We start from the raw sequence: 57,671 nt of genomic DNA on the forward strand, positions 1-57,671 counted from the left end.
GCGGTCGGCCGCTCGGCCGGCTCGGTCGTCGAAGAGGTCCGCCGCCAGTTCCGCGAGATCAAGGGCATCATGGAAGGCACGACCAAGCCCGACTACTCGCGCGCAGTCGACATGCTGACGCGCTCGGCGATCAAGGAAATGATGGTTCCTTCGATCCTGCCCGTGCTCGTGCCGGTGATCATCGTGTTCGGCTTCAAATGGCTCGCCGGCCCGGTCGCCGCGGCGCAAACGCTCGGCGGCCTGCTGATCGGCACCATCGTCACCGGCCTGTTCGTCGCGATCTCGATGACCACGGGCGGCGGCGCCTGGGACAATGCGAAGAAGTACATCGAGGACGGCAACTTCGGCGGCAAGGGCTCGGACGCGCACAAGGCCGCGGTCACCGGCGACACGGTCGGCGATCCGTACAAGGACACCGCGGGCCCCGCGGTCAATCCGCTGATCAAGATCATCAATATCGTCGCGCTGCTGCTGATTCCTTTGTTGTAGTACAAGCACCGCCCTTTCCCGCGGCTCTTGCCGCGGGAAAGGTTGGCGAACGGGAGGTCGTCATGCGCGTTTTCTTGCCTTACGCAAAACTGGTCAGCGAGCATCTGGGTATGTTGCTGCTCGTCGCCCGCATATTGACCGTGATCGGCTGGCTGACGGTGCTATTTGCTGTCTGGTTCATTGCTGTCTCTTTGTCCTCCCCCACCTGGCAATTCGGCGCGCTGAGCGCGACCATCGTCTTCGTCTACGCCTTCGGATTTCTGGTCGTAGGCGGAGTCCTCGCCGCCCTCGTCGCCATCGAGGAAAATCTACGCCGCAGAACCCGCGGATTTTGAAGCGGCCGGCGCACCGGCCAAATCCGAAACCCCATTTCCACACCCAACGGACCTGCCATGAACATTCGCTATTCCGTTCCCGTTGCCCTCGCACTGCTCGCTTCCTGCACTCACGTCGAACAAAAACCCGCTGCCGTGACCCAGAACAAAACCGCCGCCACTGCCACCGCCGAAGACCCTTATCTCTGGCTCGAAGACACCGATAGCGCGAAGGCGCTCGACTGGGTCAAGGCGCGCAATGCCGAGTCGGTCAAGGCCTACGGCTCCTCGCCCGAGTTCGAGAAGACACGCGACGCGATCCTCGAAGTGATGGATTCGGACGCGCGCATTCCCTACGTCGCCAAGATGGGCGAGCACTACTACAACTTCTGGAAGGACAAGGCGAATCCACGCGGCATCTGGCGGCGCACGACGTTCGCCGAATACCGCAAGGATCATCCGACATGGGAGACGCTGATCGACGTGGATGCGCTCGGCAAGGCCGAGGGCGTCAACTGGGTGTTCGAGCAATGGGATTGCCTGAAACCGGAATACCGGCATTGCCTCATCTCCCTGTCGCGCGGCGGCGCAGACGCGACCGTCGTGCGCGAGTACGACCTCAAAACCAAGTCGTGGGTCAAAGACGGCTTCAGCCTGCCCGAAGCGAAAACGCAGGTCACCTGGATCGACAAGGATCGCCTCTACGTCGCCACCGATTTCGGCCCCGGCTCGATGACCAAGTCGAGCTATCCGCGCATCGTCAAAGAATGGAAGCGCGGCACGCCGCTGGCCGACGCGAAGACCGTGTACGAAGGCAAGGAAGACGACCTCTCGATCAGCGCCTATCGCGACCATACGCCCGGCTTCGAGCACGATTTCGTCACCCGCGCGATCGATTTCTGGAGCAGCGAGAATTTCCTGCGCGGCAAGGACGGCAAGCTGACCAAGATCGACATCCCGCTCGACGCGGCACGCTTCGAAACGCAACGCGAATGGATGACGGTGCAGCTGCGCAGCGCGTGGACGGTCGGCGCCAACACCTATCCGTCCGGTTCGCTGATCGCGATCAAGTTCAACGACTTCCTCGCCGGCAAGCGCGACTTCGCCGTGTTGTTCGCGCCGACCGAGTCGACCTCGCTCGCCGGCTATTCGTGGACGCGCCATCACTTGATCCTCGAGACGATGAAGGACGTCGTCAGCCAACTCGAAGTGCTCACACCGCCCGCCAAGGCCGGCGCTGAATGGAAGCGCGCACCGCTCGGCGGCGCGCCGGCACTGTCGACGATCTCGGCGCACGTCATCGATGCCGATGCGAGCGACGCCTACTTCCTCACCGTCACCGGCTTCCTCGAGCCGACCACGCTGTACTACGGCACGCTCGGTCAGGGCGAGGCGAAACCGCTCAAGCACAGCCCGAGCTTCTTCGACGCATCGAAGTATCGCGTGCAGCAGAACTTCGCCACGTCCAAGGACGGCACGCGCGTGCCCTACTTCGTCATCGGGCCGAAAGAGATGAAGCTCGACGGCAGCAACCCGACCCTGCTGTACGGTTACGGCGGTTTCGAAATTTCGCTGCAGCCGTCCTACTCCGGCGGTATCGGCCGTGCATGGCTCTCACGCGGCGGCGTCTATGTGCTCGCGAACATTCGCGGCGGCGGCGAATACGGTCCACGCTGGCATCAGGCCGCGCTCAAGGGCAACCGCCTGCGCGCTTACGAGGACTTCGCCGCGGTTGCCGAAGACCTGTTCGCGAAAAAGATCACCTCGCAGCCGCATCTCGGCGCGATGGGCGGCAGCAACGGCGGCCTGCTCATGGGCAATATGCTCACGCTGTATCCGCAGCTCTGGAGCGCGATCGTCTGCCAGGTGCCCCTGCTCGACATGAAGCGCTACACACATCTGTCCGCGGGCGCATCGTGGATCGCCGAATACGGCGACCCCGACAAGCCGGAGGAATGGGCTTTCATTAAGACGTTCTCGCCGTACCAGAATGTGGCGAAAGGCAAGAAGTACCCGCCGACGCTGTTCACCACCTCGACGCGCGACGACCGCGTCGGCCCGCACCAGGCGCGCAAGATGGCCGCGCGCATGCTCGAGTACGGCGACGACGTGTCGCTCTACGAAAACATCGAAGGCGGCCACGGCGCCGCGGCCGACAACAAGCAGGCCGCGTTCATGTCGGCGCTCGGCTACGAGTACCTCTGGAATCACGTGAAGTAGGCGACTCGTTCACGCCCGAAAAAAAGCCCGCATCGCGCGGGCTTTTTTTGTTTCGCCGATCAGCTTCCGGGCAACAGCGAAATGTCCGCCACGTCGAGGAACATGCCGCGCAGCCGGTTGAGCAAGGCCAGGCGATTGGCGCGCTTGGCCGCATCGTCGACCATCACCATGACCGCGTCGAAGAACTTGTCGACCGGCTCGCGCAGGCCGGCGAGCTGCTGCAAGGTTTCGACATAGCGGCCTTGCGCGGCGAGCGGCGCGATCGCCGCGGCCGTCGCGTCGACGGCACGGTGCAGATCGGTTTCGGCACCAGCATCCAGCAAGGCGGGATCGACCTTGTTGCCGGGCTCGCCGCCGGCCTGGCGCAGGATATTGCCGATGCGCTTGTTCGCCGCAGCGAGCGCCTGCGCCTGCGGCAGCTTGGCGAATTCGACCACGGCGCGCAGGCGGCGGTCGAAGTCGGTCAGGTCGGCCGGCGCGAGCGCGCGCACGGCCTCGAAGGCTTCGGCGGAAACGCCCTGGTCGGCGTAGTAGCTGCGCAGGCGGTCGAGTACGAATTCGTAAAGTTCGCCGAGCAGGCTTTCGCGGCGCGCGCCCGCGTCGAGCGCCGGCTGCTTGCCGTCCTTGCCCTTCGGCAAGCCCGCGGCGAGCGCGGACTCGGGCAGCAGTTGCAACGCTTCGATCAACAGCGCCTTGAGATCGAGCTGCAAGCCGCCTTCGATCAAGGTGCGCGCAAGTCCGAGCGCGGCACGGCGCAGAGCGAACGGATCCTTGTTGCCGCTCGGCTTGAGGCCGACGGCGAAGATGCCGGCGAGCGTGTCGATACGTTCGGCGACGGCGAGCACCTGGCCGACCTTGCCCTGCGCGATCGTGTCGCCGGCAAAGCGCGGCGCGTAAAACTCGTCGAGCGCCTGCGCGACCTCGGCATTCTCGCCGTTCGCCGTCGCGTAGTAACGGCCCATCACGCCCTGCAGTTCGGGGAACTCGCCGACCATGCGCGTCAACAGATCGCATTTCGACAATGCGGCCGCGCGCGTGGCGAGGCCCGCATCGACGTCGAGTCGATTGGCGATCACACGCGCCAATTCGGCGACGCGCACGCTCTTGTCCCAGACGCTGCCGAGACTCTGCTGATACGTGACTGACTTCAACCCGTCCTGCTGCGCGGCCAGCGGCGCCTTCAGGTCTTCGTCCCAGAAGAATTTCGCGTCGGCGAAGCGCGGGCGGATGACGCGCTCGTAGCCCTTGCTGATCTCGGCCGGGTCTTTCGATTCGATATTGGCGATGCCGATGAAATGTTCGGTCAGCTTGCCGTTCGCGTCGAACACCGGCACGAACTTCTGGTTCGTCTCCATCGTCATCACCAGCGCTTCCTGCGGCACGGCGAGGAAGTCGCGCTCGAACGTGCAGGCAATCGCAACCGGCCATTCGGTCAGGTTGGCGATCTCGTTGCAGAGCGCATCGGAGAGACGCGGCACACCGCCGGTCTGCTGCGCGGCGCGCGCGACTTCTTCGCGCACCTTCGCGCGCCGCTCGGCCGGATCGGCCAGCACCTGCGCCGCGCGCAAGGCATCGAGCCAGGGATCGGCATCGGCGACATGCACCGGCTGCGGATGATGAAAGCGATGGCCGCGCGACTGGCGCCCGGACTGCAAACCGAGAATCTCGCCGTCGACGATGTCGCTGCCGTAGAGCATGACCAGCCAATGCGCCGGGCGCACGAAGGCGTAGTCGTGATCGGCCCAGCGCATCGGCTTCGGGATCGGCAGCGCTTTGAGCGCCTCGACGACGATCTCGGCAACGAGCGCGACGGTCGGCCGGCCTGGCTTCTCGCTGCGCGCGACGAAACGCTCGCCTTTGGCGTCGGTGATACGCTGCAGCTGCTCCACCGCAATGCCGTTTTTCGCGGCAAAACCGGTCAGCGCAGGCGTCGGCGCACCGCTCGCGTCGAGGCCGATGTTCAGATACGGCCCCAGCACTTCGGACTTCTGCGACGGCTGTTCGGCAGCCACTTCGGGGACCAACACGGCGAGGCGGCGCGGAGAGCAGTACGTCTTCGTGCCGGCCAGATCGGCATCGATTCCGCGTTTCTTCAGGCCTTCGCCGATGCCGTTCGCGAACGCGGCGGCGAGTTCATCGAGCGCCTTCGGCGGCAGTTCTTCGGTGCCCAGTTCGATCAGCAGGGACTTCTTCGTCGCCGTGGACATCAGGCGGCTTCCTTCTTGTTCTTGATTGCCGAATTTTTCAAACCCGGAAATCCGAGTTTCTCGCGCTGCGCGTAATAGGCCTCGGCCACCGCCTTGGCCAGATTGCGTACGCGCAGGATGTAGCGCTGGCGTTCGGTCACGCTGATCGCGCGGCGTGCGTCGAGCAAGTTGAACGTGTGGCTGGCCTTCATCACCTGCTCATAAGCCGGCAGCGGCAGTCCCGCTTCGACGAGCTTCTTCGCTTCGCCCTCGCAGGTGTCGAACCAGGCGAACAGCTTCTCGACGTTCGCGTGCTCGAAGTTGTAGGTGCTCTGTTCGATTTCGTTCTGCAGGAACACGTCGCCGTAGGTGACGACGCCGTGCGGCGCCTGCGTCCAGACCAGGTTGTAGACGTTGTCGACGTTCTGCAGATACATCGCGAGGCGTTCGAGACCATACGTGATCTCGCCGGTAACCGGCTTGCATTCGAGGCCACCGGCCTGCTGGAAGTAGGTGAACTGGGTCACTTCCATGCCGTTGAGCCAGACTTCCCAGCCGAGGCCCCAGGCGCCGAGCGTCGGCGATTCCCAGTTGTCCTCAACGAAGCGCAGGTCGTGCACGAGCGGATCGACGCCGAGTTCCTTGAGCGAGCCGATGTACAAATCGAGGATATTGTCCGGATTCGGCTTCATCACCACCTGATACTGATAGTAATGCTGCAGGCGGTTCGGGTTCTGGCCGTAGCGGCCGTCGGTCGGGCGGCGCGAGGGCTGCACATAGGCCGCGGCCCACGGCTCGGGACCGAGCGAGCGCAGAAAGGTCGCCGGATGGAAGGTGCCGGCGCCGACTTCGGTGTCGAGCGGCTGCAGCAACACACAACCTTGCTGCGCCCAATAGCGGTTCAAGGTCTGGATCATGTCTTGAAAGGTCGGGCCGGGCATGCGAATCAGGTCCTGGAGCACGGTTGCGGGCGGAAAGCGCGCTAGTATATCGGCTGAAACGCGACTACGCCGCGGCAGCAAGGGTGAATCGGGAGTCCCATGGCCATCGCTCCACAACGCAATGCGCCGGCCGCCGCGCCGACGGCCAAGGCCGACCCCGAGCTTTCGCTGCATCGCAAGCTCGACCTCGAAGCCGTGCTCGGCGTGCTCGTGCGCGACGGCATCCTCGCCGACGAGGACGTGCTCAAAGTCCGCGCCGACGCGCGCACCGCGCGCAACAAGATCGAACTGCATCCGCTCGCCCTGATCGCCAACCTCAAGCTGGTCAATGCGCGCGACAAGAAGCCGCTCAGTCTCGAAGTGCTGACCCAGTGGCTCGCCGACAAGGCCGCGCTGCCGTATCTCAAGATCGACCCGATGAAGGTCGACGTCGCCGCCGTGACCCAGGTGATCTCGCACGCTTACGCGCAGCGCTACCGCATTCTGCCGGTCGAGGTGTCGAGCCAGCAGGTGACGATCGCGAGCTGCGAGCCGTTCGATACGCGCTGGCTCGCCGACATCGGCCATGTGCTGCGCCGCGAAGTGCATCGCGTCGTCGTCAATCCGGTCGACCTGCAGCGCTATCTGGTCGAGTTCTACGGCGTGCAGCGTTCGATCCAGCGCGCACGCGACGCGAAGACCGACACGAATGCGATTCTCAACTTCGAGCAGTTGCTCGAACTCGGCAAGTCGGGCGACGTCGGCGCCGACGATCGCCACGTCGTCCATATCGTCGACTGGCTGCTGCAGTACGCATTCGAGCAGCGCGCGTCCGACATCCATCTCGAACCGCGCCGCGAGATGAGCCCGATCCGCTTCCGCATCGACGGCGTGATGCACAAAGTGTTCGAGCTGCCGACGCCGGTGATGACTGCGGTCACCGCGCGCGTGAAAATTCTCGGCCGCATGGACCTCGCCGAGAAGCGCCGTCCGCAGGACGGCCGCATCAAGACGCGCTCGGCCGGCGGCCGCGAAGTCGAACTGCGCCTGTCGACCATGCCGACCGCGTTCGGCGAGAAAGTCGTGATGCGCGTGTTCGACCCTGACATCGTGGTCAAGGAATTCCGCCAGCTCGGCTTCTCGATGGACGAAGAGCTGATCTGGCGCAGTCTGGTCGAACGACCGCACGGCATCGTGCTCGTCACCGGCCCGACCGGCTCGGGCAAGACGACGACCTTGTATTCGACGCTCAAGCACTTGGCGACGCCCGACATCAATGTCTGCACGGTCGAAGACCCGATCGAAATGGTCTCGCCGGAATTCAACCAGATGCAGGTGCAGGCTTCGATCGATCTCGATTTCGCCACGGGCGTGCGTACGCTGATGCGCCAGGACCCCGACATCATCATGGTCGGCGAAATCCGCGATCTCGAAACCGCGCAGATGGCGATCCAGGCTTCGCTGACCGGCCATCTCGTGCTTTCGACCCTGCACACCAACGACGCGCCGAGCGCGCTGCCGCGCCTGCTCGATCTCGGCGCGCCGCACTATCTGATCCAATCGACCCTGACCGGCGTCGTCGCGCAGCGCCTCGTGCGCACGCTGTGTCCGCACTGCAAGACCGAGACGAAGCTCGACCTGCGCGCCTGGGACGCGCTCGTGCATCGCTGGAACATCCCGCCGCCGGCGCGCGTGTACGGCCCGACCGGCTGCCTCGAATGCCGCAACACCGGCTTCCTCGGACGCACCGGCATCTACGAAATGATGCGCATCTCCGCGCCGATCCGGCGCATGATCCAGCCCGAGATCGATCTTGGCCGGCTCAACGAAGCGGCTTTGGCCGAAGGCATGCGGCCGTTGCGCGTGTCCGCCGCGGCCCAGGTCGCGCGCGGCGTGACCACGATATCCGAGGTGATCGGCGTGCTGCCGCCGGTGGAGTGACGGCCGCCGCAGCATTGTATACATTGCGGCGTTTTGCCATCGCGCAGAAACGAAAAAGCGGCCGGTGGCCGCTTTTTTTCTCCTGCCGCAGCGGTCGTGCTGCGGTTCGCAACAATTCGGTGGTCTTGCTTACTTCTTGGTCTTGCGTGCCGTCGCGGCCTTGGCGAGGAAGTTGTTGATCGCCTCGTTGGTCACGTCGTACAGGGGTCGGCCCGCGTTCGCCGCAGCGGCCTTGAGCGCATCGCGCACCTTCTTGGAAACGCGCAACGAAGCGTCGCGGGTCTCTTCTTCGTTCTTTGCCATAGGGGGTACTCCGAATAGGGGTATAGAGCAGCTAAGGAGATTGCGTAAACATTGTATACAGGGGTTGGTGAAATGCAACGTGCGAACGCAGCACTGTGTACTTTGTAACAATGATAAAAAGTCCGCCCGGACGGGCGGCCTGTCCGTTCACGTTCCGGTGGGGTCCGGACGGCTCTCGGCCTGCGGTTTGATCAGGAAGCGCGCACCGATGATGCCGAGCTCGTAGAGCACGCACATCGGGATCGCGAGCATCAGCATCGACAACGCGTCGGGCGGGGTGAGGAAGGCTGCGACCACGAACGAAGCGACGATCGCGTAACGCCGGCTTTCGACCAACTGCGCCGGTGTGACCACGCCGACGACGACGAGAATCAGCAGCACCACCGGAATCTCGAAGCACAATCCGAACGCGAGAAACAGCAGTACGGCGAAGTCGAGGTATTTGCCGATGTCGGGCGATACCGTCACGCCGGCCGGCGCGAACGCGGCGGTGAACTTCGCCACCGCCGGCAGCACGAGAAAGTAGGCGAAGGCGCAGCCGATGTAGAACAGCACCACCGCCGAGACCAGGATCGGCACGGCGAGGCGTTTTTCGTGCTTGTACAGACCCGGCGCGACGAACGCCCAGAGCTGGTAGAGCACGACCGGCATCGCCAGCACGAGGGCGACGAAGAAGGCGAACTTGACCGGAATCAGGAACGGCGCGATCACCTCGATCGCGATCATCGTCCCGCCGTTCGGCAGATGCGAGACCAGCGGCAGGGCCAGCCAGCCGTAGAGCTTGTTCGCGAACGGCAGCAAACACAGCAGCAAGATCATCACCGCCGCGACCGCCTTGAGCAGGCGCGCGCGCAGTTCGATCAGATGCGAGATGAAACTCTGCTCGCCATCCTCGCCCTGAGATTCAGTGTTGCTCATGGCGCAGAGTGTCGGGAGGCGGAGGCGGGGCCGAAGGCGGCGGCTCGATGGGTGGCACAGCGGTCGCTTCGATTTCCCTGGCGGTCTGTTGGACCGAAGATTGAATACCGGCCGAAGTGTTGCGCAGGTCGTTGTGCAGGTCCGTCGCGGCGCGCTTGGCTTCTTCGATGCTGCGTTTCAGATCTTCGGCCTGCAGTTCGCGTTCGATCTCGTCGCGCACGCTCTGCCAGCTGTTGCGCGCACGCCGCGCCAGCGCGCCCGCGGTGCGCGCCACTTTGGGCAGGCGCTCCGGGCCGAGCACGAGCAGGGCCACGACCGCGATCAAGCCAATCTCGCCGAAACTGAAATCAAACATGGCTCCGCGCCCGCTGCGATTGCGTCAGTGCGAATCCACCTTGCTGGAATTGCTTTTCGCGTTGTCGTTCTGCGTCGGCGGATCGGCCTTCAACTGCGCCTGATCGTCCGGATCGGCGATGCCTTTTTTGAAGCCCTTGATCGCCGACCCGAGGTCCTCGCCGATATTGCGCAGCCGCTTCGTGCCGAACACGAGGGCGACGATGACGAGAAGAATGAGCCAATGCCAGATGCTGAAACCACCCATTTGCGACCTCCAAAAACCGCTTCAATCAATGGTTGGCATCATATCCCATCGCCGCTGCGGAAACCTTAGTGGCCGTACTCTTCGAGGCGATCGCGGAAGTCCACGACCGGGTTCGGCACATTGCTGACGCCGCCGGCGAAAATGCGCCGCGGCGTCACGCCGGCGCCATAGACGGCGGCATTCGCGTCGTTGTCGATCGAGATCACCGAGCCGTCGAGCGCGGCGCCGGCAAACAGACCGCGTGCGCGCGAGTACGAGAAGATTTCCGCCTTGAGCTGGGCGTCGGTCGAGGCCTGCGCCGTGCGCCCGACCGGGCCGGCCGCGGCCGAGGCGTCCGCGCCGAGCGTGAACTTGCCGTGCACGATCGAATCAACGCCGCGTTGGGTGCGGAACACGAGGATCACGTCGGTCGACGACACACCGGCCTGGAAACCGATGCTGCCACCCGACATCGAAATGAAGCTCGGATTGCTCCAAGTGCCGTTTTCGGTTTTCACCGACAGCAGCCCGAGACCGTGGCGGCCGCCGATCACGAGCCCCGCCTTGATCACGTCGGGAATCACCGCGACCGCGTAGGCATTGGCGATCATGTCCGACGGCAGCCCCTTGTCGGGGGCCTGGGTCAAGTCGCGCAGCACGCGCACGGCGTTGGCCGCACGCTGGTTCTCGGCCTCGCCGGCAAACACGGTTGGGACACAGGCGAAAATCGACGCAAGAACGAGCAACCAATACTTCACGAGAACTCCTCGAAGGTGACAATGTGGAAAAAGTAGACCCACGCGCATGAACACGACGGCAACCGGACCGGCCTGCGGTCCACGTATAATTGCACGATGACCGACATTATCGCGCCGCAACCAGCTTCCGCGCAGGCGCCTGGCGCGAAAACCACGGTACTTCTCGTCAACCTCGGCACGCCGGACGCACCGACGCCGGCTGCCGTGCGCCGCTATCTCGCGGAATTCCTCTCCGATCCGCGCGTGATCGAGACACCGCGCTGGCTGTGGTGGCCGATCCTGCACGGCGTGATTTTGCGCATACGCCCGGCGCGTTCTGCGCACGCCTATTCGAGTATCTGGACCGAGCAAGGTTCCCCATTGCTGGTTCTCAGCCGCGCGCTGAGCGAAAAGCTGCGCGGCGTTTTCGCTCCCACGGACGTGAATGTCGAGCTTGCGATGCGCTACGGCACGCCGTCGATTCGTGACGTGATCGCTCGTCTGCACGGCGAAGGCGTGCGCCGGCTGCTCGTGCTGCCGCTGTATCCGCAATACTCCGCCGCCTCGACCGGCTCGGCCTTCGACGCGACCACGCGCGCGTTGCAGACGCTGCGCTGGCCGCCCGAGCTGCGCTTCGTCAACGACTATCACGACGATCCTCGGCATATCGACGCGCTCGCTGCGAGTGTGCAGGCGCATTGGCAGCAGCACGGCCGCGCGCAGAAGCTGCTGCTGTCGTTCCACGGTCTGCCGCAGAGCTGCATCGATCGCGGCGATCCGTATCTCGATCATTGCCGCGCGACGACCCGCCTCCTGCAAGCGAAACTCGGCTTGAACGACAGCGAATGCGCGTTGAGCTTCCAGTCGCGCGTCGGCCGCGAAGTATGGATCAAGCCGTATACGGAAGAGCTGCTCGATCGCTGGCCCAGCGAGGGCGTGCGCAAAATCCAAGTGCTCTGCCCCGGCTTCGCCGTGGATTGTCTGGAAACGCTCGAAGAAATCGCCATCCGGGATCGCGCGCGTTTCATCGCCGCGGGCGGCGAGTCGCTCGACTATATCCCGGCGCTCAATTCGCAAGACACCCAAGTCGATGCGCTCGCCGGACTGATCCGGCGCCATCTGCAAGGCTGGACGGAAGCGACGCATGCAAGCGCGTGAGCTGACGATCGCGACACCGCACCTGCGTCTCGCCGCCAAGGCCTGGGGCGATCCTGCGCTGCCGCCGCTGCTTGCGATCCACGGCTGGCTCGACAATGCGGCGAGCTTCGATACGCTCGCGCCACTGCTCGCCGAACACTTCCATATCGTCGCGCTCGACCTGCCGGGCCACGGCCGCTCGCAGCATCGTCCGCCCGGCGTGCGCTATCACTTCATCGACTATCTCGACGACGTGCTCGCCGCGGCCGATGCGCTCGGCTGGGAACGTTTCAGCCTGCTCGGCCATTCGCTCGGCGGCGGCGTTGCGAGTTTCCTTGCCGCCGCATTTCCCGAGCGCGTGCAGAATCTGTTTCTCATCGAAGTCGCCGGCGCGGTCAGCGCACCGGCCGACAAATCGCTGGCGCAACTGCAGAAAGGCATCGTGCAGTTCCGCGAGAACGCCGCCAAACAACTGCGCGTATTCACCAATATCGACATCGCCGTCACCGCACGGCGCAACGCCGGCGGCCTTTCGGATGACGCAGCGCGTACCCTCGTGTTGCGAGGCATCCGTGAAGTCGAAGGCGGCTGGTCCTGGTCGTCCGATCCGCGTTTGATGCCGGCCTCACCGCAGCGCTTCACCGAAGATCAGGTGCTCGACGTGCTCGCCGGCGTGCACGCACCGACTCTGTTCGTGCTCGCCGAACCGATGGCCCTGCAGATTCCTGAAGCGGCGATGCTCGCACGCGCTGCGCAAATACCGAATCTGGCTCTCGTGCGCCTGCCCGGCAACCATCATCTGCATCTGGAAAACGCCGAGCCGGTGGCCGAGGCGATCCTGCACTTCGTGCAATTTCCTCCGCCGTCGCCCGATCAGGCCGATGCGATCGCACCCGCTTCGCGCAAGAACTCGCGCATAGAGTCATAACCCGAGAACAGATGGCTCGCGCTGCCGAGTCTCGTCGCGGCAGCGATATTGCCGGGCATATCGTCGATATAGGCGGCGCGCCGCGCGCCCCGCCACACCGACGTCAGGCTTCGATCAAGCGCGCCAATTCCGCTTTGAGTGCATGCCCGCGCGCCTTGAGCCATTCACGCTGCTCTTTCCAGTCGGGATAGAGCGAACCGACGAGAGCCCAGAATCGCGGCGAGTGGTCGCGGTAGCGCAGGTGGCAAAGTTCGTGGATAACGACGTATTTGAGCGCTTCGGGCGGCGCGAGCGCAAGGGCGAGATCGAGGGTGACCGCATCGCGCGTGTCGAGGCTGCCCCAGAGGCTCTTCAGCGGCTTCACGCGCACGCCGGTCGGCGCGCGGCCGAGTTCGGGCACGTAGCGGGCGAACAGGCGCGAGACATCGCGGCGGATTTGCGCCTGCAGGAACGAATGCAGCAATGAACGCACCGCCGACAGCGTGCGCTTGTTGTGCGGTTTCGGCAGGGTGAGCACGAGGCGGTCCTCGCCGTCGAGTTCGATATGCGGGAAGGCACCGTCGCGCCAGATCAGGCGCTTGGTTTCGCCGCGCAGAGGAATCAGCGTCGGGCGACCCGGTTCGATCGGTGGCGGCGCGTCTTCGAGTTGCAATTCGTCGAGCTTACGTTCGAGCCAGTTCGCATGTTTGCGCAGGAAGGCGAAGACCTGCGCAGGATGCGTCGAAGGCGGATAGGAAACGCGCGCGCCGCCAGACGTAACGGTCAGGCGCAGGCGCCGGGCACGTGGGTGCGCGGCACGCAATACCTTGATCGTATCGCCGTCGTCGGTCGCGAGTTCCAGATAATCGTTCTGCTCTGCCAAGGTCATACCTATAAACCTCATTGTTGCCTCGGCGTCGCGTGACCGGATGGCTTACTTTTTGTCGGTGGGTCGGGGGAGTCCGAACCACTCTTCAAATTTTGCAAACAGCCGTCTCAATTCGAGAGACATCAACGCGAAGACCGCGTCGAGTTCGGCGGCGGCGCTTTCCTTGTCGCCTTCACCGAGTTCGTCCTGAATTACGTCGAGGAAACGCAGCTTGCGCACCACCAGGTCTTCGCCCAGGGAGAAGCTCAGACGGTCCTCGAACGTCAGCCCCAGCGCGAACACCTGTTTCCCACTTTTCAGATGCTCCCGTACCTCGTCCGTTTCAAGCTCCTGGCGGCGGCAGCGGACGATCGCGCCGGACTCGACCGGATCGCGCAGTTCGCATTCGTCCCCGAGCGCCAATCCGGCAGGCAATTTCCCGCCTGCGAGCCAATCGGTCATCAACACCCGCGGCGATTCTTCCGCCGCCATCGGCAGCGCCGGAAAGCTGCCGAGCGCCTCGCGCAATTGCGTGACGGCTTCTTCGGCGGCTTTCTTGCTTGCGGTATCGACGACGAACCAGCCTTCCTTGCTGTCCAGATAAGCACTCCGCTTTGACAGGCGTATGAAAGCGCGCGGGAGAAGATCGGTCAACACCTCTTCCTTGAGTCTTTTACGCTCCTTGCCACCGGGCTTTCGGCCGGTTTTTTCGGCTATTTTCTGCAAACGTGCCGCTAATTCGTCGTTTATTACCGAAGATGGCAGAAGTTTGTCTTCACCACCGAGGGTCACCAGGGCAAATTCGCCGGTCCGGTGGACCAGGGCTTCTTCATTACGGCCGAACGGGGAAACGAAGCCGCGCGTGGCGAGTTCGATCGGTCCGCATGGCCGCAGCTTCTTCTCGACGAGATCGTCCTCGAGCGACTTGAGCGATTTGGCCACGGCGGGCGAAAAGCGAAACAGGGTCAGATTGCGAAACCACATGGAATGAAGGTCCTGAAATTGGGCGTATGGACACGAATCGACGCGGATGGACACGGATCAAGAGCGAGAGCCCTCAATCGCTTTATCCGTGTCGATCCGCGTTAATCCGTGTCTGAAATTTCTTTTGCACTGTCGCCGAGCAGCCAATCGGTTTGCGATAGCGGCGGGTTCGGCGAACGCGCACCGAGCGAGGCGAAGTCGAACAGCTCGCGGTCGGCGAGCTGCGAGGGCGCGATCGACGTCATCGAACGGAACACGTTCTCGATGCGCCCCGGGGTCTTGCGTTCCCACTCGTGGAGCATGGCCTTGATCGCCTTGCGCTGCAGGGTTTCCTGCGAACCGCAGAGATTGCACGGCATGATCGGATACGCCTTCATTTCGGCGTACTCGGCGATGTCGCTCTCCTTGCAGTAGGCGAGTGGGCGGATCAGCACGTGCTTGCCGTCGTCCGACTGCAGCTTCGGCGGCATCGCCTTGAGCCGCGAGTGGTAGAACATGTTGAGGAAGAGCGTCTCGACCATGTCGTCGCGATGGTGGCCGAGCGCGATCTTGGTGAAACCGGCGCGTTCGGCGTGCGTGTAGAGCGCGCCGCGGCGCAGGCGCGAGCACAGCCCGCACATAGTCTTGCCTTCGGGGATCACGCGCTGGACGACGCTGTACGTGTCTTGCTCGAGAATCTCGAACGGTTGATCGACGCTGCGCAGATAGTTCGGCAGGACCGTTGGATCGTAGCCCGGCTGCTTCTGGTCGAGATGCACGGCGACAAGCTCGAAGCGCACCGGCGCCTTCGCCTGCAGCTGGCGCAGCACGTCGAGCAAGGTATACGAATCCTTGCCGCCGGACAGGCACACCATCACGCGGTCGCCGTCTTCGATCATGTTGTAGTCGGCGATCGCTTGGCCGACCTGGCGGCGCAGCCGCTTGGCCAGCTTATTGGCGTCGATACGCTGGGCGGGCAGCGCGAGAGGGATAGCGTTCATGTGAGCGGTGAGCGGTGAGCGGTGAGCGGTGAGCGGTGAGCGGTGAGCGGTGAGCGGTGAGCGGTGAGCGGGAACAGTTTGCATTGCTTTCATTCCCGCGCAAGAGGGGCTTTCAACAGCCGCAGGGCTGGTCATCCAGCTCTTGCTTGTCACGCTGTCGATGAAAGAAGAGAGGCGAAAGAAAATGCCGGGCTGCCGCTTGCGTGGATGTGACGCAGCGGGAGTGCATATTGTAGGCCCAAGCGCCCGCCATCAACCGCGGTAGCGCTCCTGCAATAAAGCAAAGACCGCGCGCAGGCCGAGCGCCTCGCCGCCCGCAGGGCGGCCGGGCTTGTCCGCATCGTTCCAGGCGTACGTGTCCAGATGCAGCCACGGAATCGTCTGCGGCACGAACCGTTCGAGATACAGTGCCGCGGTGATCGACCCTGCATGCCGGGACGGACCGGCATTGGCCAGATCGGCGATGCGCGATTCGAGCATCGCGCGATACGGCGCCCACAGCGGCATATGCCAGATCGGGTCCTGTTCGCGGCGGCCCGCGGCGACCGCGGCGTGCGCCAGTTCTTCGCGGTTGCCGAACAAGGCCGGCAGATCGGGACCGAGCGCGATGCGCGCAGCGCCCGTCAGGGTAGCGAAATCGACGATCAAATCGGGTTTCGATTCGCTCGCATAGGCCAGCGCATCGCAGAGCACGAGGCGGCCTTCGGCATCGGTGTTGTCGATCTCGACGGTCAGGCCGGCGCGCGTGCGAATGACTTCGCCTGGACGAAAAGCATTGCCGGCGACCGCATTCTCCACCGCGGGAATCAACAGAGTCAGACGCACCGGCAAGCGCGCGCGCAGCACCAGGTCGGCCAGCGCGATCGCATGCGCCGCGCCGCCCATGTCCTTCTTCATCCAGCGCATACCGTCCGCCGACTTGAGGTCGAGGCCGCCGGTGTCGAAGCAGACGCCTTTGCCGACGATGACGAGGTGCGGATGCTTGGTCTCTCCAACGCTTAGCTCGGCCAGACGCGGCGCGCGATGGCTGGCACGACCGACCGCATGGATCGTCGGGAAACCGTGCGCGAGCAAATCCTCGCCGACCCATTCGCGATACTGCGCCTGATGCTTTTCAGCCAGCACTTTCACTGCGGCGGCAAGTTCGACCGGGCCCATGTCCTCGGTCGGCGTGTTGACCAGGTCGCGCACCTGCGAGGACGCATCGATCCGCGCTTCGATCGCGCGCAGCACGGCGCCGTCGACCGCAAGCCGCGCCGGCGCGCGTGCCGCCTTGCGATAGCGCGTGAACTGGTAGGCGCCGAAGCCCCAGCCGAGCGCGGCGCGTTCGGGATCGAGCGCGATGCCGCCAGCGTCTAGGCGATAGCTGCCTTCGGGCAATCTCTGCGGCAAAGCGGCGAGCGCATAGAGATCGTCCGCCGCGGCAATGCCCGCGAGCACGCGCTTGGCCTTGCCCTGCGCATCGGGCAGCAGGCAGAACGTGCCCGGCACGGCTTCGAAACCGCTGGCCGCGATCCAATTGGCCGCGGTCTTGCCGAGTTTGGCCGCGGTGGTGCGCAGCGACGCCTTGGTCACCGCGATGAGGGGAATGGCCTGGGGGGCGCGACGTGTTTCGATCAAACCGTGCATGGGTGCTTCCCGACCTGGAGGTGACGATAAGATTACAACCTCCCGCGCCTGCGCACGACGGGAGTCCATCGCGCCCGCGCGGCCGACCCGCGCTAAACTACAACGCAGCTCGCGTATGGATGCCTCCGTGCAGATCGACCCTTCCGAAATCACCCGCCAGCTCGTCGAATTGCGCGTCGAACACCGCGATCTCGACGCGGCGATCGCCGCCCTCGCCGCGAATCCGCACGGTGACGAACTGCGCCTTAAACGCATGAAGGTGCGCAAGCTGCGCCTCAAGGACATGATCTCGTATCTGGAATCCAAGCTGATTCCCGATCTCGACGCCTGACCGCACGACGCAGGCCACGCATGAACCTTGCGCTGTTCGACTTCGACGGCACGATCACGTCGCGCGAAACGTTTCCGCTGTTCATGCGCTTCGCCGTGTCGAAACCGCGCCTCGTCGCAGGCAGCATCGCGTTCGCGCCGATCGTCGCCGCTTATCGAGCCGGGCTGATCTCCGGATCGACGATCCGCTCCGCTCTGATCCGCTTCGGTTTTCGCGGTGTGCCGGCTGCGCGCGTGGAAGAAGCGGGCCGCCGATTCGCGCGTGACGTCCTCCCGGACCTGATCCGCCCCAACGCGATGGAGCGCCTGCGCTGGCATCGTGAACAGGGCGACGCCATCGTCGTCGTATCGGGTGCGCTCGACGTCTATCTCGCGCCTTGGTGCGCCCAGCAAGGGCTCGATCTTTTCTGCTCGCAACTCGACGACGTCGAAGGCGTGTTGAACGGACGATATCGCGGACGCCAGTGCGTCGTCGCGGAAAAAGTCCGCCGCGTGCGCGAGAAATACGATCTGTCGGGCTATTCGACTGTTTACGCCTACGGCGATACCGAAGAGGACCGCGATCTGCTCGCCGTCGCCGACAGGAAATTCTTCCGCTGGCAGGAACTCCGCTGAGTCTGGGCCATCGCCCATTCGAGCCCCGCGGTCGACGGCGCTCGAATGCAAATCGAAACGCGCCGGCTAGTTTGTAGAACTGGAAGCGGCGTCCGACTCGGCAGCGAGCACGCTGCGCCGCTCCGGCGTCAGCTTGAGGATGCCGTGACGGATCTCGCGACTCAGGATGATCTTCGCGTCGCGCACGATGCTTTCCAGCTCGGCATGGAATTCGAGCTTGCCTTCGGCGTCGGTCCAGATCACGCGGCGTTCGCGCAGCTTCTGGATAAAGCCGCGGAACAAGGCCTTGTCGAAAAACTCCGGCGCGTTGAGTTCGTGGAGCAGCGACAGGCGCTGCGCGGTCAGTGTGCAGAGATTTTCGAGTTCGGCCGAAGTCAGCGTGTTCGGCCCGTTGCGCACGAGCGCGGCGATCGCGATGTAGTAGCGCTCGATGGTCTGTAGCAGCATCTGCGCGATCACGCGCAGTTGGAACGCACCATCGCTCTGCCCCGGATCGCGCTGCACCGACTCCCGCTGCGCATCCGTCTTGAGCAGGCCGCGCGCGACGAAGAAGTCGATCGTCGCTTCGCAGCGCGCGGCGAACTCTTCTTCGCCCCACGGCAGGAACAGCTCGGCCTGCACGAACGGATAAACGACGCGACCCAGGCGCAGGATCTGCTCGCGCTTCATGCTGCGGTTGTTGAGGAAACAGCAGGCGATCCACGCCGCCGTGGCGACAACGTGCAGCACATTGTTGCGGAAGTACGAAAGCAGCACCGCCGCCTTGCCTTCGCTTGCCAGCACGTCGCCGAGCGGATGCTTGATGCGCACGATGGCCTGCATCTTCTCGCCGTAAGCGATGATCTCCGCGGCCGAGAGGTTCGTAATCGTCAGCCGATCGGAATAGGGCAGCGCGGTAATCATGCTGCGGGTCAGATCGATCTGCGCGAGCAGGTCAGATTCGGCCATCGCGTGTTTCGGCGTCGACAACAGGACCAGCGCAAGCAGGTTGATCGGGTTGACGTCGACCGCACGGTTGATATTGACGACGATGCGCTCCGAGAGCGCATCGACCGCGGGCTTGAGCCATGCCGGTTTCGCCTCGGGGTCGGTGGTCGCCTCGCGCCAGTTCGCGTCGACGCCGTCGAGCAGCGGGGTGAGAAAGATCGGTTCGCCGAAGTTGACCGCGACCTGGCCATAGTTCTCGCGCAACTTGCCGAGCGCGCGCAGCAGCGCGAACCAGGATTCCTTCTCTTTCGGCTTGCCCGATAGCTCGCCGATATAGGAGTCGCCTTCCATGATGCGCTCGTAGCCGATGTAGACCGGCTGGAACACCACCGGCCGCTGCGATTCGCGCAGGAAACTGCGCAAGGTCATCGACAACAGGCCGCCGCGCGGCGCAAGCGTGCGGCCCGTGCGCGAGCGACCGCCTTCGACGAAGTATTCGATCGACACGCCGCGCGCGAAAAGCTGGCTCACGTATTCGCGGAACACGGTCGAATACAACGGATCGCTGAAGCTGCGGCGCATGAAAAAAGCGCCGCCGCGGCGCAGGATCGGGCCGAGGATCGGCAGGTTGAGGTTCACGCCTGCCGCGATATGCGGCACGACCACGCCGTTGCGGTAGAGCAGATACGAGAGCAGCAGGTAGTCGATATGGCTGCGGTGGCAGGGCACGTAGACGACTTCGTGCCCCGGCGCGATCGCGCGCAGCTTGTCGAAATGCGCGACGCGCACGCCCGAGTAGATCTTGTCCCACAGGCCGGTCAGCAGCGACGAGGCCGAGCGCACGAACGGATGCGACTGGTCGGCGGCGATCTCCCAGGCCATGTCGCGTGCCTTGGCCGTCGCGGCATCTTTATCGCTGCCTTCTTTGCTTGCCGCCGCGGCGATCGCGGCCTGCACGGGCGCGGCGTTGACGACGGCGTGGATCAGCGTGCGCCGGTGCGACAGGTCCGGGCCGATCACGACCGCGCGCTGGCGCTGGAAATGCACGCGCAGCACGCGCGAGACTTTGCGCAGCGTGTTCGGCGCGTCGCGCTCGGTCGCCAGCACCTGGCGCAGCGACACCGGCGTGGCGAAATGCGCGATGGTGTTGCGGCCGTTGAGCAGGATCGCGAGCAGGCGGCGGAAGCGGCCGACCACGCCCCAGTTCTCGGCGAACAGCACGCGGAACCAGCCCGCTTCGCGGTCCGGCGCGCGGCCGACGAAGATCGACACGGGCACGAGCTGCACGTCGATGTCGGCATTCGTGCGCACCGCATCGAGCAACTGCGCGAGCGTCTGCGAATGGGTTTTCGAGCGCGGCTTCTGGAACCACCAGCCGTCGCGCCGCGACAGCGCGAGCATCGCGCGCTGCTTGGTCAGGCCGGGAATGTCGAACGGCCGCAGCGGCTCGGGCAGGCCAGCTTCGCGGCAGGCCTGCTCGAGAATCAGCGTGTCGGACAGACCGTAGCGCTCGATCACGTAGCAGACCGGCACGGCCGGATCGAGGCCGGCGCGCGGATCGGCCGGATCGCGCTGAATCTTGAGCCACGGCCCGGCCAGCGCGCCGAGCGCGCGCAGCCACCATGGCGCCTGCGGCTTGGCCGCAATCGGCGGAAACGAACCGGTTTGATCGTTCATCTGGGCGATTGTACGCAAGCGCGCGCGAAACGATCGTTATGCGAGGGAAACGATCGCGGCGCGAAAACGACGACGGCGCCCGCAGGCGCCGTCGTCCCCGAGCGCTGGGATTTACTTGTTCGCCGGCGCCGGCGCGGCGTCGGTCTTGGCCGGCTGCGGGTTCGCCGCGGCGGCGGCTTCCTCGGCCTGCTCCTTCTGCCACTTCTCGACGGCCTGCTTGCCGTACCACTTGCCGTCGACCTTGACCAGATCGCTTTCGGTCGTGAACGGCTTGTCGAATGCGGAATACGTGATCTTGACCTTGGCCGTGTTGCCGTCCGTGCTGACCGTCTCGGCCTTGACCGAATCGAGCCAGTCGTCCAGCTTGAGGCCGTAGGCCGCGGCAACCTGCTTGAAGCCGCCAAGAGCGATGCCGGCCTTGACCATGCCCTGGTCGTAGCTCAGCGCGCGCACTTCGTCGAGCGACTTGAGGTTGAGGTCGCGCGCCGTCTTGGTCACCGCCGCGATCGCCGCCTTGGCCAGCGCCGGATCGGTGAACTTCACGCCCTGCGCCCACTTCGCGGCCGACTCGACCAGCGCCGACGTCTGCTGTTTCTGCTCGTCGGTCAGGTCCTGGTTCTGCTGGATCGCGCTCTGCAGGAAACCCTGGCCCATCGCGATCATCATCGGGATCTGCGCTGCCTGCGCATCGAGCTTCTTCAGCTGCGGCTCGGCTTCGGCGAACAGTTTGTCTTCCGCGCCCGGCGCGGTCAGCTTGGTCATCTGATCGGCGAACTTCTTCTTGTCTTCTTCGCTCGGCGGATCTTCATTCATTTTCTTCGCCCAGTCGCCCTTGATCTTGGCGACTTCGGCGGCCGGCAGCGCGGCGGTGAGGAAAGCGTTGATGTCGTTGCCGCGCAGCGCGCGCGCAGCGGCCAGCACGGCCACGTCCGGCGTCGCCGCAGGAGCCACGGCCGGCGCAGGCGCGGGCGCTGCGGTGGTGGCGGCTTCTTCCTTCTTGCCGCAGGCGGCGACGGCGGCAGCCAGCGCGAGCAGCAGGGCGGTGCGTTTGAACATGGTGGACATGGCGTTCCCCGGTCGAATGAGTGGATTAAAGTGCGGCGACTTTAGTGAGGCGCGCGGTGCTTGGCAAGGAAATCCCGGCCCGGCAGGCACAGCCCCGGTACAAAATCATAATTGAGAAGTGCGACCGGGAATGGTCGCTTCTGACTTTTGCATTGAGCGACCAATGCTCAAATGCCCCGAAGTGCGGCCGGGGACGATCGCATTTTGCTTCGCGTGATCAGAAAAGGTCCGCAAAAAAAATCGGACGACTCAAAGGTCGTCCGGCAGAGTACTGGCCTTTCACCAGTGGGAACCGTTTTTGTTGTTTGCGGTGTTCCTACGGCAATCGGGGCGTTGTGTGAGGCTCGTCGTTTGGTAATCGCCGTATTCCATGAGCGGGTTCAACGCTCGTGGCAGAATATACTTGGATCACATTTCTAATGCAATACCTTAACTTATATACTCTAAGTTATTGAATTTAATATCCGTTCATCTTTTTTAAACGGACCGAAAAGCTTCAATCCGCGAGCAGACTCGCCAATCGCGCGATATGCGAAGAGGCGAGTTCCTTCTTCGCCTCGGCATCGGCCGCTTCGTCGAGACCGTCGCGATGCAGATCGTCCGCCGGCAATTCGGCCAGGAAGCGGCTCGGCTCGTTGCGTACGATCTCGCCGTAGCGCCGCGCGCGCGCGGCGTAGGACAAGCACAGGCTTTCGCGCGCGCGGGTGATGCCGACATACATCAGACGGCGTTCTTCGTCGGTGCGGCCTTCCTCGACGCCGGCCTCATGCGGCAGCTTGCCCTCTTCGACGCCGACGATATTGACGAAGCGAAATTCGAGGCCTTTGGCCGAATGCAGGGTCATCAGGCGCACCGCATTGCCCGCATCGTCGCGATCGGCGTAGGTCAGCAGCGCGAGTTGCGCGGCCAGGTCGCCGACGCGCGAATCGCCCTTCTGCATCGCGCGGAACCAGTCGGCCAGCTCGCGCAGATTTTCGATGCGGCGTTTGCGCACTGCCTCGTCGCGGCTGTCGGCTTCGAGATGGGTCACGTAGTGCGTGCGCCGGATCACCTCGTCGACGAGATCGGCCGCCGACAAGGTGCGCGACGCGGTTTCGAGTTCGTGCATCAGCTCGGCGAAACCGGCGAGCGCCGACGCCGAGCGCGGCGCGAGCTGCTTCAGCACCGAATCGCTGTTGGTCGCGCGCAGCATCGAGGAATGCCGCGCCTGCGCCAGCTCACCGAGCTTCTCCAGCGTGGTCGCACCGATGTCGCGGCGCGGGATGTTAGCGACGCGCACGAAAGCCGCATCGTCGTCGGGATTGACGATCAGGCGCAAATAACCGAGCACGTCCTTGACCTCGGCGCGTTCGAGAAACGCGGTGCCGCCGGTCAGGTGATACGGCACCTGGGCCAGGCGCAGCGCCTTTTCGAGCGCGCGCGACTGGTGATTGCCGCGGTACAGAATCGCGAACTCACTCCACGCGGCCTTGTACTTCTGCGCCAGATGCGCGATGCCGGCAGCGACGCGCTCGGCCTCGTGCTCGTCGTCGCGACATTCGAGCACGCGGATCGGCGCGCCTTCGGCGTGTTCGCTCCACAGACTCTTTTCGTGCACGTGCGGGTTGTGCCGGATCAGCGCGTTCGCCGCACGCAGGATGCGCTTGGTGCAGCGGTAATTCTGTTCGAGCTTGATCACCCTGAGCTGTGTGTAATCGCGGCCGAGCTGGTCGAGATTCTCGGCGTTCGCGCCGCGCCAGCCGTAGATCGACTGATCGTCGTCGCCCACGCAGGTCAGCGCGCCGCGCGTACCGGCGATGGCTTTCAGCAGGCGGTACTGCGCGGTGTTCGTGTCCTGATATTCGTCGACGAGCAGATAGCGGATGCGCTCCTGCCACGCGCTGCGCACGTCGGCGTCGTTTTCCAGCAGGTTCAGCGGCAGGCGGATCAGATCGTCGAAATCGACCGCGTTGAACGCGGCGAGGCGGCGCTGGTAATTGACGTAGAGCGTCGCCGCTTCGTGCTCGCGCGGGCTGCGCGCACGGTCGAGCGCCGCCTCGGGCGAAAGGCCCTCGTTCTTCGCCGCGGATACGAGATTGCGCAAAGCGAACAACTGGTCCGGCTTGGTCGCAGCCGGCAGGAGTTCCTTGACGATCGCGCCCGCATCGTCGGCGTCGAGCACGGAAAATCCGCGCTTGAGGCCAAGCTTGGCGTGCTCGAACTGCACGAACTTGAGGCCGAGCGCGTGGAAAGTGCTGACCGTGAGCTGTTCGGCCGCCTCGCTCTTGAGCAGTTTCGCCGCGCGCTCGCGCATCTCGCGCGCCGCCTTGTTGGTAAACGTGATCGCGGCGATCTTCGCCGGCGCGAGATGCTTGCGCGAGACGAGATAGGCGATCTTTTCGGTGATCACGCGCGTCTTGCCCGAACCCGCGCCGGCGAGCACGAGCAGTGGGCCGTCGCAATACTCGATCGCGGCGCGTTGTTGGGGGTTCAAGCTCATCAGGAGCGCGATTGTGCCCGGATCGCCACGCGCGCGGCAGCTTGACAAAAACTCAACTCAAATTCTTCCGCACTACGCCTCGCGCGGCGCGTTGCGAACGCGTTCAAACAGCCGCGAGGACTTCCGCGCAATCGCGCTCGATCTTCAGCGCGAACAGATCGTCGGCGCGCGTGCGCCCGCGGTTGACCGCGGCGATCGGCTTGCCGGCGCGCGCGGCCTCGCGTGCGAAGCGGAAGCCCGAATAGACCATCAGCGAGGAACCGACCACGAGCATCGCATCGCTCGCCGCGAGATGCGCATACGCGCGCTCGGCGCGTTCGCGCGGCACGTTCTCGCCGAAGAACACGACGTCGGGCTTGAGCATGCCGCCGCAGGCGCTGCAGGCCGGCACGTCGAAGCCGCTGAAGTCCATGCCGTCGAGGTCGGCGTCGCCGTCGGGCGCGGCGAGCGCATCGAGCTGCGCCCAGGCGCGATTGCGCCGTTCGAGCTCGTGCTGAAACGCTTCGCGCGGAATGCGCCGCTCGCAAGCGAGACAGCGCACTTCGTCGAGCCTGCCGTGCAAATCGACGACCGCGCGGCTGCCCGCAGCCTGGTGCAGGCCGTCGACGTTCTGGGTCACGAGCGCCGCAATGCGGCCGCGCGCCTCCAGCCGTGCGAGTGCCTCATGCGCCGCGTTCGGCCGTGCGTGACCGAAGCGACGCCAGCCGATCAGGCTGCGCGCCCAGTAACGCGCACGCGTCGCCGCGTCGCCGACGAAGGCCTGGTAGGTCACCGGCGGCGGCCGCTTCCAGCCGCCCTCGAGATCGCGGTAGTCGGGAATGCCCGAGGCCGTGCTGATGCCGGCGCCGGTCAGCACGAACAGGCGCGGATGCGCCGCGACGAAATCCGCCAGCGCCGCGATCGGTGCTGCCGCCGACTCGATTTTTGCCGCCGTGTTGTCGAACATGCCGTCGATTCCTCGTCTACCGCGGACGCAGGCCGCGCAGGCACATCAAGATGGGTCGGCACGCCCGTTTTCGCAAGCGGCGCAGGGCAGCCTATGCGACCGACGGTTCTTCTCGCCGCCGACTCGGATTAGGATGACGCGAGTTTTTCGGGACGACCATGGCCAAACTCTACTTCTACTATTCCGCAATGAACGCCGGCAAGACCACGACCTTGCTGCAGAGCGCGCACAACTATCACGAGCGCGGCATGCGCACGCTGATCTTCACGCCGAAGCTCGACAACCGCTACGGCGACGGCGTCGTCGCTTCGCGCATCGGGCTCAAGGCCGACGGGCATATTTTCGTGCGCGACGACGATCTGTACCGGGTGACGCGCGACGACATCGAAGCGAACGGTCCGCTGCACTGCGTGCTCGTCGACGAAGCGCAGTTCATGACCAAGGCTCAGGTCTGGCAGCTCACCGAAGTGGTCGATCAACTCAAGATCCCCGTGTTGAGCTACGGCTTGCGCACCGATTTCCGCGGCGAACTCTTCGAAGGCAGCCAGTACCTGCTTGCCTGGGCCGACAACCTCGTCGAGATCAAGACGATCTGCCACACCGGCCGCAAGGCGACGATGGTCGTGCGCGTCGACGAACACGGTCGTGCGGTCAGCGACGGCCCGCAGGTCGAGATCGGCGGCAACGACCGCTACGTCTCGGTCAGCCGCGGCGAATTCAAAAAGATCATGGCCGGCGAAGGCCGCATCGAAGCGAAGCAAGGGGAGCTGCGCCTGTAGTCCGGGCCGCTTTAGGGGGATTTAAGACCATGCAGAGGAAACTCGTCGCCGAAGAAACCGGGAAGGGCACGGGCTTGCGCATCCTCCTGATCGAAGATCAGCGCGACATTGCGGCGAACATCTGGGACTTCCTGGAGCTGCGCGGATTCGTCATGGATCACGCGGCCGACGGAGCGAACGGCCTGCGCATGTCGCTCGACGGCGGCTACGACGTCATCATCCTCGATCTCGGCCTGCCCAAGCTCGACGGCATCGACCTGTGCCGCGCGCTGCGCCAGGCCGGCCGCGATACGCCCGTGCTCATGCTGACCGCGCGCGACACCTTGCAGGACAAGCTCACCGGCTTCGCCGAGGGCGCCGACGATTACGTGGTCAAGCCGTTCGCGATGAAGGAACTCGAAGCGCGCATCCGCGCGCTCTACCGGCGCGGGCGCCTGCAACACGGCGACCTGCTCCACGTCGCCGACCTCGTGCTCGATCCGGTTAAGTACACGGTCGAACGTTCGGGCCAGCCGCTGACCCTGACACGCGCCGGCTTCGTCCTGCTCGAAGCGCTGATGCGCAAGTCGCCGAACCTGGTGCGCCACAACGACCTCGCCCACGCGCTCTGGGGCGACGGCCCGGGCGACATCGCGACCCTGCACACGCACTTGTCGGTGCTGCGCTCGACCATCGACCGGCCGTTCAAGAACCACCTGCTGCACACTGTGCACGGCTTCGGCTACCGCATCTCCGAACACGCCGATGCCTGACGAGCCGAAGCTCTTTTGGCCACGGATTACGCGGATCGACACGGATAAGGCAGCGGCAAAAAACTTCGAGCCTGGCGATAAAATAAAAAATCATCAGTGCTGAATGCAGCGAAGCGCCGCTTCGCGCAGTCGAAACTCGCGGAATTTCGCAGCTTGTGCCGCGTCGACTTGGCGCCTTCGGCGCTACGCTCGGTGCGAACGGATTGTTTGTCGACAAACCCGTTGTCGTTTTTGCTTTATCCGTGTTGATCCGCGCAATCCGTGGTTAAATTTCTTTTCGCTCTCGCCGCGAGTCAACTCGGCATGCCGGTCAAATTCAGCCTCCGCTCGCGCGTCGCGTTCACCTTCGCCCTGCTCGGCTTCGTCGTCAGCGCCTGCGTGGCCGCGATCGCCCAGCATTTCTCGTCCGCCTACGTCAGCCGCGTGGTCAGGGAGATGCTGCGCGTAGAAGGCGAATACCTGCGCGACCGCTACGCGGCGAACGGCGCCGTGCCGGTCGAGCACTCCGCGCACTTCTACGCCTTCCTCAGCGGCAGCGAACGCGCGCCGCCTGCGGAGTTCGAGCGCTACGCGCCAGGCGGCCCGTACGAGATCGGCGGCGACGGCCCGCAGCGGTACGCCGCCGTATACGCGATCGGCGAGCGCCGACTCTACGTCGTGCTCGACATGGGCCTCGAAGGCGTGCGCGAGCGACGCCTGACCGGTGACCTCATTGCCCTCGTCCTCGTCGGTACCGCGCTGTCGGCGTGGCTCGGCTGGTTCTGGGCCGGCCGCGCGATCGCGCCCGTGCGCCGCCTCGCCCAGCGCGTCGACGTGCTCGAGCCGTCGCGTCGCGGTGCGGTCAAGCTCGCGCCCGACTTCGCCGCCGACGAGGTCGGTGCGCTCGCCGAGGCCTTCGACAACTACCAGGAAAAACTCTACGGCTACGTGCGCCGCGAACGCACCTTCACCGCGGACGCGAGCCACGAGCTGCGCACGCCGCTCGCGGTAATCCGCGGCGCGATCGAAGTGCTGCTCGATTCGGGCCAGTGCAGCGCCGCGATCGTCACGCGCCTGAAACGCATGCAGCGCGGCGCCGACGAACTGCGCGACCTGCTCGACGCCCTGCTCGTGCTCGCACGCAGCGACGAAGCCGAAGCGAACGAAGGCCGTACGCCGGACCTGAACGAACTGGTCCGCAGCCTGCTCGCCGAGCGCCGCGACGCGCTCAGCGAAAAACATCTGAGTCTCGCCCACGAGGGCGCCGCCAACCTCGCGATCGCCGCGCCGCAGAAAGTGCTGCGCGTGATCCTCGGCAATCTGCTGCGCGCGGTGACCCAGTTCGCCGACGGCGGCGTGCTGCGCGTGCGCGTCGCCGAAGACGCGGTCAGCATCGCCCACGAAGGCACGCCGGCCGCCGCCGCGCCCGGCGAGGCGCCGCTCGACGTGCGCGAACACGCGCTCGGCCTCGGCATGATCCGCCGCGTCTGCGAGCGCTGGGGCTGGCGTCTCGAAGAAAGCGTCGCCGCGAACGGCGATCACGGTTTCGTCCTGCGCTTCGCCTGAACCGTTCTTACACGGGCGTCGCTCCCCGTTACCAAAGGCATGTGCAAGGCTGCGGCAATCTCCGCACGCTAAACAGCTGACCCCGGAATGGCCGAAGCTGCGAATCATGCGTGTCTTGCTCGTGGAGGACGAACCGGAAATGAGCGCGGCGCTGAGCCAGGCGCTCGCGCGGCACGATGTGGTCGTCGACTGCGCGGTGAATCTCGCCGAGGCCGCGGCGATGACGGCCGATGAAGTCCACGACGCAATCGTGCTCGACCGCCAGTTGCCCGACGGCGACGGCCTCGCCCTGATCGCCAAGCTGCGTGCGCGCGGCAACGCGACGCCCGTGCTCGTGCTGACTGCGCGCAGCGATCTCGCCGACCGCGTCGCCGGCCTCGACAGCGGCGCCGACGACTATCTCGGCAAACCGTTCGCGTTCGAGGAACTGCTCGCGCGTCTGCGCGCCCTGCTGCGCCGGCCCGCACAGGTGCGCAGCGACGTGGTCTGCGCCGGACGCCTCGCGTTTGACTTCGGCCATCGCGAAGTCAGCGTCGACGGCACGCCGCTCGATCTGCGCCGGCGCGAACTGTTGGTTCTCGAAGCGCTCGTGCGGCGCATGGGCCGCATGGTGCTGCGCGAGGCGCTTATGGAAGCCGTGTTCGGCCTCGACGACGAAATCCAGTCGAACGCGCTCGACACCCACATCTCGCGCCTGCGCCGCAAACTCGCCGACGCCGGCGCCGGCGTGGTCATCCACGGCGTGCGCGGCGTCGGATACTTTCTGCGCGAAACGCCGTGAGCCTGGCACGGCCGCGCTCGCTCAAGTGGCGCCTCGTTGCGCCGCTGGTGATCCTCGAAACCGTGATGATGACCGCGTTCATGGCGCTTGCGGTCGGCGCGATCTGGAGCACGGGCATCGTCGTCGACAACTACGAGGGCGGCACGCTCGACGTACTCAAGGACGCCGTCATCCGCGACGGCTACGGCGAGCTGCGCCTCAAGCCGACGCCGGAACTCGCCAAGCTGCGCGCCGATTCGCCGAACCTTTGGTTTCTCGTCCGCGACCGGCAAGGCTACCGCCTCAGCGAGGGCCAGGTGCCGAACGATTTCGCACCGCTCGCGAGCATGCTCGAACGGGTCAGCGAGGCGCGCCTGTCCTCGAACGACGGCCGCGAACAAGGCCGCCCCGAAGCCCTGGTCAAATGGCAGACGACTGCCGCGGGCGAAGTGCAGATCTTCAGCGGCACCCACGGCCGTCTGACCTTCAACCGCCTGTTCGACAGCGCGTCGAGCGGCTATCTGACCATCATGCTACCGCTGCTCGCGCTGATGACGGTGGCCGCGCTGATCGCCACGCCGCTGGTCGTGCGTCGCGCGCTGCGCGGAATCGGCAGCGCGGCCGACGCGGCCGAGCACATCGACGTCGACCGCCGCGGCGTGCGCCTGCCGCTCGCCGGCGTGCCCGAGGAAATCGCACCGCTCGTGCAGGCGGTCAACGCCGCGCTCGGTCGCCTCGACGAAGGCTACGAGAAACAGCAGCGCTTCCTCGTCGACGCCGCGCACGAACTGCGCACGCCAATCGCGATCCTCAACGCGCGCCTCGCCCTGCTGCCGGCGAGCACGATCAAGACGCGCCTCGCCGAGGACGCGGTGCGCCTGTCGACATTGACCGGACAACTGCTCGACCGCCAACGCCTCGATCAGGACCGGCGCACGTTCGCCGAGATCGATCTCGTCGCGCTCGCGCAGCGCGTGGTCGCCGATCTCGCCCCGCTCGCGGTCGCGGCCGGCTACGAGATGAGCTTCGATCCCGACTGCGAACGCCTTGTCGTGCAGGGCGACGCGAGTGCGCTCGAACGCGCGCTGACCAACCTCGTGCAGAACGCGATCGACCACGGCGGCCGCCGCGGCACGATCGCCGTGCGCGTCATGCACGAAGGCTGGATCGAAGTCGCCGACGAAGGCGAAGGCATCCCGCCCGACCAGCGCGAACGCATCTTCGAACCGTTCCACCGCCTGCGCGCCGACGGCCGCGGCACCGGCCTCGGCCTCAATCTCGTGCGTGAAATCCTGCGCCTGCACGGCGGCCGCGTGAGCGTCGTCGATACGCTGTCGGGCGCCTGCTTGCGCCTGATTTTTCCGGTCCTGCGCTGAGCGGTCGCCGCGGCGAAATCCGACCGACGCCCGTCAGGGTGCCGGCGGCAAAATCATGCTGGCCGGCTGGAGCAGGTACAGCGCGACCGCGATGACGATAAGGTAGGCGAGCAGCGCGAACGTCCAACCCATGTTGTGGCGGATCACGTCGCCTTCCCTGCGCACGAACTGGCTCGTCGACACGCCAACGCTCGCCGTCTGCGGCGCCACCGGCTTGCCGATCTCGGCGCCGACCGAATTGAACGTCGGCAACAGCAGCGCGGGCATGCCGAGTGCATTGCCGACGAGCGCCTGGAATTTGCCGAACATCGCGTTCGTCGAAGTATTCGAGCCGGATAGGGCGACGCCGATGAAACCGAGGATTGGCGAGACGATGACGAACGCCGTGCCGAGCGAAGAGAAGCCCTTCGCCAGCGACGAGGCCATGCCGGAAAAATTGAACACATAGGCGAGGCCGAAGATGAAAATGCCGACAAGCAGCGCGCCCCACATCTGCGCGAACGTTTTGCGGAAGATGGCGCCGAGCGTCTTGCCATCGAGCTTGCCGGCCGCGAACAACCACGCGGCGACGAGAATCCAGGCGGCAAGGATCGACGTGCCGCCGATCCACGGCGCGAAGTTGAACTGCGCGGTGATCGTGGTCTTGATCTCCGGTGCATTCGCGCTGACCTTGGCGAGAAACCAACTCACTTTCGGCAACGACGACCACGGCCCGGTCCACGCGGCGACGACGACGAGCAGGATCGCGAATGGCATCCACGCCTGCACGACTTCGGCCGGAGTCAGGCCGTGGTCGCGCGTCGCGCCCGCGAGTTTCGTCGCGGGCACAGGCACGCCGCCGTAGCCGAGCACGGTTTTCGGCTGCCAGAACTTGAGCAGCAGCAACAGTGCAGCGAAACAAACGATCGCGCCGGTCACGTCGGGCAGGTAGGGGCCCATGTACTTCGCGACCGGATATTGGCCGGCGATGTAGCCGAGCGAACCGACGATCGCGAGGGGCCACGCGCTCAGCATGCCCTGCCGGCCCGAAACGAGGTAAAGCAGCACCCACGGCGGCAGCAACGCGAGGATGGCGACGACGAAACCGACTGAACCCGACAAGGAGAGCAGCGGATAGCCCGTCACCGCGGCCAGCGAGATGATCGGCGCGCCGAGCGCACCGTACGACACCGGCGCGTTGTTCGCGATCGCGGCGACGCGGATCGCGTTGAGGTCCGAGATGCCGAGCGAAATCAGGATCGGCGCGACCACCGCCCACGGATAGCCGAAGCCGACCAGACCTTCGAGCAAGGCGCCGAACGCCCAGGCGAACAACATCGTCTGCACGCGCACGTCGAGGCTGCCCTGCGCGATCAGCCAGCGGCGGAAGTTCTCGAACAAGCCCGTCGCCGACAGCGTGTTGAACAGGATCAGTCCCCAGAAGGTGATCCAATTGACGTTCCACATGCCGGTTGCGGCGCCGTAGAGATACGCCTGGCCGCCGACGTCCGCCGGCATCTTCCACACCCACACGGCGAGGACGAAGGTGACGGCCGAACCCGCCAACGTCGCGACCCACGCCGGAGCGCGGAATACGGCCAACATGACGAGCAGGAAGACGACCGGAATCAAGGCGACGAGACAGGTCAGACTGAGATTGCCAAGCGGATCGATCAGTTGCGTGAACATGACGCCTCCGTCGGTGCCGGCCGCTGCGGCCGTCAATTTCTATACTTTTTTGTCGCGTGGTTTCCGCTGTCTTGCCGGGAATGTCTCAGTTTGAAACCGAACCCGTTTGTTCTGAGGTATCGAAAGACGAACTCATGCCAAGATCGCCATCCGTGGTTCGATAAGCAAAGCGCACCGTGCAGACCTTGGCGAAGCATCGCCATGAACGGAAGGCAGGAACTGCAAACTGAAACGTCGTCGCCTCGCAGCGCTGTGCAGTTTCCCGTCCGCTGATTTACGATGAACTCCCGCCCTGCCGGCAGCGCGCGCGACTACAGCATTATGAACCCCTCCGTCGCCACTGCACCAAGGTACGATGCCGACGCGCGCCGGTTTGTGCTGCGCCAGGCATTGAGCGACGTGCTGCCGGTGCAGTGCCTGCTGACCGGCGCCGAAGAAACGACGCCGTTCGAGTGCGACGGCCTTTCGGCGTTCCGCCAGGTGCCGTTCGCGGTTGCGCTGCCGGAAACCGAAGCCCAGGTGCGCGACGTGCTGCGCGCCTGTCATGACTTGAAGATTCCGGTCGTCGCGCGCGGCGCCGGCACCGGCCTATCGGGCGGCGCGATGCCACATGCCGACGGCCTCGTGCTCTCGCTTGCGAAACTCAACCGCATTCTCGAACTCGATCCGGTCGCCTGTACTGCGCGCGTCGAACCCGGCGTGCGCAATCTCGCCGTGTCCGAGGCAGCGGCGCCGCACGGCCTCTACTACGCGCCCGATCCGTCTTCGCAGATCGCCTGCTCGATCGGCGGCAACGTCGCCGAAAATTCGGGCGGCGTGCACTGCCTGAAGTACGGCCTGACTGTGCACAACGTACTCGGCCTGCGCGGCTACACCATCGACGGCGAAGCCGTCACGCTCGGCGGTGCGGCGCTCGATGCGCCCGGCCTCGATCTGCTCGCGCTCGCGATCGGTTCGGAAGGATTGCTGCTCGTCGTTACCGAAGTGACGCTCAAGCTGATCCCGAAACCGAAGATCGCCCAAGTCGTGATGGCCTCGTTCGACGACGTGGTCAAGGCCGGCGACGCGGTCGCCGCGATCGTCGCCGCGGGCATCATTCCGGCCGGGCTGGAAATGATGGACCGCAAAGCCACAGCCGCAGTCGAGCCGTTCGTGCGCGCCGGCTACGACTTGAATGCCGAGGCGATCCTGCTCGCCGAATCGGACGGCACACTCGAGGAAGTCGCCGACGAAATCGCCGAGATCGAGCGCGTGCTGCGCGCCGCGGGCTCGACCCAGTGCATCGTCTCGCAGTCCGAGGCCGAGCGGCTGAAATTCTGGTCCGGGCGCAAGAACGCGTTTCCGGCCGCGGGCCGCATCTCGCCCGACTACTACTGCATGGACGGCACGATTCCGCGCAAGCATCTCGGCCGCATGCTGCGCGCGATCGAGGAGATGGAGAAAAAATATACTTTGCGCTGCATGAACGTGTTCCACGCCGGCGACGGCAATCTGCATCCGCTGATCCTGTTCGACGCACACGAACCCGGCGAGTGGGAGCGCGCTGACCGCTTCGGCGCCGACATCCTCGAACTCTGCGTCGCGCTCGGTGGCACCATCACCGGCGAACACGGCGTCGGCGTCGAGAAGCTCGGCTCGATGTGCGTGCAGTTCGCGCCGGCCGAGCGCGAGGCGTTCTTCGCGATCAAGCGCGCGTTCGATGCCGACGGCCTGCTCAATCCGGGCAAGGCGATCCCGACGCTCGCACGCTGCGCCGAGTACGGCCGCATGCACGTGCACGCAGGCGCGCTGCCGTTCGCCGACCTGCCGAGGTTCTGAGCCGCGACCATGCCGAGAGCGTTCGACCAGCCCGCCGTCGCCGCCAAGTTCGCCGCCTATCCGCGGGCGATGCGCGACAAGCTGCTCGCCTTGCGCGAACTCGTGTTCGAGGTCGCGGCGAACACGGACGGCGTCGGTCCGCTCGAAGAGACGCTCAAGTGGGGCGAGCCCGCTTATGTGACCGCGCAGTCGAAGAGCGGCAGCACCGTGCGCATGGATTGGAAGCCGGCGCAGCCGCGGCATTACGCGATGTACTTCCACTGCCAGACCCGCCTCATCGATAGCTTCCGCACTTTGTTCCCGCACACGTTCGCGTTCGCCGGCGAGCGCGCGATCGTCTTCGCCGAGGACGACGTCCTGCCGGCCGAAGAGTTGCGCTGCTGTATCGCGATGGCGCTGACCTACCACCTGCGCGCGGCGAAGCGATGATGGAGGCCGCCCTTGCCGACCTGCGCGACCGCATCGTCGCCGCGAACGCCGCGAAGACGCCGCTGCGCCTGCGCGGCGGCGGCAGCAAGGATTTCCATGCCGAAGCGCTGATCGGCGACGAACTCGACACGTGCGCCCACCGCGGCATCGTCGACTACGAGCCTTCGGAACTCGTCGTCACCGCGCGCTGCGGCACGCCGCTCGCCGAGATCGAAGACACGCTTGCGCAACACGGCCAGTTTCTGCCGTTCGAGCCGCCGGCGTTCGGCGAGGCGACGACGATCGGCGGCGCGGTCGCCGCCGGCTTGTCCGGCCCGCGCCGCGCGAGCGCAGGCGCGGCGCGCGACTTCGTTCTCGGCGCACATCTGGTCGATGCCAACGGCGAGCTCAAGCGCTTCGGCGGACAAGTGATGAAGAACGTCGCCGGCTTCGATGCCTCGCGTCTGCTCTGCGGCTCGCTTGGTGTGCTCGGCCTGATCGCGCAGGTCTCGCTCAAGGTGCTGCCGCGGCCGTACGACGAGATCACCTTGCGCTTCGACTGCGACGTGAAGGCCGCGCTCGCGCTGTTCCACCGCTGGCGCGCGCAGCCGCTGCCGGTGTCGGCGACTTCGTGGCACGACGGCGTCGCGGCCGTGCGCTTGTCGGGATCGCCGAGTGCGTTGCGCGCCGCGCGTGCCGTGCTCGGCGGCAGTGTGCTCGACACGACGCAAGCGCCGACCTGGTGGCTCGGCCTGCGCAACCAGACCCATGATTTTTTCCGCCGCGGCGACAAGCCCCTGTGGCGCCTGTCGATACCGGCGACCGCGCCGATCGGCGCATTTGCCGACGGCTTAATCGAATGGTCCGGCGCCCTGCGCTGGCTGCACAGCGCGGCGCCGGCCGGCGAGATCCGTGCAATCGCGGAAAAGCTCGGCGGCACGGCGATGTTGTGGCGCGGAGCCTGCGCGACGACGCGATTCCATCCGCTCGCGCCGGCCAATCTCGAACTGCATCGCCGGCTGAAGCGCGAGTTCGATCCGAACGGCATCTTCAACCGCGGCCGCCTGCATCCGGAGCTCTGAACTTGGAAGCGCATCTCGCCGACGCGATCAAAGACACCGCCGACGGCCGCGACGCCGAAGCGATCCTGCGTACCTGCGTGCATTGCGGTTTCTGCAATGCGACCTGCCCGACCTATCAACTCACCGGCGACGAACTCGACGGCCCGCGCGGCCGCATCTACCAGATCAAGCGTGTGCTCGAAGGTGAAGCGCCGAGCACCGCGACGCAACTGCATCTCGACCGCTGCCTGACCTGTCGCAACTGCGAAACGACCTGTCCTTCCGGCGTGAAGTACGGGCGCCTGCTCGACATCGGCCGCGCCGCGATCGCCGAGCGCGTACCGCGCAGCACGACGCAGAACCTGCAGCGCGGTTTCCTGCGCTACGCGCTGACGCGGCGCTGGCTGTTCGCACCCGCGGTGCGCATCGGCCGCGCCTTGCGCGGCGTGCTGCCGCCCAGCCTACGCGGCAAACTCGCGCCAGCGCGTGACGCGGGCCGCTGGCCTCGCGCTTCACACGCGAACGATGCGGCACCGAAGCGCGTCCTGCTGCTGCGCGGCTGCGTGCAGCCTGCGCTGATGCCGAGCATCGACGCCGCCACCGCGCGCGTGCTCGATGCTTGCGGCTACGCCGCGATCGTCGCGCCCGACTCGGGCTGCTGCGGCGCCCTCGATTTTCATCTCGACGCACAAGCCGCGGCCGCGGCGCGCGCGCGGCGCAATATCGACGCGTGGCTCGCGCAGCTCGACGCCGGTGCCGAGGCGATCGTCATCAACGCCTCGGGCTGCAGCGCGATGGTCAAAGACTATGCGCATCTGCTGCGCGACGACCCGCTCTATCGCGATAAGGCGCAGCGCGTCGTCGCTGCGACGCGTGATCTCGCCGAATTCCTGCCGAAACCGCTGCAGGCCTTGGCCGCGCAGCCGCGTGCGCCGCTGCCGGAAACCCTGCACCGCGTCGCCTTCCATCCGCCGTGCACCTTGCAGCACGCGCAGAAAATCACCGGTGCGGTCGAAGGCATATTGAGCGCGTTCGGCGCCGAGCTCGCGCCGTTCGCCGAAGCGCATCTGTGCTGCGGCTCGGCAGGCACGTATTCGATCCTGCAGCCGGAATTCTCGCAGCGCCTGCGCGAGCGCAAGCTCGAAAATCTGCAGCGTGCAAACCCTGCGATGATCCTCTCCGCCAACGTCGGCTGCCTCGGCCAGCTCGAACCGGCCGCGCAGGTGCCGGTGCGCCACTGGATCGAGTGGATCGACACCGTGCTCCAACTCGGCCGCTGACCGTACAATCCGCGCGTGCTCACCGACAACGAACCGCTCCAGTTTCACACGCAAGACTGTCCGCTCGATGCGGAACGGCGCGACATGCTTACGCTGACTCGCGATGCGGGTGCCCGTCGCGCGCATCATCAGACATTCACTCGCAAAGAGTTTGGGGACCGATGAAGTTCGATACCGTGCGCTGGGGCATTGTCGGCTGCGGCAACGTCACCGAAGTGAAGAGCGGGCCGGGATTACAGAAGGCGCCGCATTCGCAACTCGTCGCAGTGATGCGCCGCGACGCCGACAAGGCGCGCGACTACGCGCGCCGTCACGGCGTGCCGCGCTGGTACAACGACGCGCCGAAGCTCATCGGCGACGCCGAAGTCGATGCGGTCTACGTCGCTACGCCACCGTCGACGCACAAGCACTACGCTTTGATGTGCATCACCGCGGGCAAGCCGGTCTATGTGGAAAAACCGTTTGCCCTCGACGCCGGCGAGTGCGAGGAAATCGCCGCCGCAGGCCGCGCCGCGAACGTGCCGGTCTTCGTCGCCTACTATCGCCGCGCACTGCCGCGTTTCCGCAAAGTGCACGACCTACTCTTCAGCGAACGCGCGATCGGTGCGCCGCGCATAGTCAACGTGGTGCTGCACGAGACGCATCATCCGCGCTACCACGATCCGGCCAACCTGCCCTGGCACGTGCGCGCAGAGATTTCCGGCGGCGGCATCTTCGTCGACATCGGCTGCCACACGCTCGACCTGCTCGACTTCTTGTTCGGCCCGCTGCGCAAGGTGCAGGGCATCGCGAGCAACCAGCTCAAGGCTTATCCGCCCGAGGACACCGTGGCGATGTCGTTCGCCTTCGACGGCGGCATGCTCGGCACCGGCCTGTGGCATTTCGGCGCCTTCCAGCGCGAGGACCGCGTCGAAGTGATCGGCGAGCGCGGGCGCATCAGTTTTGCCACATTCGGCGACGCGCCGATCCGCGTCGAGAACACCGCCGGCGTGCACGAGTACCGCATCGAGAATCCTCTGCACATCCAGCAGCCGTTGATCGAAACCGTCGTGCGCGAACTGCGCGGCGAAGCAGCCGCGTGTCCGTCGACCGCGCTCAGCGCGACGCGCACGAATGCGGTGATGGACGCGGTGCTGCGCGACTACTACGGCAGATAGCCGACGTGTTGCGGCCGACCTGGCTTATGTCGCCGCGATAACAAAAAATTCAAAATTGCGCCGTGGCGAACTGGCAGACTGACGCAAGCAATTGCGTCGGTTGCCGGTCTGCTGCCAAGCCATGCGTCTCTCGAACGTCGCTGCCTGCTTTTTCCTCGCCTGCTTCGGGCTGGGCGGCCTCGCGTTTGCCGCGCCGGTGAGCGCCGACCATATCGAAGTCGAACTCGTCAGCGAAAACTCGGCACTCGTGCCCGGACACAACGCGTGGCTCGGCCTGCGTCTCAAGCACGAGCCCGGCTGGCACACTTACTGGATCAATCCGGGCGATTCGGGCCTGCCGACCAAGCTGAGCTGGACCCTGCCCACCGGCTTCAAGGCCGACCCGATCGCGTGGCCGACGCCGAAGCGTTTCCAGCTCGGTGAGCTATACAACTTCGGCTACGAACTCGACGCGCTGCTGCCGGTATCGATCTCGGTGCCAGCGGAAGCGGCGATCGGCTCGACCGTGCAGCTCGGCGTCGAAGCGAAATGGCTGGTCTGTCACGAGGAATGCGTGCCGGGCAAGGCGAATCTGCGCATTGATCTTCCGCTCGCCGCGAAGGCCACGCCGGACCCGGCATTCGCCGCAGCATTCGCGGCTGCGCATGCCGCGCAGCCGGCGAAGTCGGCGTCGAAAGCCCAGGCCCGACTGATCGGCGACCGCGTTGAAGTCGCACTCGACGCAACGGATCTGCGCCGGCCACCGACCGACGCCTTCGCCGCGCAGACCAAGGTCGTCGCCAATGCTCCGCCGACCATCGCCGAGCGCGGCGGCAAGTCGGTGCTGACGTTCGCCAAAAGCGACTACTTCACCGCCGCGCCCGAGCATTTTGAGTTGCTGCTACTCGACGGCTCGGCAAAAGCCGTGCTGATCGACGCGCCGTTCGCGCCGGCACCGCCGTCTTCTTCCTCCTCCTCCACTCCCTGAGGTGTTCGTCATGTCGCTACGTACGCTCGCTCTCACTACCGCACTCACCCTTGCCGCACCTTTCTCTGCCGCATTCGCCGCCGCAACGGTCGGCGCCGCCGCGCCCGACTTCTCGCTGACCGACGCAAACGGCAAAACGCAGACCTTGTCGCAGTACAAGGGCAAGACCGTCGTGCTCGAATGGAACAATCCCGGCTGCCCGTTCGTGCAGAAACATTATTCGAGCGGCAATATCCCGAAGCAGCAGGCCGACGCGACCAAGGACGGCGTGATCTGGCTGACGATCAATTCTGGCGCGGGCGGCAAACAGGGTCATCTCGACGCGGCCGGCGCGAAGGCGTTCATCGTCCAGTATCAGGCGAGCCCGACCGCCTACCTCTTCGACGGCGACGGCAAGGTCGGTCATCTCTATGGCGCGAAGACCACGCCACATATGTACGTGATCGACGCTGGCGGTACGCTGCGCTACGTGGGCGGCATCGATTCGATCGCCAGCGCCGACAAGGAAGACCTCGCCAAGGCGACGCAGTACGTTCCGCTCGTGCTCGCCGAGCTGAAAGACGGCAAGCCGGTTTCTGTGGCGACGTCCGAGCCGTACGGCTGCTCGGTCAAATACGGATCGTGATTCCGACAATGCAGCCGGCTTGATCGTTGCCGTGCCGGCCGCAGCTTTAACGCGGGCTCCCGCTCTGACCTCATGTCACCGACGAAGCACAGGCTCGCGCTGCATTCCGTGCGCGCGAGCGGCGTTTGCGCGAGACGTTGAAGATCGCCGCCACCGCGTTCCGCGACAGACGCGACGATAAGAAACCGGCGTGCGAAAATGCACGCCGCACGAACGTCTCTTTCTTTCGCCCTCCGCCGCTTCGGTCTTTTCGATGCCTACTTCCTCCACACCTCTGCGCGTCGGTCTGATCGGCTACGGCTATGCCGGCAAAACCTTCCACGCGCCGCTGATCGCGGCAACGCCGGGCCTCGCGCTCGCCGCAGTCGCATCGAGCGACGCGGCCAAAGTGCATGCCGACCAGCCGACGGTCGATGTCACCGATGCCCAAGCTCTCATCACGCGAAGCGATATCGATCTCGTCGTTATCGCTTCGCCGAACGACACGCATGCGCCGCTCGCGCGCGCGGCGCTGGCGGCCGGCAAGCACGTCGTCGTCGACAAGCCGTTCGCGCTCGACCTCGTCGAAGCGCGCGAACTGATCGCCCTCGCGCGCGAACGCGAACGTCTGCTTTCGGTCTTCCACAACCGCCGCTGGGACAGCGATTTTCTCGGCGTGAAGCAGGCGATCGCCGACGGCCTGGTCGGCCGCGTCGTGCATTTCGAATCGCATATCGACCGCTTCCGCCCCGAAGTGCGCCGGCGCTGGCGCGAAGGCGCGGGCCCCGGCGCGGGATTGTGGTTCGATCTTGGCCCACACTTGATCGACCAGGCCTTGCAACTGTTCGGCCTGCCCGAGCGCGTGCAGGCGAATCTCGCCGAGCAGCGCAGCGGCGCACTCAGCGACGACTGGGCGCACGTCGTGCTCGACTACGCCCGCGGCCTGCGCGTGATCCTGCATGCCGGCATGCTCGTCACCGGCGGCAGCGCGCGCTACGTCGTGCACGGCGAGCGCGGCAGCCTGGTCAAGCGCGAAGCGGATCGCCAGGAAGCGCAACTCAAGGCCGGCATCGTACCGGGCGCGGAAGGTTGGGGCGCCGATCCCGACGCGATACTCTATTACGACGGCAATGCAGCCGCACGCGAAGTGCCGACACCGCCGGGCGACCAGCGCCAGTACTACATCGGCATCGAACGCGCCTTGCGCGGACTCGGCCCCAATCCGGTGCCGGCGCACGAGGCGCTCGACGTGATGATCGTGCTCGAAGTGGCGCAACGCGCGGCGCGCGAGGGCAGAACCCTCGCGGTGAACACGGAAGACACGACTGCTCACGCGTGGCGGAACCGGCAATAAAAAAGGCCGCCCTTCTGACAGGGCGGCCTCAACGTACTGCAAGGGCCGAACAGACAGGCTGGTACGGGGCCTGCATATCAACCGCTCACCTTAAGACGGACCAACTGGTTCATGACGCCGTCGAGGCCGTCGAACACGGTGAGCTTGCCGATCTTCTCGGTCACTTTCTCCAGCGACTCGAGCTCCTTCAAACGCAACAGCATCGGGTTGTCGGCGAGCAACTTCGCCGTGTTGAGCGCCGAACGCATGGCGTTGGCCTCCTCACGACGGCGGATCACGTTGGCCTGCGCCGACTTCTCCGCCTGCACGACGCTGTTCAAGATGTCGCGCATCTCGCCCGGCAGGATCACGTCCTTGACGCCCACGCCGAGCACTTCGACACCGAACTCGACGACGCGGCCGCGCACGTAGGCGTAGATGTCGCCGTCGAGCGACGCCTTGTCGCCAAGCAGCTCGTCCAGCGTGCGCGCAGCGACGACCTTGCGCAGACCGAACTGCAGCTCGCGGTACAAGTACTCGGCGAACTTCGCCACCTTGGTACGCATCGCTACCGCGTCGACGACGCGATAGCTCGCAGCCAGGTTGACGCGCAGGCTGACCTTGTCGCGAGTCAACATTTCCTGACCCGACACTTCGGCGCTCTGCACGCGCAAATCGACGACCTCGACCGCAACGTTCTTGGCGAAGTTCCAGAACGCATACGCGCCCGGCGTCAAAGTCAACGCGAGCTTGCCGTCGACGAAGACCAGACCCGCATACTCCGCCGGCACGTCGAGCGCGACGGCGTAACGCGACAGCGTGCCGAGCTGACGCAGACGCTTGACCGTGGCCGCGGCGACCTGCAAATCGGTACCGATCGCCACGCACTCGACCTCCGTCTTCAGCGGACCGCGCCAGTACAGCTTGCGCGAACCCGGTGCGAGCACGTCGACGAGCTTGCCGTTCTGCGAAACCAGACCGACTTCGCTCGTGCCGATGTCGGCGAGCACGAAGGTCTCGCCGAGATCAGCACCGAGACGCTCGATCAGCACATCGACATCCTTGCCGTCGTATTCGCTCTTGGCCAGATCGAACACGCGAACTTCGTTGTTGCCGAACGTGACGATCCAGTACACGCCCGGTGCGAGCACGCTTTTGAAGCGACGGTTCTTGTACTTCAGGCCGCGCTCGCCGTCTCCGACCACGACCCTCTTCATCCACAACATGACACCACTCCTTCTGTGACGGCGGCATTCGTATACTTTTTTTGCACGTCGCCGCCGGGCCGCGCAAAACGCAAAAAAGATGGAAACGCCCCTGACGACGCCGAAGCGGAAAGCCGGTGCGCATACGGTTGGGATTGCGGCGTGTCGAACATTCGGTGCGGCACTGTGGCGGCTGCCGTACTTCGCATTCTCGACACCGAATCCGCGCCGACGCGGGACCGGTTTCGGCCATCGCCGCCGCTGCGCACCGCGTCGATCGAACCGGCAAGCCGATCGTTTCGGAGCGGAACGCACGGGGCGTTTCCTGGTGTGGGCTTGCGCCCTGACAGCACTGCGTAACAGGCAGTTTCAAAGAGCGGGATTCGAACCCGCGACCCGAAGGGGTTACCTTCTGCTCTACCCAACTGAGCTATCTTCTGGCGGAGTGGACGGGATTCGAACCCGCGGCCTTTCGATCGACAATCGAATGCTCTACCAACTGAGCTACCACTCCCACTCGTGCGAACGACGTCGTGCAAACCTCGGCATACGCACGGGCAGAGCCCGAGCGCACCGGCCGGGATCGATCCCGGACCGCTGCGACCTGTCGTTTCATCGCTCGCGCATTGATGCTTGTCGCCAAGCATCAATTCTGTTGGCGCTTGCCGCGCCGAATTCGTCATCTCTTCGCGAACGCCAATGTTTTGATTCCTTTCGCGCGAGACGCGCAAAAGAAAACGCCCCGGGGGCAAGCCTCCCGGGGCGTTCGCGGTACACGGGAGGTCGGTTTGGACCGACCCCCATCGATACGATGTCAGGTCGGATTCGCGCGCTGCGCTTCGCGGCGCGGCATCGCGCAGGCGAGCGCGCGCAGGCCGCGATCAGCGGCGCTTTGCGCAATATTCGAGTGGGTGAAATCGATTCGTTTCATGACAATGCTTGGAAAATTTTTCGCACGCGGATGTGCGAGGCGGCGCACCTTACGCCTGTGCGACGCAAAGCGCAAGTGCATTTTGCAAAAATGCTAAAAGTGGATTTTGCTGCAACATGCGCCTTCGCCGGCGGCAAAGGCACACACGATCGCTACGGAAGCGATTCGCCCTCGCGCACCGGCGCGCGCAGCTCGCTCGTGCTCGCGGCGATTTCCTCGGTGATGTCCGGGCCCGGCTCCAGCTTGGTCGCCGCGGTCACTGCGTCCGGCAGATGCGCGGAGAGGTACCAGGCAAACAGCAGGGCGCAGCCGAGAATACTCGCGGCGATGAAGAACGTCGCCCCCGCCCAGATGCCGTGGTCGTGCGAGCCTGAAACCAACGCGAGCGTGGAGGGGAACAGGAGCGCACCGACGATGCCGGCGATGCTCGACACGCTCGCCACCGCGCCTTGCAGGCGGCCCTGCTCGCGCGGATCGACGAGGTGGCTCATCATCGCCTGCGCGGCTGGCTGAGCCACGCCCCAGAACGTTGCGATCGGCATCGCCGCCCAGAACCAGTAGCCGGTCGGCGCCAGCGCGTACAGGGTGAAACCGAGCATGCCGCAGGCGAGGCCGAACAGCAGCGCGCGGCGTTCGCCGAGCTTGCCGACGATCGGCTTGATCAGGCCGCCTTGCACGATGGCCGAGAGGATACCGACCAGGCCGAGAGTGATGCCGACCATGCGCGGACCCCAGCCGAAGCGGTAGTCCGCGTAGAGCACGAACGTAGTCGGATAAACCATGTGCGCGAGTGCGATCAGCGCGACCACACCGACCAGACCGAGCACCTGCGGGTAGCGCGAAAGCAGCTTCAGCGCGCCGAACGGATTCGCGTGCGCCCAGTCGAAGCGCGCGCTGCGCTTGTCCGGGGTCAGCGATTCCGGCAGCACGAACAAGCCGTAACAGAAGTTGGTCAGGCACATGAACACCGCGGCCCAGAACGGCAGACGCGGGTGGATTTCGCCGAGCAGGCCGCCGATGACCGGCGCGATGACGAAGCCGACGCCGAACGCAATGCCGAGCACGCCGAACGCCTGCGCACGCTTCTCCGGCGGCGTCACGTCGGCAACGTAGGCGTTCGAGGCGGAGAAGCTCGCCGAAGTGATGCCCGAGATCACGCGGCCGATGAACAGCAGCGGCAGCGTGTTGACCAGGGCCATCATGAGGAAATCGAGGCCGAGGCCGAGGTTCGAGGCGAGGATGATCGGGCGCCGGCCGAAACGGTCGGCGAGCGCTCCCTGCACCGGCGTGAACACGAACTGCATCGCCATGAATACGACCGCGAAGGCCATGTACCACCACGCCGCGAGCGACGTGTCGCCGCCGACGAAATTCTTGATCAGGTGCGGCAGCACCGGAATGATCAGGCCGAACGAGAGAATGTCGATCAGCAGCGTGATGAAAATGAAGACCAACGCCGCGCGGCGCACGGGAGGTGAGGTATTTTCCACTGGAATATCCATCGCGGCGGCGGGAGCGAATTGAATCACAAAGACAGGTTCCACGCACAAAGAATTGCGTGAACGATCCCGCCCTTCGACTGGCGAACGTCGATCTCGAACCTGCTGGCTGAATGAATAGGAATCGCGCGTCGCCGAGTGAGCCAGCACGCACTTTTTGCAAAGTGCCCGACGAAACCGGCACCCGCTTTCGACGATCCGATGCGCAAGGCGCGCGGAGGTCGTAAAGACCTCGGGCCGGTCGAATTGCTCAGCCCAACCGCATCACTTTTGCGGGGTGATCTTGAGATTTGCGATGAGGCCGTAGCCGTTGCACCAAAGCCCGACGGAGCCGCCGCTGCGAGTGCTCAGTTCGTTCACCGTCAGCGACGGTTTTGCTGCGCCGTTGACGAAGACGCTGACTTGCCGTTTTTGCACGACGATCTTGACGTGAAACCAGGCGTCGCCGTCCGGCGCGGGTTCGATCGATTTCTCGAACTGCCCGGGCTTTTCCTCGCGCAGCTTTTCCCACGGCCACTGCGGCTCCGAGATGTATTGGACAGCGTGCGACCTCTTCACCGGATCCGCAGCGCGAAAATTGAACGGACGGAAGTACACCGCATCGTGGGTGACCGCATTTTCGACGCGGAATGCCACGCCGACGAAGCTGCTTTGCGGCGGAGCGCTCCTGCCCTTGGCATCGAACTCGATGACGCCACCGGCGAACTCGAACCCGTCGAGCCAGACGACTTTCTGCTCATCCCGGTCGAACTCGATCGCGGCCCTGCCGTCCTTGTCGACGAGTTTGGTAGCGGCGACGTCACCTTTCCAACCCTTCCCGGTCGGCACCGACTTGAGATCGGGTGCAACCGCCTGCGCGCCGGACGCGCAGGCGTAGCAGGCGAGAAGCACGGCGACCGCCGACAGGGCGAGAGTTCTCCCGCGCATGCCGTTATTTCCGCCGCGGCGCGTCGATGTCGATGAAGCGCAGGAACTCGCCGCGCGTGCGCGCGTCGGTGCGGAACGTGCCGAGCATCTGGCTCGAGATCATCGACACGCCGGTCTTGTTGATGCCGCGCGTGGTCATGCACTCGTGCGACGCGTCGATGACGACGCCGACGCCGCGCGGCTTGAGCACGTCGTCGATGCAATGCGCGATCTGCGAGGTGAGTTTCTCCTGCACCTGCAGGCGGCGCGCGAAGATTTCGACGACGCGGGCGAGCTTGGAGATGCCGACGACGCGATTGGTCGGCAGGTAGCCGACGTGGGCGCGGCCGATGATCGGCGCCATGTGATGCTCGCAGTGCGAGGCGAACTCGATGTCGCGCAGCACGACCATTTCGTCGTAGCCGGCGACTTCCTCGAAGGTGCGGCGCAGCTCGTCGGCCGGATCGTCGGCGTAGCCGGAGAACCAGTCCTTGTATGCATTGACCACGCGCTTGGGCGTGTCGACCAGGCCTTCGCGGGTCGGGTCGTCGCCGGCCCAGCGCAGCAGCACGCGCACGGCGTCCTCGGCCTGGGTTTGGGTGACGGGCGGGGACTTGGGGGATTTCTTTTTCATCAGACCGATCGGTAACGCAAAGAGAGGGGGACGCAGTGTAACGCGATCGCAATCCGCTTGCGCTGTGCCGCCGCGACCGCGCGCGCCGCACGGCCCCGCGCGTTTGCGCGATCGACAACTGTGCGCTGCACGGATTCCTGCGCGCCGCGCTCCATGCCATCATCCGCCGCGTCCATGACGCTGACCGCACTGAGCCAACTCGATTTCGCCACCGCCGCCGCGACGTTCGGCATCACCGCGCTGACTGCGGCTCTCGGCGCCGGCATGCGTACACGCACTTCGCCGTGGCTGACCGCCTTCTTCGTCTGCCTTGCGTTGGAATACGCCGTGGCTCTGGCGATCATGGGCTGGCGCGACGAACTGCCCGATGCGGCGATCCGCTGGCTGCACACGCTCAACGTGCCGGGGGCCTACCTGCTCGGGCCGCTGTTGTATGGCTATGCTCTGGCCCTGACCTCGGTGTCGCCGCCGCGCGTCCGCGACGCATGGTGGCATCTGCTGCCGTTCGGCGCGACGCTGGCCTTCTCGCTCGGCAACGCGCTCTACGCGCTCGACACATCGCCGACGGGGCAGTTTCTGTATCAGCTCAGCTATCACGCCTGGGTGCTGCAGGGTGTGCCATATATCTGTCTCACCGCGCTGCGCACGTATCAGGCGCGCGCCGTGCTCGAACAGGTCAGCGCGGACGAGGGCGCGCTGCACCTCGCCTGGCTGCGCTCGCTCGCCGCCGTGGTCGGCGTGACCTGGATGCTCGCCTCGTTCGACCGCCTCCAGCGTATCGCCGACACGCACGACTTCGAATGGCTCGGCACGGCGATCGCGTGTGTGATCATGATCGCACTCTATCTTCTCGGCTGGTTCGGCCTGCGCCAACGCATCCTGATTCCGCCGGAACTGACCGAGCCGCCCGCGCGCACCGACGACAGCGCGGCCGCACGCTACGAACGTTCGGGGCTTGATCCCGCACAATGCCGGCAGATCGCTGCCGAATTGACGCGGTTGCTGACCAATGAACGTCTCTATGCCGACGGCTCGTTCGACCTGCAGGCGCTGAGCCGGCGCAGCGGCTGGCCGCCGAACTACGTGTCACAGGCGCTCAACCAGGGCCTCGGTCGCAATTTCTTCGAGTTCGTCAACGGCTTCCGCGTCGCTGCGGCGGAAACCTGCCTGGCCGACCCGGCCGATACGCGCACGATCCTCGAAATCGCCCTGGCCTGCGGCTTCGGCAGCAAGTCGACGTTCAACACCGTGTTCAAGCGCATCAACGGCTCGACTCCGGGCGAATTCCGCCGCGCGCGCGCTGCACCGGCAACGCAGACGACGTCCGCTTAGACCCCGCGACGACGTTCTATCCTTCCCGTTCGGACGACGCTCGTCCCGATTCGCGCTGCAATCCACGCCTTTGCCACGGGAGACCCACGATGTACGCAAGACTCGCCCCGCTTTGCCTCGCTCTGCTCTGTTCCGTGACGACGTTCGCGCAAACGCCCGAGGCGGACAAAGCGAAACTGGTCGACTTCCAGTGGGGCGTGAAGATTCCGCTGCGCGACGGGGTGAAGCTCAACGCGACGCTGTATCGGCCGTACGAACAGAAGGCGCCGGTGCCGTGCGTGTTCACCCTGACCCCGTATATCTCGCAGAGCTACCACGAGCGCGGCATGTACTTCGCCACGCACGACTATGTGTTCTTGACCATCGACGTGCGCGGCCGCGGCAATTCCGAGGGCGAGTTCACCCCGCTGCTGCAGGAAGCGAAGGACGGCCACGACATCGTCGAGTGGCTGGCCAAGCAGTCCTATTGCGACGGCAAGATCACCATGTGGGGCGGCTCCTACGCCGGCTACGACCAGTGGGCCACGGCCAAGGAATTCCCGCCGCATCTGGCGACGATCGTGCCGGTCGCCTCGCCGCGCCCGAGCGTCGACTTTCCGTTCGTGAGCAACATCTATTATTCGTACGACATGCAGTGGCTCACGCTGACGAGCGGACACACGAGCCAGGAGGGCATCTTCGGCGACCTGGCATTCTGGGCCACGCAGTTCGACAAGCTGTACAAGAGCCATCGCCCGTACAAGGAACTCGACACTGTCGTCGGCAATCCTTCGCCGATCTTCCAGACCTGGGTCGCGCATCCCGAGCCCGACGCCTATTGGGACAGCTATAGCCCGACGCCGGAACAGTTCGCCAAGATCGATCTGCCGATCCTCTCGATCACCGGTCAGTACGACGACGACCAGCCCGGCGCGCTGTCGTTCTACCGCGAACATTTCCAGCGCGGCTCCGAAGCGGCGAAGGCCAAGCATTACCTGATCATCGGCCCCTGGGACCACCCGGGTACGCGCACGCCGAAGGTCGACGTCGGCGGACTCAAGTTCGGCCCGGCCAGCCTGGTCGACGTGAACAAGCTGCACAAGGACTGGTTCGACTGGACGATGAAGGGCGGCAGCAAGCCCGAGTTCCTCAAGGACAAGGTCGCCTACTACGTGCTCGGCGGCGGTGCCGAGGAATGGCGTTACGCGCCCTCGCTCGCCGCGGTCACCGCGGAAGCGCGCCCGATGTACCTGTCATCGGAAGGCGGCCGCGCCAACGACATCTATGCGTCGGGCACGCTCGGCGCGGCCAAGCCCGCGTCGGGCGGCACGCCGGACCGCTATGTCTACGACCCGCTCGATACCAAATTCACCGCATGGGACGGTTGGGCGGACTTCGAGACCGGCCTGATCTCGCAGCGTGGCCTGATCGAGGCGAGCGGCAAGATCCTCGCCTACCACACCGCGCCGCTCGCGCAGGACACCGAACTCGCGGGCTTCCCGAAACTCAGCGTCTGGCTTTCGCTCGACCAGCCGGACACGGATTTCATCGCCTTCCTCTATGAAATCCGCCCCGACGGCAGCAGCATCCAGCTCGGCTCGAACATGCTGCGCGCACGCTATCGCAAGGGTGTGCGCGAACCCGCGCTGGTCAAATCGGGCGCGATCGAACGCTACGACTTCGACGCGTTCCCGTTCACTGCGCGCCGCATCGGCAAGGGCAGCCGCCTGCGCCTCGTGTTCGGTCCGCTCAACTCCAAGCAGTTCGAGAAGAACTACAACGCCGGCGGTGTCGTCGCCGAAGAGTCCGGCAAGGACGCACGCACGGTGACGGTGACCCTGTATCACGACGCCGCGCATCCGAGTGCGTTGTACCTGCCGATCGCCGCGCCGAAGAAATAAGCGAACGTCTCGCTGGGGAGAGAGTTGATGTTCGTGCGATTCGCCCTCGCCTGGGCGCTGCTGGTGTGGTCCCTCGCGTCCGCCGCCGCACCCGCGGCGGACGCAGGCAGCCCCGTCGATTTTCGCTGGGGCGTGAAGATTCCGCTGCGCGACGGTGTCAAACTCAACGCCACGCTGTACCGGCCGCAGGGACAGAAAGAGCCGCTGCCGTGCATCTTCACCCTCGATCCGTACGTGGCCCAGGGTTTTCATGAGCCGGCGAAATATTTCGCCGGCCACGGCTACGTGTTCGTCACCGTCGATGCGCGCGGCCGCGGCAATTCCGCGGGCGAATTCACACCGCTGCTGCAGGAAGCCAAGGACGGCCACGACGTCGTCGAATGGCTCGCCGCGCAGGACTACTGCAACGGCAAGATCGCCATGCACGGCGGCTCCTATCTCGGCTATGCGCAATGGGCGACGGCCAAGGAATTTCCGCCGCATCTGTCGGCGATCGTGCCAGTCGCTTCGCCGCGGCCCGGTGTCGATTTCCCGATGCACAACAACATCACCTCGCCGTACGTCATCCAGTGGCTGACGCTGACCAGCGGGCGCGACGTGCAATTCAATCTCTACGTCGACCGCGGCTTCTGGGACGGCCAGTTCGGCAAGTGGTATCTGCAGCATCGTCCGTTCCGCGAGATCGATACGCTGGTCGGCAATCCCTCGCCGATCCTGCAGACCTGGCTGGCGCATCCGTACCTCGACGCGTTCTGGGACAGCCACGCTCCGACCACGGCGCAGTTCGCCAAGATCGACCTGCCGATCCTCACCATCACCGGCCAGTACGACGCCGATCAGCTCGGCGCGCTCTCGTACTATCGCGACCATCAGGCGCAGGCGACGCTGCAGGCCCGCGCGCGCCACTATCTGATCATCGGGCCGTGGGACCATTTCGGTTCGCAGATGCCCACGGCGCAATACGGCGGTGTGCGCTTCGGCCAGGCCGCGGCGATCGACCTGCAGCGGTTGCATCGCGACTGGTACGACTGGACGCTCAAGGGCGCCCCACGGCCGGAGTTCCTGAAAAACAAAGTTGCGTACTACATGGTCGGCGAGGGCGACGGTGAATGGCGCTATGCCGATTCGCTCGCCGCGATCACGGCGCAGCCGCGCGCGCTGTATCTCGCTTCGGCAAACGGACGCGCCGACGACGTGCTCGCCTCGGGCTCGCTGCACGCCGCGCCCGTGCGCGGTGCCGCGCAGCCCGACCGCTTCGTCTCCGATCCGCTCGATACGCGGCCGTTCGTCTCGATCCGCGACGCCTACCGCGCCGGCGACCACGGCCTGCTCGACCAGAGCGGCTTGCTCGACGCGGCCGGCAGGATTCTCGTCTACCACTCCGAGCCGTTCGCCGAAGACACCGAACTGGCCGGCTTCATCAAACTTAGCGCGTGGCTCGCACTCGATCAGCGCGACACCGATCTCTCCGTCTTCGTCTACGAGATGAAGAGCGACGGCCGCAGCATGCTGCTCGCGTTCGACGTAATGCGCGCGCGCTATCGCAAGAGCCTGCGCGAGCCCGCCCTCGTGCAGCCCGGTGCGATCGAACGCTACGACTTCGATCACTTCAATTTCATTGCGCGCCGCATCGCCAAGAGCAGCCGCCTGCGTCTCGTCGTCGGCCCGGTGAATTCGCGCAATATGGAAAAGAACTACAACGCCGGCGGCGCGGTCACGGAGGAATCCGCCAAGGACGCGCGCACAGTGACGATCAAGCTCTATCACGACGACGCGCATCCGAGCGCGCTGTATCTGCCGATCGCACAGGCGCCGGCAAAAGCCAAACCTTGATGCCGCCGCCGCGTCGTTCGCGGCGCGAATCTCTCTGACACCCATCGATCCGGATCGCGAAGACGCTCGTTCGTCTTCGCGCCTCTGCGTCGCAGCGCATGTCACGGCGCTTTCATAGAGCCGTGGAATGCTGCTGCGCTTTTCGGCGCTCCATGCCGGAAGGGGTCAACGGGGATATTCCATGTATCGAAAAACTACACTCGCCCTGGCTTTGAGCCTGGCGATTTCCACTCTTGCCTGCGCCGCGCAGCCGGCTGCCGACAACACCGCACCGTCCGCCGACGCAGCCGCCGCCGACAGCGCAGGCGCGACGCAGTCCGCCAAAGAACTTGAAGCGATCTCGGTCGTCGGCACCGGCCAGGCGCGCCAGGTCCAGCGCATCACGTCGAAGAACCTCGACGCGCTGCCGCCCGGCACCAATCCGCAGAAAGTGCTGAACATCCTGCCCGGCGTGAATGCGCAGTCGATCGACGCGCTGAGCGCGAACGAGCAGTCGCTGACCTTGAGCCTGCGCGGCTTCAATTCGACGCGCCTCGGCTACACGCTCGACAACATGCCGCTCGGCGACAGCGCGTACAACAACTACAACGGACTGAGCCTGCCGCGTGCGCTGATCGCGGAAAACCTTGCCAGCGCAGAACTCGCCGAAGGCATCGGCAATATCGGCACGCCGTCGACGAGCAACCTCGGCGGCGCGATCTCATACAAGTCGAGCGATCCGGCGAAAACGCCCGGCGCGCGCTTCACCCAGACCTTCGGCTCGGATGCGAACCGGCGCAGTTTCGTGCGCCTCGATACGGGCGAATGGAACGGCTTCTCGGCCTACCTGTCCGGCATGTACGCAACCTCGGATTTGTTCGTCAATCAGCCGGCCTACAACCAGTCCACGACCAAGCAGTTCAACGCCAAGGCGGTCTACGCATTCGAGTACGGCAAGCTCTCCGCCTTCGTCGATACCTCGCGCACCTCGCAGGCCGACGACTTCTATCTGTCTAAGGACGGCTTCGCGCGCGGCCTCGGCTGGGACTGGGGCGGCTACGCGCCGAACTGGCAGAAAGCGCTGAGCCGCGCCTACTGCAACGCCGGCAGCCTGAACGCGAAACTCTGCGACAAGAGCGGCCCCGACCAGGACGCCGACGGCGCTTTCACCGGCGGCCAGATTCTGCGCAACGACGACGTCTACTACGTCGCCGGCGACTTCTTCCCGAGCACCAACGTCGATCTGCACGCGCAGGTCTACCATCACGAGGACAAGGGCGCGGGCAACAACTGGAACAGCGGCAGCTGGTCGAACTTCGGTACGCCGCAACAGCTTCCGCTGATCGTCCGCACCACGCTGTACACGATCAACCGCACCGGCGCCCAGCTCAGCTTCGGTTGGGACGCGGGCATCAACCGCCTCGAAGGCGGCGTGTGGTACGAGCACAATGTCAGCTCGGCCTCGCGCTACAACTACACCGACGTGACCGGCCCGACCAGCCTCGACGGTTTCATCGGCCGCCAGCCCGACGTCGGCGTGTTCGCCCAGCGCACCGTCTGGGAAACGCGACAGGCCTGGCTGCGCGACACGATCAAACTGATGGACGATCGCCTCACTCTCGACTTCGGCCTGAAGAGCCCGCACGCCACGTCGAGCGCGACCGCGCTGCCCGGCGTGGCGAAGAAGCCGATCCTGCCGACTTCGAACAATCAGTTCGCCACCGGCAAGCTGTCGGCGAGCAAGGCTCTGCTGCCGCAGGCCGGCGTGCGCTACGAACTCGCCGAAGGCCAGGAAGTCTTCGCCGGCTATGCGAAGAACATCGCCATGTTCCAGGGCGGTTTCAAGCTCGGTCCGCAGGCCGTGAGCCAGGCAGTGTGGGATTCCCAGGCCGGCGCACTCAAGCCGGAAAAATCGCGCACGCTCGAAGCGGGCTACCGCATCGTGCGCGAAGACTTTCAGGCTTCGGCCGCCGTCTACGACGTGAACTTCGACAACCGCCTGCTGCAGTACAACCCCTGCGATTCGCGCCAGCCGGTCGGCCCGAACTGCGGCAACCGCTTCTACAACGTCGGCGGCGTGTCGAGCCACGGCCTCGAACTGACCTTCCTGTGGACGCCGTCCGAGCACTGGCGCTGGTACAACTCGGCCTCGTTCAACCGCTCGACCTACGACAACGACTACGTGCAGGGCGGCGTGCTGCAGCCGACGCGCGGCAAAATCCAGGTCGATACGCCGCAGAAGATGTTTTCGAGCGAGCTGACCTGGACCGATGGCCCGCTGTTCGCGACCTTGCGCGGCAAGTACACGGGCCGGCGCTACTATACCTACACCAACGATCGCGGCTTCGGCGGCTACACCACGTTCGACCTCAGCGCAGGCTACGATTTCGGCGCGGTTTCCTACGCCAAGGACGTGCGCGTGATGCTCAACCTGACCAACCTGACCGACCGGCGCTATGCGGCCAACCTGGACAGCAGCGTGTTCGCTCCGGTCGATCCGAGAGGCACGATCTATGTGTTCCACGCCTCCGCGCCGCGGCAAATCTTCGGCTCGATCGATGTGCGCTTCTAAGCGCGGCGCAGCGGCTTCGCCCACGCGCGTCGCCATTGCGGTGCGCGCGAAAACGTTCGCCTGCGCATGGCTGCTGTCTTCCGCCGCGTTCGCGACGGGAACGGAATTCACCACGCCGCATCGCGACGATGCGGCGGGCGCACAGTCCGTGAGCTTCGCCGGCCAGACCTTCGTCAATCACGGCCTCGTCGGCACCGGACGTCTGTCCGCACAGACCGTGGATTTCCTCGGCGACACGCTCGGCTCGTTCTCCTCGCTCGGCGTCGACAAGGCGAGCTGGCGCCGCGTCGGCGATCACTACGAAGGCGTCCTGTGGACCCTGCCCGATCGCGGCCGCAACGATCCGGGCGCCGGCCTGTTCTACGACTACGCCGCGCGCCTGCACCGCTTTCGTATCCGCTTCACGCCGTACACAGGCCGGCCTTTACCCGCCGACGTCGCCTCGCAGAACCAGATGCGGCTCGTGCCCGACGGCGGCCGTGAACTGCGCGACGTTCGCGGCACACCGTTCACCGGCGCCGATCCGGGCGCGGCGACGAAAAATATCGGCGGCACCTTGTTTCCGGTCCCCGCGCAAGGCGTCGGTGCGGGCAAGATCGCGATCGACAGCGAATCGCTCTCGTTCGCCGCCGACGGCAGTTTCTACATCGGCGACGAATACGCCGCCTATGTCTACCTGTTCGACGGCAGCGGCCGCATGCGCGGCGCGCTCGTGCCGCCGAACGCGGTCGTGCCGCACACCGCCGGCAAAATCAATTTCAATTCGCTCGCGCCGCCCGACAGCGGACGGCGCAACAATCAGGGCGTCGAAGGCATGTCGTTGTCGCCCGACGGCACGCGCCTTTTTGTCGCCCTGCAGAGCGCGCTCGTACAAGACACCGCGCGTGCCGGCGACAAACGCGATGCGAGCGGCCGCGTGACCCTGCGCGTGCTCGTCTACGACACCGCGCAGCGCGCGCTGCCCACGGCGCCGATCGCGCACTATGTGATGCAGTTGCCGGCCTACACCTCCGACGGCGACGGCGGACGCGTGAACCGCACCGCCGCACAGAGCGAAATCCGCGCGCTCAACGCGCACCAGTTCCTGATGCTCGCGCGCGACGCGAACGGCCTCGGCGCCGACAACGAAAAACCGATCGTCTACAAAAGCGTCCTGCTCGCCGACACCGAAGGCGCAACGAACCTCGCCGGCGGTGTCTACGAAACCGGCACGGAATCGGTGCTGCGGGCACAGGACGACACGGCGCTCAAACCCGGCATCGAGCCGATCCGCTGGACCGAGCTGGTCGATCTGCTCAACCCGACCCAGTTGGCGCGCTTCGGTCTCAACCTCGAAACCAAGCCGAAGAACCGTCCGCTGACCTTGTCGGAAAAATGGGAGGCGATGGATCTGGTTTCCGTGCTCGATCCGGCTCATCCCGACGATTACTTTCTTATCGTCGGCAACGACAACGACTTCATCGCGCGCCGCTGCGTGATGCAGAAGCAGCGCTGCGATTCGGAATTCGACAACGACAATATGCTGCTCGTGTACCGCCTGACGCTGCCCGGGATGCAGGCTTACGCGACGCGCAAGCGCTGAGGCGATACGATGCCGATGGCGGCCGGGCGAATATTCTTCGCCTCGGCCGTGCTCACATATGGCTAGGTTTCCTTAGGTGCCGCATCGAGATACACCTCGACGCGATGCACGCCGGCAGCCGGATTGAGTTCGATCGAGTTGTCGGCCTGCGCCACACCATCGAGCAGCACGCTGCCGGGCGGCCGCGACGCGTCGCGCTCGACGTGGATTGCATACGTCGCGTCGCCGTGCCGGTAGGCAAGGTCGACACCGGGCCATGCCGCCGGCAGGCGCGGCGCGATGCGCAGGCGTGTGCCTTCGCGCGTGAGGCCGAGGAAAGTCTCGACCAGCAAGCGGTACATCCAGCCGGCCGAGCCGGTGTACCAAGTCCAGCCGGCGCGGCCCGCATGTGCGGGATTCGCGTAGACGTCGCCGGCGACGACGTACGGCTCGCCTTTGTATATTTCCGTACTTTTTCCGTCGACCGCGTGGCCGATCGGATTGATCAGGCGGAACAACTGCCAGGCGCGTTCGACGCGGCCCGCCTCGGCGAACGCCATCGTCGCCCAGACCGCCGCGTGCGTGTACTGGCCGCCGTTCTCGCGCACGCCCGACAGGTAGCCGGCGATATAGCCCGGATCGGGTGCGTGTATATCGGGCGCTCCCGTCGTCGCGCTGCGACTTTCCTCTTTCGACGCTTCGTGGCGCCGATCGAACGGCGGATCGAGCAGACGGATCAGACGCGCGTCTTCGTCGACCAGGTGTGCGTCGAGCGCATCGAGCGCGCTCGCCGCGCGCGTGGGGTCGGCCGCGCCCGAAAGGACGGCCCAGCTCTGCGCGATCGAATCGATGCGGCATTGCCGGTCGTCTTTCGATCCGAGCGGCGTGCCGTCGTCGAACCAGGCGCGGCGGTACCACTCGCCGTCCCAGGCATGCGATTCGATATTCGCCTGCAGTTCCTGCGCCTCGCGCTCGCAGCGTGTAGCGAAGATGCCGTCGTTGTGCAGGCGCGCGATCGCGGCGAATTCCGTCAGCACGCGATAGAGAAAGAATCCGAGCCAGACGCTTTCACCCATGCCGCCGGCACCGACCGCATTCATGCCGTCGTTCCAGTCGCCGCTGCCCATGCGCGGCAGGCCGTGCACGCTGCCCTTGACGCCGGCCAGCCCGTGCTCGATCGCGCGCACGCAATGCTGATAGAGATCGGCCATCTCGTTCGAACGCAGCGGCAGGTCGTAGTACGACTCTTCGCCCGCATTGAGCGGCCGGCCTTCGAGATAGTGGCTGCGTTCGGCGAGGATCGCGTGGTCGCCGCTCGTATGCACGTAGCGTGCGACGGCGAGCGGCAGCCACAGATAATCGTCCGAGCAGCGCGTGCGCACGCCGCGGCCGCCGGGCGGATGCCACCAGTGCAACACGTCGCCCTCGCGGAACTGGCATTGCGCGGCGAGCAGGATCTGCTCGCGCAGCAGGGGCGGATCGGCGTGAACGAGGGCCATCGCGTCCTGCAGCTGATCGCGAAAGCCGAAAGCGCCGCCGGACTGGTGGAAACCGCTGCGCGCCCACAGTCGGCACGCGATCGTCTGATACAGCAGCCAGCCGTTCGCGAGCAGGTTGAAACCGGCGTCCGGCGTGGTCGCGACGAGGCTGCCGGCGAGGCGGTTCCACACCGCCGTGACCGCCTCGAACGAAGCGCGCGCCGAACCCGAGCGGCGGAAGCGCACGACGAGATTCTCGGCTTCTTCGGCGCTGCGCGCGGCACCGAGGCGGAAGATCACCTCGCGCGTCTCGCCGTCGGCCAGTTCGAGCGGAACCTGGATCGCCGCGCACGGATCGAGACCGGCGCCAATGCGGCCCGACAGCGTCGTCCGCTGCATTGCCGCCGGCGCCGCAAGATTGCCGTTGCGGCCGATGAATTCGCTGCGATCGGTGCTCACCGTGCGCTGCGAATTCTCGGCGTCGAAGAAGGCGACGTGCTCGGCGAACTCGGCGTTCCAGGTGTTGCGCGCGAACAGGGCGCCGCTCGCGTCGAGCCAGCTGGCGACATGCTGCGCGGTCTTCGCCGGCAGATCGCCGAGCACCCACTCGACGTAGCCGGTGATCGTGAGCTTGCGCGCGCGGCCCGAATCGTTGTGCAGGCGCAGAACGAAGAATTTCACCGGCGTCTCGGCATCGACGTGCATGCGCAGCTCGCTCGCAATGCCATCCTCGATGTGCTCGAACTGGCTGTAACCGAAACCGTGACGCGCGATATAGCGGCCGTTGCCGCAGGCGGGCAGCGGCGACGGCGACCAGTACGCGCCGGTCTCTTCGTCGCGCAGGTAGAACGCTTCGCCGCCTGCGTCGGATACGGCGTCGTTCTGCCACGGCGTCAGCCGGTATTCGTGCGCGTTGTCGAAGAACGTATAGCCCGAGCCCGCTTCGCTGACCACGCTGCCGAAATTCGGATTGGCGAGCACGTTCACCCACGGCAGCGGCGTGCGCTTCGCCGCGTCGCAGACGATCACGTATTCGCGCCCGTCGCGAGCGAAGCCGCCGTAGCCGTTGAACAGATCCAGTTTCGGCATCGGCACTTCGCGCGTATCGACCTCCGCGTCCTCGCGCGTGGCAACGAGCTTCGGCACCGCGAATTCGCCGACCACGGACTTCGTGTCCTTGAGCTGCTCGGCGAAACTGCCC

Annotated in this window: 47 protein-coding genes and 2 tRNA genes (2 of these 49 cut by a window edge); 26 read left to right on the plus strand and 23 right to left on the minus strand. The window is 65.4% G+C overall.

Features of this window, described 5'->3' with window-relative positions:
- From FFS30_RS17145 to FFS30_RS17155, 3 genes are all read left to right on the plus strand, one after another.
- Positions 1-489 carry the 3' portion of a sodium-translocating pyrophosphatase gene (locus FFS30_RS17145; RefSeq protein ID WP_137914392.1) on the plus strand. 1,563 nt of this gene lie to the left of the window's left edge, so the window shows 489 of its 2,052 coding nt (coding positions 1,564-2,052); the start codon falls outside the window, past its left edge; it ends in the stop codon at positions 487-489.
- A 62-nt stretch (positions 490-551) separates the two neighbouring features.
- Positions 552-824 carry a hypothetical protein gene (locus tag FFS30_RS17150; protein ID WP_137914393.1) on the plus strand — a complete coding sequence of 91 codons (273 nt, stop codon included), beginning with the start codon at positions 552-554 and terminating at the stop codon, positions 822-824.
- A 57-nt stretch (positions 825-881) separates the two neighbouring features.
- Positions 882-3,023: a prolyl oligopeptidase family serine peptidase gene (locus FFS30_RS17155; RefSeq protein ID WP_137914394.1), complete on the plus strand. Its 2,142-nt coding sequence runs from the start codon at positions 882-884 to the stop codon at positions 3,021-3,023.
- A gap of 59 nt (positions 3,024-3,082) precedes the next feature.
- Here FFS30_RS17155 and glyS read toward each other — a convergent pair whose 3' ends face one another.
- Both glyS and glyQ read right to left on the minus strand, forming a co-directional pair.
- Positions 3,083-5,230, minus strand: a complete 2,148-nt coding sequence (gene glyS / locus FFS30_RS17160; protein WP_137914395.1) for a glycine--tRNA ligase subunit beta — start codon at positions 5,228-5,230, stop codon at positions 3,083-3,085.
- A complete protein-coding gene (glyQ, locus tag FFS30_RS17165; protein WP_137914396.1) occupies positions 5,230-6,150 on the minus strand; it encodes a glycine--tRNA ligase subunit alpha in 921 nt (306 codons plus the stop codon). The genes glyS and glyQ overlap by 1 nt, the downstream gene beginning before the upstream one ends.
- Before the next feature lie 99 nt (positions 6,151-6,249).
- On the opposite strand from glyQ, the gene FFS30_RS17170 reads away from it, so the two are divergent.
- A complete protein-coding gene (locus tag FFS30_RS17170; RefSeq protein WP_137914397.1) occupies positions 6,250-8,070 on the plus strand; it encodes a GspE/PulE family protein in 1,821 nt (606 codons plus the stop codon).
- Between the two features lie 129 nt (positions 8,071-8,199).
- Here the strand turns inward: FFS30_RS17170 and FFS30_RS23920 are convergent, their stop codons facing one another.
- From FFS30_RS23920 to FFS30_RS17190, 5 genes are all read right to left on the minus strand, one after another.
- Entirely contained in the window at positions 8,200-8,373 is a 174-nt protein-coding gene (locus FFS30_RS23920) for a hypothetical protein (protein ID WP_171014691.1), read from the minus strand.
- A 147-nt stretch (positions 8,374-8,520) separates the two neighbouring features.
- Positions 8,521-9,291, minus strand: coding sequence for a twin-arginine translocase subunit TatC (tatC, locus tag FFS30_RS17175; RefSeq protein WP_137914398.1), 771 nt, complete (start codon positions 9,289-9,291; stop codon positions 8,521-8,523).
- Positions 9,278-9,646 carry a Sec-independent protein translocase protein TatB gene (tatB, locus tag FFS30_RS17180; RefSeq protein ID WP_137914399.1) on the minus strand — a complete coding sequence of 123 codons (369 nt, stop codon included), beginning with the start codon at positions 9,644-9,646 and terminating at the stop codon, positions 9,278-9,280. The genes tatC and tatB overlap by 14 nt, the downstream gene beginning before the upstream one ends.
- 24 nt (positions 9,647-9,670) lie before the next feature.
- Positions 9,671-9,892 (minus strand): Sec-independent protein translocase subunit TatA, encoded by a 222-nt coding sequence (gene tatA / locus FFS30_RS17185; RefSeq protein WP_137914400.1) that lies wholly within the window; start codon positions 9,890-9,892, stop codon positions 9,671-9,673.
- 65 nt (positions 9,893-9,957) lie between these two features.
- On the minus strand, positions 9,958-10,629 hold the full coding sequence (locus FFS30_RS17190; protein WP_137914401.1) for a lipid-binding SYLF domain-containing protein: 672 nt from the start codon (positions 10,627-10,629) through the stop codon (positions 9,958-9,960).
- Between the two features lie 96 nt (positions 10,630-10,725).
- On the opposite strand from FFS30_RS17190, the gene hemH reads away from it, so the two are divergent.
- Together hemH and FFS30_RS17200 are read left to right on the plus strand one after the other, a co-directional pair.
- Positions 10,726-11,766 (plus strand): ferrochelatase, encoded by a 1,041-nt coding sequence (hemH, locus tag FFS30_RS17195; RefSeq protein ID WP_137914402.1) that lies wholly within the window; start codon positions 10,726-10,728, stop codon positions 11,764-11,766.
- Positions 11,753-12,673 carry an alpha/beta hydrolase gene (locus FFS30_RS17200; RefSeq protein ID WP_137914403.1) on the plus strand — a complete coding sequence of 307 codons (921 nt, stop codon included), beginning with the start codon at positions 11,753-11,755 and terminating at the stop codon, positions 12,671-12,673. The genes hemH and FFS30_RS17200 overlap by 14 nt, the downstream gene beginning before the upstream one ends.
- 103 nt (positions 12,674-12,776) lie before the next feature.
- Here FFS30_RS17200 and FFS30_RS17205 read toward each other — a convergent pair whose 3' ends face one another.
- The 4 genes from FFS30_RS17205 to FFS30_RS17220 form a co-directional block, all read right to left on the minus strand.
- Entirely contained in the window at positions 12,777-13,541 is a 765-nt protein-coding gene (locus FFS30_RS17205; RefSeq protein ID WP_137914404.1) for a SprT family zinc-dependent metalloprotease, read from the minus strand.
- 45 nt (positions 13,542-13,586) lie between these two features.
- Complete coding sequence (locus FFS30_RS17210; RefSeq protein ID WP_137914405.1) at positions 13,587-14,504, minus strand: recombination-associated protein RdgC; 918 nt, start codon at positions 14,502-14,504, stop codon at positions 13,587-13,589.
- A 101-nt stretch (positions 14,505-14,605) separates the two neighbouring features.
- A complete protein-coding gene (ttcA, locus tag FFS30_RS17215; protein WP_137914406.1) occupies positions 14,606-15,484 on the minus strand; it encodes a tRNA 2-thiocytidine(32) synthetase TtcA in 879 nt (292 codons plus the stop codon).
- Positions 15,485-15,736: 252 nt separating this feature from the next.
- Positions 15,737-17,113 carry a leucyl aminopeptidase family protein gene (locus FFS30_RS17220; RefSeq protein ID WP_137914407.1) on the minus strand — a complete coding sequence of 459 codons (1,377 nt, stop codon included), beginning with the start codon at positions 17,111-17,113 and terminating at the stop codon, positions 15,737-15,739.
- Between the two features lie 115 nt (positions 17,114-17,228).
- On the opposite strand from FFS30_RS17220, the gene FFS30_RS17225 reads away from it, so the two are divergent.
- Positions 17,229-17,444, plus strand: a complete 216-nt coding sequence (locus tag FFS30_RS17225) for a DUF465 domain-containing protein (protein WP_249352534.1) — start codon at positions 17,229-17,231, stop codon at positions 17,442-17,444.
- A gap of 20 nt (positions 17,445-17,464) precedes the next feature.
- On the plus strand, positions 17,465-18,058 hold the full coding sequence (locus FFS30_RS17230) for an HAD family hydrolase (protein WP_137914408.1): 594 nt from the start codon (positions 17,465-17,467) through the stop codon (positions 18,056-18,058).
- A gap of 66 nt (positions 18,059-18,124) precedes the next feature.
- Here FFS30_RS17230 and plsB read toward each other — a convergent pair whose 3' ends face one another.
- The 4 genes from plsB to FFS30_RS17250 all read right to left on the minus strand — a co-directional run bounded on the left by plsB (position 18,125) and on the right by FFS30_RS17250 (position 25,152).
- The gene (plsB, locus tag FFS30_RS17235) at positions 18,125-20,662 is read right to left on the minus strand and encodes a glycerol-3-phosphate 1-O-acyltransferase PlsB (RefSeq protein WP_137914409.1); all 2,538 of its coding nucleotides are present in this window, start codon (positions 20,660-20,662) and stop codon (positions 18,125-18,127) included.
- A gap of 111 nt (positions 20,663-20,773) precedes the next feature.
- The gene (locus FFS30_RS17240) at positions 20,774-21,727 is read right to left on the minus strand and encodes a hypothetical protein (protein WP_137914410.1); all 954 of its coding nucleotides are present in this window, start codon (positions 21,725-21,727) and stop codon (positions 20,774-20,776) included.
- Positions 21,728-22,223: 496 nt separating this feature from the next.
- Positions 22,224-24,206, minus strand: coding sequence for a UvrD-helicase domain-containing protein (locus FFS30_RS17245; protein WP_137914411.1), 1,983 nt, complete (start codon positions 24,204-24,206; stop codon positions 22,224-22,226).
- 103 nt (positions 24,207-24,309) lie between these two features.
- On the minus strand, positions 24,310-25,152 hold the full coding sequence (locus FFS30_RS17250; RefSeq protein WP_137914412.1) for an NAD-dependent protein deacetylase: 843 nt from the start codon (positions 25,150-25,152) through the stop codon (positions 24,310-24,312).
- A 158-nt stretch (positions 25,153-25,310) separates the two neighbouring features.
- On the opposite strand from FFS30_RS17250, the gene FFS30_RS17255 reads away from it, so the two are divergent.
- The 5 genes from FFS30_RS17255 to FFS30_RS17275 all read left to right on the plus strand — a co-directional run bounded on the left by FFS30_RS17255 (position 25,311) and on the right by FFS30_RS17275 (position 30,364).
- Positions 25,311-25,931 (plus strand): thymidine kinase, encoded by a 621-nt coding sequence (locus FFS30_RS17255; RefSeq protein WP_137914413.1) that lies wholly within the window; start codon positions 25,311-25,313, stop codon positions 25,929-25,931.
- Between the two features lie 29 nt (positions 25,932-25,960).
- Positions 25,961-26,683 carry a response regulator transcription factor gene (locus FFS30_RS17260; protein ID WP_137914414.1) on the plus strand — a complete coding sequence of 241 codons (723 nt, stop codon included), beginning with the start codon at positions 25,961-25,963 and terminating at the stop codon, positions 26,681-26,683.
- Between the two features lie 261 nt (positions 26,684-26,944).
- Positions 26,945-28,228 carry a HAMP domain-containing sensor histidine kinase gene (locus FFS30_RS17265; protein WP_137914415.1) on the plus strand — a complete coding sequence of 428 codons (1,284 nt, stop codon included), beginning with the start codon at positions 26,945-26,947 and terminating at the stop codon, positions 28,226-28,228.
- Between the two features lie 106 nt (positions 28,229-28,334).
- Positions 28,335-29,009, plus strand: coding sequence for a response regulator transcription factor (locus FFS30_RS17270; RefSeq protein ID WP_137914416.1), 675 nt, complete (start codon positions 28,335-28,337; stop codon positions 29,007-29,009).
- Positions 29,006-30,364, plus strand: coding sequence for a HAMP domain-containing sensor histidine kinase (locus tag FFS30_RS17275; protein ID WP_212742500.1), 1,359 nt, complete (start codon positions 29,006-29,008; stop codon positions 30,362-30,364). Before FFS30_RS17270 ends, FFS30_RS17275 begins: the two co-directional genes overlap by 4 nt.
- Positions 30,365-30,397: 33 nt before the next feature.
- On the opposite strand, the gene FFS30_RS17280 is transcribed toward FFS30_RS17275, so the two are convergent.
- Entirely contained in the window at positions 30,398-32,032 is a 1,635-nt protein-coding gene (locus FFS30_RS17280) for an L-lactate permease (protein WP_137914417.1), read from the minus strand.
- Between the two features lie 279 nt (positions 32,033-32,311).
- Between FFS30_RS17280 and FFS30_RS17285 the strand changes: the two genes are divergently transcribed.
- The 8 genes from FFS30_RS17285 (at position 32,312) to FFS30_RS17320 (ending at position 40,681) form a co-directional block, all read left to right on the plus strand.
- Positions 32,312-33,850: an FAD-linked oxidase C-terminal domain-containing protein gene (locus FFS30_RS17285; RefSeq protein WP_249352535.1), complete on the plus strand. Its 1,539-nt coding sequence runs from the start codon at positions 32,312-32,314 to the stop codon at positions 33,848-33,850.
- Positions 33,851-33,859: 9 nt separating this feature from the next.
- Positions 33,860-34,279 (plus strand): DUF1801 domain-containing protein, encoded by a 420-nt coding sequence (locus tag FFS30_RS17290; protein ID WP_137914418.1) that lies wholly within the window; start codon positions 33,860-33,862, stop codon positions 34,277-34,279.
- Positions 34,276-35,340, plus strand: a complete 1,065-nt coding sequence (gene glcE / locus FFS30_RS17295) for a glycolate oxidase subunit GlcE (RefSeq protein WP_212742501.1) — start codon at positions 34,276-34,278, stop codon at positions 35,338-35,340. Before FFS30_RS17290 ends, glcE begins: the two co-directional genes overlap by 4 nt.
- Positions 35,341-35,342: 2 nt before the next feature.
- Entirely contained in the window at positions 35,343-36,599 is a 1,257-nt protein-coding gene (gene glcF, locus FFS30_RS17300) for a glycolate oxidase subunit GlcF (RefSeq protein WP_137914419.1), read from the plus strand.
- Positions 36,600-36,760: 161 nt separating this feature from the next.
- The gene (locus FFS30_RS17305; protein ID WP_137914420.1) at positions 36,761-37,756 is read left to right on the plus strand and encodes a Gfo/Idh/MocA family oxidoreductase; all 996 of its coding nucleotides are present in this window, start codon (positions 36,761-36,763) and stop codon (positions 37,754-37,756) included.
- 121 nt (positions 37,757-37,877) lie between these two features.
- Entirely contained in the window at positions 37,878-38,723 is an 846-nt protein-coding gene (locus FFS30_RS17310) for a protein-disulfide reductase DsbD domain-containing protein (protein WP_137914421.1), read from the plus strand.
- A 10-nt stretch (positions 38,724-38,733) separates the two neighbouring features.
- On the plus strand, positions 38,734-39,348 hold the full coding sequence (locus tag FFS30_RS17315) for a redoxin domain-containing protein (RefSeq protein WP_137914422.1): 615 nt from the start codon (positions 38,734-38,736) through the stop codon (positions 39,346-39,348).
- 253 nt (positions 39,349-39,601) lie between these two features.
- Positions 39,602-40,681 (plus strand): oxidoreductase, encoded by a 1,080-nt coding sequence (locus FFS30_RS17320; RefSeq protein WP_137914423.1) that lies wholly within the window; start codon positions 39,602-39,604, stop codon positions 40,679-40,681.
- A 77-nt stretch (positions 40,682-40,758) separates the two neighbouring features.
- On the opposite strand, the gene FFS30_RS17325 is transcribed toward FFS30_RS17320, so the two are convergent.
- From FFS30_RS17325 to folE, 6 genes are all read right to left on the minus strand, one after another.
- Entirely contained in the window at positions 40,759-41,886 is a 1,128-nt protein-coding gene (locus FFS30_RS17325; protein ID WP_137914424.1) for a slipin family protein, read from the minus strand.
- 347 nt (positions 41,887-42,233) lie between these two features.
- A tRNA-Leu gene (locus FFS30_RS17330) sits at positions 42,234-42,306 on the minus strand.
- Positions 42,304-42,379 (minus strand) — tRNA-Asp (locus FFS30_RS17335). The genes FFS30_RS17330 and FFS30_RS17335 overlap by 3 nt, the downstream gene beginning before the upstream one ends.
- A gap of 569 nt (positions 42,380-42,948) precedes the next feature.
- Positions 42,949-44,325: a TCR/Tet family MFS transporter gene (locus FFS30_RS17340; protein WP_249352536.1), complete on the minus strand. Its 1,377-nt coding sequence runs from the start codon at positions 44,323-44,325 to the stop codon at positions 42,949-42,951.
- A 234-nt stretch (positions 44,326-44,559) separates the two neighbouring features.
- Positions 44,560-45,222 carry a hypothetical protein gene (locus FFS30_RS17345; protein WP_137914425.1) on the minus strand — a complete coding sequence of 221 codons (663 nt, stop codon included), beginning with the start codon at positions 45,220-45,222 and terminating at the stop codon, positions 44,560-44,562.
- Between the two features lie 4 nt (positions 45,223-45,226).
- Positions 45,227-45,835 (minus strand): GTP cyclohydrolase I FolE, encoded by a 609-nt coding sequence (gene folE, locus FFS30_RS17350; RefSeq protein ID WP_137914426.1) that lies wholly within the window; start codon positions 45,833-45,835, stop codon positions 45,227-45,229.
- Positions 45,836-46,009: 174 nt separating this feature from the next.
- Between folE and FFS30_RS17355 the strand changes: the two genes are divergently transcribed.
- From FFS30_RS17355 to FFS30_RS17375, 5 genes are all read left to right on the plus strand, one after another.
- A complete protein-coding gene (locus FFS30_RS17355; RefSeq protein WP_171014692.1) occupies positions 46,010-47,167 on the plus strand; it encodes an AraC family transcriptional regulator in 1,158 nt (385 codons plus the stop codon).
- 89 nt (positions 47,168-47,256) lie between these two features.
- The gene (locus tag FFS30_RS17360) at positions 47,257-49,047 is read left to right on the plus strand and encodes a CocE/NonD family hydrolase (RefSeq protein ID WP_137914428.1); all 1,791 of its coding nucleotides are present in this window, start codon (positions 47,257-47,259) and stop codon (positions 49,045-49,047) included.
- Between the two features lie 27 nt (positions 49,048-49,074).
- The gene (locus FFS30_RS17365; RefSeq protein WP_137914429.1) at positions 49,075-50,880 is read left to right on the plus strand and encodes a CocE/NonD family hydrolase; all 1,806 of its coding nucleotides are present in this window, start codon (positions 49,075-49,077) and stop codon (positions 50,878-50,880) included.
- A 181-nt stretch (positions 50,881-51,061) separates the two neighbouring features.
- Positions 51,062-53,431 (plus strand): TonB-dependent receptor, encoded by a 2,370-nt coding sequence (locus tag FFS30_RS17370; protein ID WP_137914430.1) that lies wholly within the window; start codon positions 51,062-51,064, stop codon positions 53,429-53,431.
- A complete protein-coding gene (locus FFS30_RS17375; protein WP_137914431.1) occupies positions 53,418-55,013 on the plus strand; it encodes an esterase-like activity of phytase family protein in 1,596 nt (531 codons plus the stop codon). The genes FFS30_RS17370 and FFS30_RS17375 overlap by 14 nt, the downstream gene beginning before the upstream one ends.
- A 62-nt stretch (positions 55,014-55,075) precedes the next feature.
- Here FFS30_RS17375 and FFS30_RS17380 read toward each other — a convergent pair whose 3' ends face one another.
- On the minus strand, positions 55,076-57,671 hold the 3' portion of the coding sequence (locus FFS30_RS17380; protein ID WP_137914432.1) for a glucoamylase family protein. The gene runs 6,152 nt beyond the window's last position; only the last 2,596 of its 8,748 coding nucleotides appear in the window; its start codon lies beyond the right edge, outside the window; it ends in the stop codon at positions 55,076-55,078.

The organism is Rudaea sp. 3F27F6 (assembly GCF_005503555.1).
Classification (GTDB): domain Bacteria; phylum Pseudomonadota; class Gammaproteobacteria; order Xanthomonadales; family Rhodanobacteraceae; genus Rudaea.

Bases quoted from the DNA above. Each gene is read 5' to 3' on its own strand.
- FFS30_RS17150 (WP_137914393.1), top strand. From the start codon at position 552: ATGCGCGTTTTCTTGCCTTACGCAAAACTGGTCAGCGAGCATCTGGGT.
- FFS30_RS17155 (WP_137914394.1), top strand. From the start codon at position 882: ATGAACATTCGCTATTCCGTTCCCGTTGCCCTCGCACTGCTCGCTTCC.
- glyS (WP_137914395.1), bottom strand. From the start codon at position 5,230: ATGTCCACGGCGACGAAGAAGTCCCTGCTGATCGAACTGGGCACCGAA.
- glyQ (WP_137914396.1), bottom strand. From the start codon at position 6,150: ATGCCCGGCCCGACCTTTCAAGACATGATCCAGACCTTGAACCGCTAT.
- FFS30_RS17170 (WP_137914397.1), top strand. From the start codon at position 6,250: ATGGCCATCGCTCCACAACGCAATGCGCCGGCCGCCGCGCCGACGGCC.
- FFS30_RS23920 (WP_171014691.1), bottom strand. From the start codon at position 8,373: ATGGCAAAGAACGAAGAAGAGACCCGCGACGCTTCGTTGCGCGTTTCC.
- tatC (WP_137914398.1), bottom strand. From the start codon at position 9,291: ATGAGCAACACTGAATCTCAGGGCGAGGATGGCGAGCAGAGTTTCATC.
- tatB (WP_137914399.1), bottom strand. From the start codon at position 9,646: ATGTTTGATTTCAGTTTCGGCGAGATTGGCTTGATCGCGGTCGTGGCC.
- tatA (WP_137914400.1), bottom strand. From the start codon at position 9,892: ATGGGTGGTTTCAGCATCTGGCATTGGCTCATTCTTCTCGTCATCGTC.
- hemH (WP_137914402.1), top strand. From the start codon at position 10,726: ATGACCGACATTATCGCGCCGCAACCAGCTTCCGCGCAGGCGCCTGGC.
- FFS30_RS17200 (WP_137914403.1), top strand. From the start codon at position 11,753: ATGCAAGCGCGTGAGCTGACGATCGCGACACCGCACCTGCGTCTCGCC.
- FFS30_RS17205 (WP_137914404.1), bottom strand. From the start codon at position 13,541: ATGACCTTGGCAGAGCAGAACGATTATCTGGAACTCGCGACCGACGAC.
- FFS30_RS17210 (WP_137914405.1), bottom strand. From the start codon at position 14,504: ATGTGGTTTCGCAATCTGACCCTGTTTCGCTTTTCGCCCGCCGTGGCC.
- ttcA (WP_137914406.1), bottom strand. From the start codon at position 15,484: ATGAACGCTATCCCTCTCGCGCTGCCCGCCCAGCGTATCGACGCCAAT.
- FFS30_RS17220 (WP_137914407.1), bottom strand. From the start codon at position 17,113: ATGCACGGTTTGATCGAAACACGTCGCGCCCCCCAGGCCATTCCCCTC.
- FFS30_RS17225 (WP_249352534.1), top strand. From the start codon at position 17,229: ATGGATGCCTCCGTGCAGATCGACCCTTCCGAAATCACCCGCCAGCTC.
- FFS30_RS17230 (WP_137914408.1), top strand. From the start codon at position 17,465: ATGAACCTTGCGCTGTTCGACTTCGACGGCACGATCACGTCGCGCGAA.
- plsB (WP_137914409.1), bottom strand. From the start codon at position 20,662: ATGAACGATCAAACCGGTTCGTTTCCGCCGATTGCGGCCAAGCCGCAG.
- FFS30_RS17240 (WP_137914410.1), bottom strand. From the start codon at position 21,727: ATGTCCACCATGTTCAAACGCACCGCCCTGCTGCTCGCGCTGGCTGCC.
- FFS30_RS17245 (WP_137914411.1), bottom strand. From the start codon at position 24,206: ATGAGCTTGAACCCCCAACAACGCGCCGCGATCGAGTATTGCGACGGC.
- FFS30_RS17250 (WP_137914412.1), bottom strand. From the start codon at position 25,152: ATGTTCGACAACACGGCGGCAAAAATCGAGTCGGCGGCAGCACCGATC.
- FFS30_RS17255 (WP_137914413.1), top strand. From the start codon at position 25,311: ATGGCCAAACTCTACTTCTACTATTCCGCAATGAACGCCGGCAAGACC.
- FFS30_RS17260 (WP_137914414.1), top strand. From the start codon at position 25,961: ATGCAGAGGAAACTCGTCGCCGAAGAAACCGGGAAGGGCACGGGCTTG.
- FFS30_RS17270 (WP_137914416.1), top strand. From the start codon at position 28,335: ATGCGTGTCTTGCTCGTGGAGGACGAACCGGAAATGAGCGCGGCGCTG.
- FFS30_RS17280 (WP_137914417.1), bottom strand. From the start codon at position 32,032: ATGTTCACGCAACTGATCGATCCGCTTGGCAATCTCAGTCTGACCTGT.
- FFS30_RS17285 (WP_249352535.1), top strand. From the start codon at position 32,312: ATGAACTCCCGCCCTGCCGGCAGCGCGCGCGACTACAGCATTATGAAC.
- FFS30_RS17290 (WP_137914418.1), top strand. From the start codon at position 33,860: ATGCCGAGAGCGTTCGACCAGCCCGCCGTCGCCGCCAAGTTCGCCGCC.
- glcE (WP_212742501.1), top strand. From the start codon at position 34,276: ATGATGGAGGCCGCCCTTGCCGACCTGCGCGACCGCATCGTCGCCGCG.
- FFS30_RS17305 (WP_137914420.1), top strand. From the start codon at position 36,761: ATGAAGTTCGATACCGTGCGCTGGGGCATTGTCGGCTGCGGCAACGTC.
- FFS30_RS17310 (WP_137914421.1), top strand. From the start codon at position 37,878: ATGCGTCTCTCGAACGTCGCTGCCTGCTTTTTCCTCGCCTGCTTCGGG.
- FFS30_RS17315 (WP_137914422.1), top strand. From the start codon at position 38,734: ATGTCGCTACGTACGCTCGCTCTCACTACCGCACTCACCCTTGCCGCA.
- FFS30_RS17320 (WP_137914423.1), top strand. From the start codon at position 39,602: ATGCCTACTTCCTCCACACCTCTGCGCGTCGGTCTGATCGGCTACGGC.
- FFS30_RS17325 (WP_137914424.1), bottom strand. From the start codon at position 41,886: ATGTTGTGGATGAAGAGGGTCGTGGTCGGAGACGGCGAGCGCGGCCTG.
- FFS30_RS17345 (WP_137914425.1), bottom strand. From the start codon at position 45,222: ATGCGCGGGAGAACTCTCGCCCTGTCGGCGGTCGCCGTGCTTCTCGCC.
- folE (WP_137914426.1), bottom strand. From the start codon at position 45,835: ATGAAAAAGAAATCCCCCAAGTCCCCGCCCGTCACCCAAACCCAGGCC.
- FFS30_RS17355 (WP_171014692.1), top strand. From the start codon at position 46,010: ATGACGCTGACCGCACTGAGCCAACTCGATTTCGCCACCGCCGCCGCG.
- FFS30_RS17360 (WP_137914428.1), top strand. From the start codon at position 47,257: ATGTACGCAAGACTCGCCCCGCTTTGCCTCGCTCTGCTCTGTTCCGTG.
- FFS30_RS17365 (WP_137914429.1), top strand. From the start codon at position 49,075: ATGTTCGTGCGATTCGCCCTCGCCTGGGCGCTGCTGGTGTGGTCCCTC.
- FFS30_RS17370 (WP_137914430.1), top strand. From the start codon at position 51,062: ATGTATCGAAAAACTACACTCGCCCTGGCTTTGAGCCTGGCGATTTCC.
- FFS30_RS17375 (WP_137914431.1), top strand. From the start codon at position 53,418: ATGTGCGCTTCTAAGCGCGGCGCAGCGGCTTCGCCCACGCGCGTCGCC.